At 44.1% G+C, this 45,709-nt stretch carries 49 protein-coding genes; 23 read left to right on the forward strand and 26 right to left on the reverse strand.

Annotated features, from left to right (window positions below; genetic code table 11):
- The first annotated feature begins 461 nt into the window (after window positions 1-461).
- A complete protein-coding gene (locus AAC147_RS13535; protein ID WP_047681932.1) occupies window positions 462-719 on the forward strand; it encodes a helix-turn-helix domain-containing protein in 258 nt (85 codons plus the stop codon).
- Between the two features lie 302 nt (window positions 720-1,021).
- On the opposite strand, the gene fis is transcribed toward AAC147_RS13535, so the two are convergent.
- The 9 genes from fis to AAC147_RS13580 all read right to left on the reverse strand — a co-directional run bounded on the left by fis (window position 1,022) and on the right by AAC147_RS13580 (window position 8,896).
- A complete protein-coding gene (gene fis / locus AAC147_RS13540) occupies window positions 1,022-1,318 on the reverse strand; it encodes a DNA-binding transcriptional regulator Fis (RefSeq protein ID WP_010847912.1) in 297 nt (98 codons plus the stop codon).
- Window positions 1,319-1,325: 7 nt separating this feature from the next.
- Window positions 1,326-2,309, reverse strand: a complete 984-nt coding sequence (gene dusB, locus AAC147_RS13545) for a tRNA dihydrouridine synthase DusB (protein WP_047681938.1) — start codon at window positions 2,307-2,309, stop codon at window positions 1,326-1,328.
- A gap of 284 nt (window positions 2,310-2,593) precedes the next feature.
- Entirely contained in the window at window positions 2,594-3,475 is an 882-nt protein-coding gene (gene prmA, locus AAC147_RS13550) for a 50S ribosomal protein L11 methyltransferase (protein ID WP_047681941.1), read from the reverse strand.
- A gap of 47 nt (window positions 3,476-3,522) precedes the next feature.
- Window positions 3,523-4,968, reverse strand: coding sequence for a sodium/pantothenate symporter (gene panF, locus AAC147_RS13555; RefSeq protein ID WP_047681943.1), 1,446 nt, complete (start codon window positions 4,966-4,968; stop codon window positions 3,523-3,525).
- Window positions 4,958-5,212, reverse strand: coding sequence for a YhdT family protein (locus tag AAC147_RS13560; RefSeq protein ID WP_047681946.1), 255 nt, complete (start codon window positions 5,210-5,212; stop codon window positions 4,958-4,960). The genes panF and AAC147_RS13560 overlap by 11 nt, the downstream gene beginning before the upstream one ends.
- A 196-nt stretch (window positions 5,213-5,408) precedes the next feature.
- A complete protein-coding gene (accC, locus tag AAC147_RS13565; protein WP_047681949.1) occupies window positions 5,409-6,758 on the reverse strand; it encodes an acetyl-CoA carboxylase biotin carboxylase subunit in 1,350 nt (449 codons plus the stop codon).
- Between the two features lie 11 nt (window positions 6,759-6,769).
- Complete coding sequence (gene accB / locus AAC147_RS13570; protein ID WP_047681952.1) at window positions 6,770-7,231, reverse strand: acetyl-CoA carboxylase biotin carboxyl carrier protein; 462 nt, start codon at window positions 7,229-7,231, stop codon at window positions 6,770-6,772.
- Between the two features lie 29 nt (window positions 7,232-7,260).
- Window positions 7,261-7,713 (reverse strand): type II 3-dehydroquinate dehydratase, encoded by a 453-nt coding sequence (gene aroQ / locus AAC147_RS13575; protein ID WP_047681955.1) that lies wholly within the window; start codon window positions 7,711-7,713, stop codon window positions 7,261-7,263.
- A 208-nt stretch (window positions 7,714-7,921) separates the two neighbouring features.
- The gene (locus AAC147_RS13580; RefSeq protein WP_047681958.1) at window positions 7,922-8,896 is read right to left on the reverse strand and encodes an oxidoreductase; all 975 of its coding nucleotides are present in this window, start codon (window positions 8,894-8,896) and stop codon (window positions 7,922-7,924) included.
- A gap of 768 nt (window positions 8,897-9,664) precedes the next feature.
- Here AAC147_RS13580 and mreB point away from each other — a divergent pair.
- From mreB to AAC147_RS13630, 10 genes are all read left to right on the forward strand, one after another.
- On the forward strand, window positions 9,665-10,708 hold the full coding sequence (gene mreB, locus AAC147_RS13585) for a rod shape-determining protein MreB (RefSeq protein ID WP_010847922.1): 1,044 nt from the start codon (window positions 9,665-9,667) through the stop codon (window positions 10,706-10,708).
- Between the two features lie 120 nt (window positions 10,709-10,828).
- Window positions 10,829-11,938, forward strand: a complete 1,110-nt coding sequence (gene mreC / locus AAC147_RS13590; RefSeq protein WP_047682060.1) for a rod shape-determining protein MreC — start codon at window positions 10,829-10,831, stop codon at window positions 11,936-11,938.
- Window positions 11,935-12,423 carry a rod shape-determining protein MreD gene (gene mreD / locus AAC147_RS13595; RefSeq protein WP_047681961.1) on the forward strand — a complete coding sequence of 163 codons (489 nt, stop codon included), beginning with the start codon at window positions 11,935-11,937 and terminating at the stop codon, window positions 12,421-12,423. The genes mreC and mreD overlap by 4 nt, the downstream gene beginning before the upstream one ends.
- 75 nt (window positions 12,424-12,498) lie before the next feature.
- A complete protein-coding gene (locus AAC147_RS13600) occupies window positions 12,499-13,086 on the forward strand; it encodes a Maf family protein (protein WP_047681964.1) in 588 nt (195 codons plus the stop codon).
- The gene (gene rng / locus AAC147_RS13605) at window positions 13,083-14,552 is read left to right on the forward strand and encodes a ribonuclease G (RefSeq protein ID WP_047681967.1); all 1,470 of its coding nucleotides are present in this window, start codon (window positions 13,083-13,085) and stop codon (window positions 14,550-14,552) included. The genes AAC147_RS13600 and rng overlap by 4 nt, the downstream gene beginning before the upstream one ends.
- 125 nt (window positions 14,553-14,677) lie before the next feature.
- Window positions 14,678-18,511 carry an AsmA2 domain-containing protein YhdP gene (gene yhdP, locus AAC147_RS13610; protein ID WP_047681970.1) on the forward strand — a complete coding sequence of 1,278 codons (3,834 nt, stop codon included), beginning with the start codon at window positions 14,678-14,680 and terminating at the stop codon, window positions 18,509-18,511.
- Complete coding sequence (nit1, locus tag AAC147_RS13615) at window positions 18,508-19,356, forward strand: deaminated glutathione amidase (RefSeq protein WP_047681973.1); 849 nt, start codon at window positions 18,508-18,510, stop codon at window positions 19,354-19,356. Before yhdP ends, nit1 begins: the two co-directional genes overlap by 4 nt.
- A gap of 17 nt (window positions 19,357-19,373) precedes the next feature.
- On the forward strand, window positions 19,374-20,819 hold the full coding sequence (tldD, locus tag AAC147_RS13620) for a metalloprotease TldD (protein ID WP_047681976.1): 1,446 nt from the start codon (window positions 19,374-19,376) through the stop codon (window positions 20,817-20,819).
- Between the two features lie 183 nt (window positions 20,820-21,002).
- Window positions 21,003-21,476: a ribonuclease domain-containing protein gene (locus AAC147_RS13625; RefSeq protein WP_047681978.1), complete on the forward strand. Its 474-nt coding sequence runs from the start codon at window positions 21,003-21,005 to the stop codon at window positions 21,474-21,476.
- Window position 21,477: 1 nt separating this feature from the next.
- Window positions 21,478-21,747: a barstar family protein gene (locus AAC147_RS13630; RefSeq protein ID WP_047681980.1), complete on the forward strand. Its 270-nt coding sequence runs from the start codon at window positions 21,478-21,480 to the stop codon at window positions 21,745-21,747.
- Between the two features lie 125 nt (window positions 21,748-21,872).
- On the opposite strand, the gene AAC147_RS13635 is transcribed toward AAC147_RS13630, so the two are convergent.
- Complete coding sequence (locus AAC147_RS13635) at window positions 21,873-22,826, reverse strand: D-2-hydroxyacid dehydrogenase family protein (protein ID WP_047681982.1); 954 nt, start codon at window positions 22,824-22,826, stop codon at window positions 21,873-21,875.
- Between the two features lie 151 nt (window positions 22,827-22,977).
- Between AAC147_RS13635 and AAC147_RS13640 the strand changes: the two genes are divergently transcribed.
- On the forward strand, window positions 22,978-23,250 hold the full coding sequence (locus tag AAC147_RS13640; protein ID WP_047681985.1) for a BBE domain-containing protein: 273 nt from the start codon (window positions 22,978-22,980) through the stop codon (window positions 23,248-23,250).
- A gap of 75 nt (window positions 23,251-23,325) precedes the next feature.
- On the opposite strand, the gene yjgA is transcribed toward AAC147_RS13640, so the two are convergent.
- A complete protein-coding gene (gene yjgA, locus AAC147_RS13645; RefSeq protein ID WP_047681988.1) occupies window positions 23,326-23,862 on the reverse strand; it encodes a ribosome biogenesis factor YjgA in 537 nt (178 codons plus the stop codon).
- Between the two features lie 191 nt (window positions 23,863-24,053).
- Here yjgA and pmbA point away from each other — a divergent pair, with 191 nt between their 5' ends.
- Window positions 24,054-25,397 carry a metalloprotease PmbA gene (gene pmbA, locus AAC147_RS13650; RefSeq protein ID WP_047681991.1) on the forward strand — a complete coding sequence of 448 codons (1,344 nt, stop codon included), beginning with the start codon at window positions 24,054-24,056 and terminating at the stop codon, window positions 25,395-25,397.
- 50 nt (window positions 25,398-25,447) lie between these two features.
- Here pmbA and rnk read toward each other — a convergent pair whose 3' ends face one another.
- The 12 genes from rnk to AAC147_RS13710 form a co-directional block, all read right to left on the reverse strand.
- Window positions 25,448-25,858 carry a nucleoside diphosphate kinase regulator gene (gene rnk, locus AAC147_RS13655; RefSeq protein ID WP_047681993.1) on the reverse strand — a complete coding sequence of 137 codons (411 nt, stop codon included), beginning with the start codon at window positions 25,856-25,858 and terminating at the stop codon, window positions 25,448-25,450.
- A 491-nt stretch (window positions 25,859-26,349) separates the two neighbouring features.
- Window positions 26,350-26,622 carry a PTS phosphocarrier protein NPr gene (gene npr / locus AAC147_RS13660; protein ID WP_047681996.1) on the reverse strand — a complete coding sequence of 91 codons (273 nt, stop codon included), beginning with the start codon at window positions 26,620-26,622 and terminating at the stop codon, window positions 26,350-26,352.
- Window positions 26,623-26,658: 36 nt separating this feature from the next.
- The gene (gene rapZ / locus AAC147_RS13665; RefSeq protein ID WP_038259562.1) at window positions 26,659-27,510 is read right to left on the reverse strand and encodes an RNase adapter RapZ; all 852 of its coding nucleotides are present in this window, start codon (window positions 27,508-27,510) and stop codon (window positions 26,659-26,661) included.
- A 97-nt stretch (window positions 27,511-27,607) separates the two neighbouring features.
- On the reverse strand, window positions 27,608-28,075 hold the full coding sequence (gene ptsN, locus AAC147_RS13670; protein ID WP_047681999.1) for a PTS IIA-like nitrogen regulatory protein PtsN: 468 nt from the start codon (window positions 28,073-28,075) through the stop codon (window positions 27,608-27,610).
- Between the two features lie 207 nt (window positions 28,076-28,282).
- On the reverse strand, window positions 28,283-28,570 hold the full coding sequence (gene hpf / locus AAC147_RS13675; protein WP_047682002.1) for a ribosome hibernation promoting factor: 288 nt from the start codon (window positions 28,568-28,570) through the stop codon (window positions 28,283-28,285).
- Between the two features lie 23 nt (window positions 28,571-28,593).
- Complete coding sequence (gene rpoN, locus AAC147_RS13680; protein ID WP_047682004.1) at window positions 28,594-30,069, reverse strand: RNA polymerase factor sigma-54; 1,476 nt, start codon at window positions 30,067-30,069, stop codon at window positions 28,594-28,596.
- Between the two features lie 78 nt (window positions 30,070-30,147).
- The gene (gene lptB, locus AAC147_RS13685; RefSeq protein ID WP_047682007.1) at window positions 30,148-30,873 is read right to left on the reverse strand and encodes an LPS export ABC transporter ATP-binding protein; all 726 of its coding nucleotides are present in this window, start codon (window positions 30,871-30,873) and stop codon (window positions 30,148-30,150) included.
- A gap of 6 nt (window positions 30,874-30,879) precedes the next feature.
- The gene (gene lptA / locus AAC147_RS13690; RefSeq protein WP_047682010.1) at window positions 30,880-31,428 is read right to left on the reverse strand and encodes a lipopolysaccharide ABC transporter substrate-binding protein LptA; all 549 of its coding nucleotides are present in this window, start codon (window positions 31,426-31,428) and stop codon (window positions 30,880-30,882) included.
- The gene (gene lptC, locus AAC147_RS13695; RefSeq protein ID WP_047682013.1) at window positions 31,409-32,002 is read right to left on the reverse strand and encodes an LPS export ABC transporter periplasmic protein LptC; all 594 of its coding nucleotides are present in this window, start codon (window positions 32,000-32,002) and stop codon (window positions 31,409-31,411) included. Before lptC ends, lptA begins: the two co-directional genes overlap by 20 nt.
- Before the next feature lie 19 nt (window positions 32,003-32,021).
- A complete protein-coding gene (gene kdsC, locus AAC147_RS13700; RefSeq protein WP_047682017.1) occupies window positions 32,022-32,585 on the reverse strand; it encodes a 3-deoxy-manno-octulosonate-8-phosphatase KdsC in 564 nt (187 codons plus the stop codon).
- Window positions 32,586-32,705: 120 nt separating this feature from the next.
- A complete protein-coding gene (gene kdsD / locus AAC147_RS13705; RefSeq protein ID WP_047682020.1) occupies window positions 32,706-33,674 on the reverse strand; it encodes an arabinose-5-phosphate isomerase KdsD in 969 nt (322 codons plus the stop codon).
- A 59-nt stretch (window positions 33,675-33,733) separates the two neighbouring features.
- The gene (locus AAC147_RS13710; protein ID WP_047682023.1) at window positions 33,734-34,702 is read right to left on the reverse strand and encodes a calcium/sodium antiporter; all 969 of its coding nucleotides are present in this window, start codon (window positions 34,700-34,702) and stop codon (window positions 33,734-33,736) included.
- 227 nt (window positions 34,703-34,929) lie between these two features.
- On the opposite strand from AAC147_RS13710, the gene mlaF reads away from it, so the two are divergent.
- The 7 genes from mlaF (at window position 34,930) to murA (ending at window position 39,784) form a co-directional block, all read left to right on the forward strand.
- A complete protein-coding gene (gene mlaF, locus AAC147_RS13715; protein ID WP_047682026.1) occupies window positions 34,930-35,745 on the forward strand; it encodes a phospholipid ABC transporter ATP-binding protein MlaF in 816 nt (271 codons plus the stop codon).
- Between the two features lie 33 nt (window positions 35,746-35,778).
- The gene (gene mlaE, locus AAC147_RS13720; RefSeq protein ID WP_047682029.1) at window positions 35,779-36,561 is read left to right on the forward strand and encodes a lipid asymmetry maintenance ABC transporter permease subunit MlaE; all 783 of its coding nucleotides are present in this window, start codon (window positions 35,779-35,781) and stop codon (window positions 36,559-36,561) included.
- A gap of 4 nt (window positions 36,562-36,565) precedes the next feature.
- On the forward strand, window positions 36,566-37,075 hold the full coding sequence (mlaD, locus tag AAC147_RS13725) for an outer membrane lipid asymmetry maintenance protein MlaD (RefSeq protein ID WP_047682032.1): 510 nt from the start codon (window positions 36,566-36,568) through the stop codon (window positions 37,073-37,075).
- A 33-nt stretch (window positions 37,076-37,108) separates the two neighbouring features.
- Window positions 37,109-37,738 (forward strand): phospholipid-binding protein MlaC, encoded by a 630-nt coding sequence (gene mlaC / locus AAC147_RS13730; protein WP_047682063.1) that lies wholly within the window; start codon window positions 37,109-37,111, stop codon window positions 37,736-37,738.
- Window position 37,739: 1 nt separating this feature from the next.
- Window positions 37,740-38,069 (forward strand): lipid asymmetry maintenance protein MlaB, encoded by a 330-nt coding sequence (gene mlaB / locus AAC147_RS13735; protein ID WP_081989033.1) that lies wholly within the window; start codon window positions 37,740-37,742, stop codon window positions 38,067-38,069.
- A 149-nt stretch (window positions 38,070-38,218) separates the two neighbouring features.
- Window positions 38,219-38,473: a BolA family iron metabolism protein IbaG gene (ibaG, locus tag AAC147_RS13740; protein ID WP_047682035.1), complete on the forward strand. Its 255-nt coding sequence runs from the start codon at window positions 38,219-38,221 to the stop codon at window positions 38,471-38,473.
- A gap of 57 nt (window positions 38,474-38,530) precedes the next feature.
- The gene (gene murA / locus AAC147_RS13745) at window positions 38,531-39,784 is read left to right on the forward strand and encodes a UDP-N-acetylglucosamine 1-carboxyvinyltransferase (protein ID WP_047682038.1); all 1,254 of its coding nucleotides are present in this window, start codon (window positions 38,531-38,533) and stop codon (window positions 39,782-39,784) included.
- A gap of 105 nt (window positions 39,785-39,889) precedes the next feature.
- On the opposite strand, the gene degS is transcribed toward murA, so the two are convergent.
- The 3 genes from degS to zapG all read right to left on the reverse strand — a co-directional run bounded on the left by degS (window position 39,890) and on the right by zapG (window position 43,182).
- Window positions 39,890-40,948 carry an outer membrane-stress sensor serine endopeptidase DegS gene (gene degS, locus AAC147_RS13750; protein ID WP_047682041.1) on the reverse strand — a complete coding sequence of 353 codons (1,059 nt, stop codon included), beginning with the start codon at window positions 40,946-40,948 and terminating at the stop codon, window positions 39,890-39,892.
- 163 nt (window positions 40,949-41,111) lie between these two features.
- Window positions 41,112-42,491: a Do family serine endopeptidase gene (locus AAC147_RS13755; RefSeq protein WP_047682044.1), complete on the reverse strand. Its 1,380-nt coding sequence runs from the start codon at window positions 42,489-42,491 to the stop codon at window positions 41,112-41,114.
- A 286-nt stretch (window positions 42,492-42,777) separates the two neighbouring features.
- Window positions 42,778-43,182: a Z-ring associated protein ZapG gene (gene zapG, locus AAC147_RS13760; protein ID WP_047682047.1), complete on the reverse strand. Its 405-nt coding sequence runs from the start codon at window positions 43,180-43,182 to the stop codon at window positions 42,778-42,780.
- Window positions 43,183-43,374: 192 nt separating this feature from the next.
- Here zapG and zapE point away from each other — a divergent pair, with 192 nt between their 5' ends.
- The 3 genes from zapE (at window position 43,375) to rpsI (ending at window position 45,625) form a co-directional block, all read left to right on the forward strand.
- Window positions 43,375-44,517 carry a cell division protein ZapE gene (gene zapE, locus AAC147_RS13765; protein ID WP_047682050.1) on the forward strand — a complete coding sequence of 381 codons (1,143 nt, stop codon included), beginning with the start codon at window positions 43,375-43,377 and terminating at the stop codon, window positions 44,515-44,517.
- A 271-nt stretch (window positions 44,518-44,788) separates the two neighbouring features.
- Window positions 44,789-45,217 carry a 50S ribosomal protein L13 gene (rplM, locus tag AAC147_RS13770; protein ID WP_038259580.1) on the forward strand — a complete coding sequence of 143 codons (429 nt, stop codon included), beginning with the start codon at window positions 44,789-44,791 and terminating at the stop codon, window positions 45,215-45,217.
- Between the two features lie 15 nt (window positions 45,218-45,232).
- Complete coding sequence (rpsI, locus tag AAC147_RS13775; protein ID WP_021323578.1) at window positions 45,233-45,625, forward strand: 30S ribosomal protein S9; 393 nt, start codon at window positions 45,233-45,235, stop codon at window positions 45,623-45,625.
- Window positions 45,626-45,709: the final 84 nt, after the last annotated feature.

The following is a 45,709-nucleotide window of genomic DNA, read 5'->3' on the forward strand; positions in this document are numbered from 1 at the left end:
ACTCAACCGATACCCCGCAATACCTCAACTTGCGTTCACTCTGGCGCACAGATATCGGTCAAGGGCAAGGCAGGTATTTTCTGTTTTGCCAGTATGGTCGCGCGCCAGAGATTGCATGTTGTTAGATATAAATAGAGCTGATTGATTAAAGAATTGACCGTATTCGAAACGCTGGGTGTTATGTTGAATGAGTTTATAGTCATTAAACTTAGTCGTTCGGTTACTGAGTCCGATAATACAATCAGTTAAAGTATTCCCGCCATTGGCACAATCCAATGGTCAAGGTTTAGCAGCCTTGTCACTCATAGACACTGGCAGAAATTTTGCCAGTGTGCCTGTTATCGCCTTTTCAATGGTGGTTCAGGCGGGGGAGACGTAAGTCTCGCTGGTATGAGTGCCAGTCTGCTAACCCTGTCTGAATCGCCACCATCAATGATCAATTAATGGAAGGGGTAGCAGGAATGAATAACGCTAAAAACGATTGGCATCAAGCTGATATCATCGCCGCATTACGTAAACGTGGTACAACCTTAGCGGCTGTTTCTCGTGAATCTGGCCTCAGTTCATCTACACTGGCAAATACTCTCAGCAGACCGTGGCCGAAAGGCGAATGGATCATCGCTAACTATCTCGAAATACATCCCTCTGAAATATGGCCTAGCCGTTATTTTGATTCGTATGGTGAATTGATTGAACGCAAGGTTCGGGATAAATCATAAAAATAATTAGTTCCATTTGAAAATCATCGGGAAGATAACCGTAACGGGATATCTTCTCACTGGTAGAAACATCTGTAACTTTCATCTCAATGCTTCCAGACGAAATACATCGTAACTTTTCACAAGGTTGGAACGTTTGGTGTACTGACCTCTATAACACATCCAATTCTTATTTTTCTTTGGTACTCATGTTGTTCTGTGAGTTTTTGTGCTGAGGATTTTTCGGTGGGGTAATTCTAAGTAAAAAGGCACTTTCTACATAGTAAAAAGTGCCGATTTAACAACATGTTACTAGACTAGGATTAGTTCATGCCGTATTTTTTCAGTTTCTTACGCAGAGTACCGCGGTTGATTCCCATCATCAGCGCTGCGCGGGTTTGGTTACCACGGGTGTATTGCATCACCATGTCCAACAGTGGTTGCTCTACTTCAGCCAGTACCAGCTCATACAGGTCATTAACGTCTTGACCGTTTAGTTGAGCAAAATAGTTCTTCAGTGCTTGTTTAACTGAATCACGCAGAGGTTTTTGAGTTACCTGATCTTGTGAATTAACAGTAGCAACGGTTAGTACATCAGAATTTACGCGTTGTTCGAACATAGTTCTGTCAGCTCTTTTCTTTATTTACGCAAAAATTTTCGAAGTATGCTTCCAACACCTCCAGCTGTTCGCTGGCATCCTCAATGGTGTTGAATGAGCGCCGAAACTGGTCATCAGGAGCATGTTCCTTGAGATACCAAGATACATGTTTACGTGCAATACGAACTCCCTTGCCTTGACCGTAAAAGTCGTGCAACTCTCGTACATGCTCGCTCATCAAACGCTGCACCTCGCCAAGAGGCATCGGTGGCAGCAATTCTCCTGTTTCCAGATAATGCTGGATTTCCCGAAAGATCCAGGGTCTTCCCTGAGCAGCACGGCCTATCATCAGGGCATCAGCCCCGGTGTATTCAAGCACTGCTCTGGCTTTTAGCGGGTCAGTAATGTCGCCATTAGCAATAATTGGAATGGCAACAGTCTGCTTAACTGTCCGAATGTTGTCGTACTCAGCTTCGCCATTAAACAGACAGGCTCGAGTCCTGCCATGAATTGTAAGAGCTTGAATACCACAACGTTCAGCCAATTGGGCAATTTCTACACAGTTCCGTTCTTCCGGTGACCAACCTGTACGGATCTTCAATGTAACAGGTACATCAACCGCATTGACTACCTCAGAAAGGATTTTTTGGACCAGTTCTGGATAACGCAGTAATGCAGAGCCTGCCAATTTACGATTTACCTTTTTGGCTGGGCACCCCATGTTGATATCGATGATCTGAGCACCATTGGCGACGTTGATTTTCGCCGCTGTTGCCATGTCATCGGGATCACTACCGGCAATTTGTACAGAACGCACTCCGGGTTCGTCGCTATGAACCATACGTAGCCGGGATTTATCTGTCTTCCAAACCTGAGGGTTGGAAGAAAGCATTTCTGAAACTGTCATACCTGCACCCATGGTATAGCATAATGATCGAAACGGGCGATCCGTTATGCCAGCCATAGGGGCAGCAATAAGACAGTTTTTCAACTGGTATTGTCCGATACGCATAGGCGAAGAAAGAGTGGCCAACTGTGACTAAGGGCGCGTATATTACGCATTTTTCACGAGATATGAAAGGCCAAACTTTGAGCGAAACGACATTTATAGCAGAATTTTTCCAGTTGATTTTTTCAAACTTGGTTTATTATCCTTAAATAACATGAAGTTATGTGTTTTTGATGAAATTTATTGTTCCCTGCATTTATCATGATAAATAGAACGTATTAACACCAATTGACCCACCAAGGATTTATTTTAGTGGATAATCTCGTTTTTCAATAGGTATTTATTGATTATTTTTTAACCCCGGTAATGCGACACCATTCTTCTTGTTCTGCAATCGGATCGATAATAAATTCATTACCATAGGCTTCAGCAACACCTTCTGCCTGACTTGCCAATACCCCGGACAAGCCTAATAAGCCACCTGATTTTGGTAGTGAGCCAATGATCGGTGCCAGTTCACGCAGCGGGCCAGCCAGTATATTGGCAATGACAATGTCACATTCTAAGTTGTCAGGTTGCTCTTTAGATAAATAGAGCGTTAGTTGTTCGGAAACACCGTTGCGTTCTGCGTTATCCCGGCTTGCCTGAATTGCTTGAGGGTCAATATCAATGCCGATAGCATGTTTAGCGCCAAGTTTTAGGGCTGCGATGGCCAAAATGCCTGAACCGCACCCAAAATCGATCACTGTTTTACCTTCCAGAGCAAGACCATCCAACCATTGCAGGCAAAGAGATGTGGTTGGGTGTGTGCCTGTTCCGAATGCCAGGCCCGGATCTAGCATGACATTAACGGCATCAGGATCCGGAACTTCCCGCCAGCTTGGGCAGATCCACAGGCGATGACCAAAACGCATTGGGTGAAAGTTGTCCATCCATTCACGTTCCCAGTCTTTATCTTCCAGTTGTTCAATTTTATGGATAAATCCTTTACCAAGTTGAGGAATCTGTTCTAGCTGGCTGATAACCGCTTTCATATCGGTTTCAGCGTCATACAGACCGATCACATCGGTATCTCCCCATAAACGGGTTTCCCCCGGCAGAGGCTCAAAAATCGGTGTATCGTGGCTGTCTTGAAAAGTAACAGACACTGCGCCACTTTCTATTAGTTCATCACCAAGTGCTTCAGCTTGCTGTCCTGTAGTGTTTAATCTTAGTTGTATCCAAGGCATAAAAATTCTCTTTAAAACGGGATAAGTGTGAAAAAATGATATCGTCGTTACTGAGATACGGCGGTTTGTTGTGGTTGTTTATTCCCAAAAATGTTTCCGATCCCGAATGCCAGTAAACTCAGCAGTAATGATGGCACTATCGGATGGAATCCGAAGAGGTGAATGTTGAAAGTCGCCAAGAGTGTATAGCTTACTGCCCCGGCCAGCATGGAGGTTATTGCTCCATGTGCATTAGCTTTTTCCCAATACAGGCCTAATACCAGTGGCCAGAGAAAAACGGCCTGTAATCCACCGAATGCCAGCAGGTTCAGCCAGATAATCATCTCAGGTGGTTGCCATGCTGCCAGTAGCAGCAATATTCCCAGAAACAAGGTAGAAAAACTGGAAATACGTGCCAGTTTTTTTTCCTGTTTGATCTGTTGTGGGAACAAATTTAGATAGAGGTCTTTGACGATTGTTGCCGAAGATTGGAGTAGTTGGGCATTAATCGTTGACATAATGGCTGCCATTGGCGCGGCCAGAAAAATTCCGGCAGCAATAGGGGGCAGGACATTGATCATCAAAGTAGGGATCACTTGATCAGGGATCGTCAGATCAGGAATGATCGTGCGCCCCAATGCGCCTGCAAGGTGCATACCAAACATCAGGATAGCCATAACGACCGTGCCGATGATAATACCGCGGTGGACGGCTTTACTGTCACGATAAGAGATACAGCGCACGGCGGTATGTGGTAGCCCGATGACGCCAAAGCAAACCAGTACCCAGAAGGAAGCCATAAATGGCGCTGTAAGGATATTATCAGCACCATGAGGTGAAACCAGATTGGGGTCAATAGTGCGCAGTGTTGAAACAGCTTCTGACAGTCCTCCGGCTTTATAGATAGTACCAGCCAGCAATAGCACTGTTCCTAACAACATAACCAGCCCCTGTAATGCATCATTGAGGACGCTGGCTCTGAATCCGCCAAATGCGGTATAGAGTGCGATAGAGACCCCAAAAATAAGTAACCCAGTACCGTAGGGAATACCGGCAGCGGTTTCCAGCAAACGGGCACCTCCGATGAACTGTACCGTCATTGCACCGACAAAAGCAACTAACAGGCTCACACTGGCAAACCAGACCAGAAAGCGGCTGTGATAGCGGGCGTACAGCATGTCGTTTAGAGTAACGGCGTTATAACGACGGGCAAGAATGGCAAATTTTTTCCCCAATACGCCGAGGGAAAGCCATATTGCCGGTAATTGGATCAGGGACAAAAGAACCCATCCGATACCGTATTTGTAAGCAGCGCCAGGGCCACCAATGAATGAACTGGCACTAATATAAGTCGCGGTAATGGTCATAGCCAGGACGAAACCACCCATTGATCGATTGCCGAGAAAATACTCATTCAGGAATGCACCTGTTTGGCGGCGGCGGTAAGCATAGAGAGATAGCAGAAAAACCAGCGCCAGATATCCCATCAGAGGCAGAATTACTTCATTTTGCATTATCATCCACCAAATTGTCCTCTAATGGGACCTCCTTGAAGACAAATTTCACCATCATCCAGCAGAGGATGATAAATAACATCGGCAGCATTAAACAGGCCAGTTCGAACCAGAGTGGCAATCCGGTGAATCCAGTTGTATTACCGGGTAAATAGGCACTCAGCAACCAACCCACAAGATAAGCTAACGTCAGAAATACTGCCCAGCGAGCTTCTTTATGGGATTGAACAAATCGTCTGTCCATCTGTTCTCCGGGGAATTTACATAAAACAGTTGATATAAAACTAGGGAAGGAATTGTACGGTAACATACAGATTTATTCAGAAGAAAATGTGCCGTCACAATATCAAAAGTGTATGAAGCTACCTGAGAATAAAAAAATCCCATCTGTTAATAGATGGGATTTTATGCAGGACCATAATGAATGTCAGAAAGACACTTTACTTATCGTGTAAGCCGAGTTTTTTCTCCAGATAGTGGATGTTGGTTCCGCCTTTCTGGAAGTTTTCGTCATTCATGATGGACAGTTGCAGATCGATATTGGTTTTGATGCCATCAATAATTAACTCTGCCAATGCGTTCTTCATACGTGCAATCGCCACTTCACGGGTTTCTCCGTAAGTGATTAGTTTGCCGATCATAGAATCATAATAAGGCGGTACGGTGTATCCCGCATAGATATGGGATTCCCAACGTACTCCGAAACCACCCGGAGAGTGGAAATGGGTGATCTTGCCAGGACTTGGCAGGAAAGTTTTTGGATCTTCAGCATTGATACGGCATTCGATCGCATGACCTTCGATCACAATATCTTCCTGTTTGATGGAAAGAGGCAGACCAGAGGCTACGCGTAGCTGTTCTTTAATCAGGTCAACACCGGTAATCATCTCTGTAACCGGGTGCTCAACTTGAATACGGGTATTCATCTCAATAAAGTAGAATTCACCGTTTTCATACAGGAATTCAAATGTACCTGCCCCGCGATAGCCGATTTCGAGACAGGCGTTAGCACAGCGCTCACCAATGCTGCGACGCAGTTCTGCCGAAATACCCGGTGCTGGTGCTTCTTCCACGACTTTCTGGTGTCGGCGCTGCATGGAGCAGTCACGCTCAGCGAGGTAGAGAGCATTACCTTGACCATCGGCCAGTACCTGAATTTCAACATGACGTGGGTTCTCAAGGAATTTTTCCATGTAAACCATGTCGTTGTTGAAAGCGGCTTTGGCTTCTGCACGAGTCATGGCAATAGATTGTTCCAGATCTTTATCACTACGAACAACACGCATACCACGACCGCCACCGCCACCGGATGCTTTAATGATGACCGGATAGCCGATACGCTGTGCAATCGATTTGTTCTTCTCTGTATCATTTCCTAATGGGCCGTCAGAGCCAGGAACGCATGGAACACCTGCTTTTTTCATGGCACTGATAGCAGAAACTTTATCCCCCATCAGGCGGATCGTTTCTGCTTTCGGGCCGATAAAAGTAAAGCCGGAACGCTCGACTTGCTCAGCAAAGTCTGCATTTTCAGACAGGAACCCATAACCCGGATGGATGGCTTGTGCACAGGTGATTTCAGCCGCAGAAATGATAGCCGGAATATTCAGGTAACTTTTTGCCGATGCAGCCGGGCCGATACAGACAGTTTCATCTGCCAGCAGGACGTGCTTCAGGTCACGGTCTGCCGCAGAGTGTACAGCAACAGTTTTGATACCAAGTTCTTTACAGGCTCTCAGAATACGCAGTGCTATTTCACCGCGGTTAGCTATGACAATTTTCTCAAGCATGGAGCGCCTCGTTATTCGATGACGACCAGTGGCTCGTCAAATTCAACAGGTTGACCGTCTTGTACCAGAATCGCCTTAACTACGCCAGTTTTGTCGGCTTCGATCTGGTTCATCATTTTCATGGCTTCAACGATGCACAGGGTATCCCCTTGATTAACATGTTGACCGACTTCAATGAAAGGTTTCGCATCTGGGCTTGGTGAACGGTAGAACGTACCAACCATTGGTGAACGAACTATATGGCCGCTGATCTCTGCTGGTTTTTCTGCTGCGACAGGAACAGCCGGCGCTGTTGTGGTAGCTTGTACAGGCGGTTGAACAGGGGCAGAAAGGTATTGTTGAGTGACTGGTATGGCCTGAGTTGCCGTAGTGCGACTGATGCGAACTGACTCTTCACCTTCAGAAATTTCCAGTTCAGAAATGCCAGATTCTTCAACCAGCTCGATCAATTTTTTTATCTTACGAATATCCATGAGTGTGATTCCGTACTCTATTTATGTAATTAGTTGAATGTAGACAATCGGTTGACCGCTGCCTGTAATGCGAAACGATAACCATCGGCACCCAAACCGCAGATCACGCCAACTGCAATATCTGAAAGATATGAGTGGTGGCGGAACGGCTCGCGGGCGTGCACATTGGAGAGATGAATCTCAATAAATGGGATATCTACCGCCAGAAGTGCGTCGCGTAGCGCCACGCTGGTATGTGTAAATGCCGCAGGGTTAATCAGAATAAAATCAGTATTGCCCCGCGCTGTATGGATCCTCTCAATCAATTCGAATTCTGCATTGGATTGCAGATGGGATAATTCAACTCCCGATTGCTGAGCTTCTTTTGACAGTTTGCTGACGATGTCATCAAGCGTTAACTTACCGTAGGTCTCAGGCTCTCGTGTTCCCAACATGTTCAGGTTGGGGCCATTCAAGAGTAAAATGCGAAACTTGTCTGCCATTGTGCGGGTATCTCCGGCAATCTGTCAACAATCGTTCAAGATAACTCGATGTCAACGGTTTGTCATCTCTTTCTGCTATCAATATTTGTGGATTTGACGATAAAGCCCGACATTATAAACATATCGTGACATTTAGCAGCTAAATACTGGTCTTATCAGCACAGTTTTATCTGCTTTAGTTTTATAATCTTGGAGTTATAGGTTCGTTTCACCGTATCCTCACCAGTGTTCTGCCTGTTATCTGATTATTGACCAGCTTATTGGAATATTCGATTGCCTGGTCTAATGAAATTTCATTGGCTGTTTGTTGGTAAAAGGAATCAGGCAACAGTTCTTGTAATCGTTTCCAAATCTCAGGTCGTTTGGCGGCGGGTACTGTGGCTGATTCAACGCCTTGTAAACGAACATTACGCAGAATAAATGGCATAACAGTGGTAGGAATATTAATGTCACTTGCCATACCACAGGCTGCTACCGTGCCGTTGTGAGAAACCTGTGCCAGTAATTTGGCCAGAATTGTACCGCCAACAGTATCAATGACACCTGACCAGCGTTGTTTTTCCAGTGGACGGGAGGGTTGATTGAAATCGGAGACAGGCAGGATTGCTTTTGCTCCCAGTGAAAATAGATACTCCTGATTTTCCAGTTTGCTGCTGATGGCGACAGTGGAATATCCCAACAGAGACAATAAGGCAATCGCAGTATTACCGACACCACCGCTGGCACCCGTAACGGCAATTTCCCCGCTTTCAGGTGTTATTTCTCCTTGTTCCAGCGCCATAACACATAGCATGGCAGTAAAACCGGCTGTACCGATAATCATGGCTTGTCTGGTAGTTAACCCTTGTGGCAATGGTGTCAGCCATTCCCCTGAAACTCTGGCCTGTTGTGCCAAGCCGCCCCAATGATTTTCCCCTACCCCCCAGCCAGTCAATAAAACCTGCTGGCCTACATGAAAACGGGGATCTTCTGAATGACGGACAATCCCGGAAAAGTCGATCCCCGGTATCATCGGAAATTGGCGGACAATCTTCCCCTTGCCAGTGATAGCAAGGGCATCTTTATAATTGAGAGTTGACCAGTGAATATCGACGGTAACGTCACCGGGTGGAAGTTGAGCGGTATCAATGTCCTGAATAGAAGCTGATAGTGTACCGTGCTGTTCAAGCAATAAAGCTTTCATAATTCCTCTCCATTGATGGGTTTTATGTCCGACACCATCACGATTCTTATGATTTCATCTCTTATGACATCATCAATATAGATAAAATTGAAAATGCGGAAATGGATAGGCTGCAATATTGTGATGGAAAGTCGCAAAATGGTGATTAATTATTTTGTTTAAGATGACATTGTAAAAGATAAAAATGTTCTGGGTAACCATCAGAATGTTAATAATACCTTTCGTTTTTATACCGCAATGGCTCAATAATCAGCAAATTTATCCCTTACTCATGTATTTCAGGAACAATTGCAGTGAATAATTTTTTCACAGATTTTCATGGGCTTTTGAGAGCCATTCTGACATTCAATAAATTGCCTTTATTGAAATTACTGGATAGCAATATAAGAGCAGATAAAAATTTTTGATAAAAAGTGAATTCTGGTTGAACTTGCTGAAATCATTATAGGTCAACATAGAAAAGGAAAAAGTGAGATAGCAACATCGCAGGATACACCATATATACACTATACTGTTGGTTTTTAGCGCATTGGGATATTTTGGGATTTAGTGATGGGGTTATTGGTGGAATTAACCCATTTTTATGCAGTTTTTTTCTGCTCTGTCAGAAAAAAGTAACGTAGAATATCGTGTTTCTGATGTGAATAACGTAGCCACTTTCATTGAAGTAGTAAAAAGTAGTTAGTGATGCGCCTTGTCGCTGCTTCATGTGGTTGGTAGAGTAGACGGACAACATCCGTCCCCAGCTTGCAGGATTATCCTTTCGTTATGTTAAAGAAATTTCGTGGCATGTTTTCCAATGATTTGTCCATTGACTTGGGTACTGCCAATACCCTTATTTATGTCAAAGGTCAGGGAATTGTCTTGGATCAACCCTCTGTTGTTGCTATCCGACAAGACAGAGCAGGTTCACCAAAAAGCGTTGCAGCCGTGGGGCTAGAAGCAAAGCAGATGTTGGGACGTACTCCGGGAAATATCGCAGCCATTCGTCCAATGAAGGATGGTGTGATTGCTGATTTTTATGTCACGGAAAAAATGTTGCAGCATTTTATTAAACAGGTTCATAACAACAGTTTTATGCGTCCGAGTCCACGTGTACTGGTCTGTGTGCCTGTGGGTGCTACGCAAGTTGAGCGTCGCGCCATTCGTGAATCTGCCCAAAGTGCAGGTGCACGAGAAGTCTTTCTGATTGAAGAGCCTATGGCCGCAGCAATCGGTGCAGGTTTACCTGTTTCTGAAGCGACAGGCTCCATGGTTGTTGATATTGGTGGGGGGACAACTGAAGTTGCAGTGATTTCCCTCAATGGTGTGGTTTATTCTTCTTCTGTCCGTATTGGTGGAGATCGCTTTGATGAAGCGATTATCAACTATGTTCGTCGCAACTATGGCTCATTAATTGGTGAGGCGACAGCAGAACGCATTAAACATGAAATCGGTTCTGCTTATCCGACAGATGAAGTTCGTGAGATCGAAGTACGTGGTCGTAACCTTGCGGAAGGTGTGCCTCGTAGCTTCACACTAAATTCTAATGAAATTCTGGAAGCTTTGCAGGAGCCGCTGACAGGTATTGTCAGTGCAGTCATGGTGGCATTGGAGCAATGTCCACCAGAGTTGGCTTCTGATATTTCAGAACGTGGCATGGTGCTGACAGGCGGTGGCGCACTGCTGCGCAATCTTGATCGTTTGTTGATGGAAGAAACAGGGATTCCTGTCATTGTGGCTGAAGATCCTCTCACTTGTGTTGCCAGAGGTGGCGGTAAAGCGCTGGAAATGATCGACATGCACGGTGGCGATTTGTTCAGCGAAGACTGAAAATAACTCTGCGGGCTGGGAGGTGTTTTTATCAGTACCTCCTTGCTGTTTATCCGAGAGTTTATTATTTATGACTCTTTTATTGTTTATGACACAAAACAGCTCAACAATGCGCAACTTATGAAGCCGATTTTCAGCAGAGGGCCTTCCCTACAATTACGACTCTTTTTTGCTGTTATTATTGCCATTATTCTGGTTGTGGTAGACAGCCGTTTTGGTTTTTTCAATAAAATCCGTAGTTATATGGATACGGCAGTGAGTCCTTTTTATTTTCTTGCCAATGGTCCACGCCAATTCTTAGATGGCGTTTCCGATTCTTTGGCCACCCGTAAACAACTTGAACTGGAAAATAACACCCTGCGCAACGAGTTGAGATTACAGAACAGTAATCTTTTACTGTTAGGACAATTAAAACAAGAAAATGCCCGTTTGCGTGAATTATTGGGGTCACCTTTACGCAGTGATGAACATATGATGGTATCACAGGTGATTTCTGGTGGTATGGATCCTTATCGCGATCAAGTTGTTATTGATAAGGGAGCGAAAGATGGCGTCTATGAAGGGCAACCCGTTATCAGTGATCGTGGCGTCGTTGGTCAAATTATCTCAGTAAGTCAATTAAGCAGCCGGGTGTTGTTGATTTGCGATCCAACCCATGCATTGCCGGTTCAGGTACTGCGTAATGATATTCGAGTGATTGCCGGTGGAGCGGGATGTACGGACGATCTTCACCTTGAACCGCTACCAAGTGATACAGACATCCGGGTTGGTGATGTGCTGGTGACATCCGGCCTTGGCGGCCGTTTCCCGGAAGGTTATCCTGTAGCAGTGGTTTCCTCTGTCAGAATAGATAATCAGCGAGCCCATACGGTTATTCATGCACGTCCATTGGCAGAATTGCGACGCTTGCGTTATCTATTGTTGTTATGGGGGGCGGATAATAACCCATCTGAACCATTGCCGCCTTCCGAAGTGTACCGAGCAGCAAATGAACGTTTGATGCAGATGTTACCGCAGGTACTGCCCAATCCCTCTGATGCTAAGCCTCAGTTTCCGACAGAACAATTTTCGACAGAACAAGTTCCGACAAAACAATTAGGTGAAGGTAAAAATAAAACAGAGAAAGGCGGAAGAGAGAAAGAGGGAAATCGAGCATCATTCCCCGTCACAAGACCGTCATCTCCGGCAGCATCATCAAGTAAGTTGCCAGCCGCGGAGAATCGTGGATGAGTCAGTATAAAGGGCGTGGCCGTTGGGTTGTCTGGTTATCTTTCCTGATCGCAATGGTGCTACAGAGTATGCCGTGGCCGGAACAGTTTGATATGTTCCGGCCTACCTTACTCGTGTTGTGTCTGATCTATTGGCTCCTTGCGATCCCTCACCGTGTCAGTGTTGGAACTGGTTTTATTCTGGGTATCCTGATGGATTTATTACAGGGGAGTATTCTGGGAGCTCATGCGCTGGCTTTCAGTCTGATTAGTTTTTTGGTTGCGTTCAAATTTCAGCTCATTCGCAATATGGCACTCTGGCAACAGTCCCTGATTGTGATGGTACTTTCGACACTGATAAACTTCTGTGTTTTTCTGGCTCATGCCTTGATACCAAAGATTATTTTCCATCCTGAAGTATTCTGGAATGGTCTTGTCAATGGTATTCTCTGGCCTTGGCTATTCTTATTAATGCGGAAAATCCGTCGCCAATTTTCAGTTCGTTAAAGGCGAGCTCTACTTTTTAATGAACGGCTTTTCAATGAACTCTTGTCAATGAACTGATAGAAAGGATGACTCACTATGAAAACCCTTTATTTAGCTTCTGGCTCACCACGGCGGCGTGAGCTGGTGGAATTGTTGGACTTTAATTTTCAGATCCTGACACCACAGGTCGAAGAGAAGTGGCAAGAAGGGGAGTCTCCGCAGCACTATGTTAATCGGTTGGCCAGAGAAAAATCGCAAGCGGGGGTGAGGATTGCGCCGGAGAATTTTCCAGTTCTGGGTGCGGACACGATTGTTGTTCTGAATAATCGCATTCTGGAAAAACCCCGTAATGAGCAGCACGCTGCTGAAATGCTGCAAGAACTGTCAGGGCAGTGCCATCAAGTCATGACTGCTGTTGCTTTATCGAACAATCAGCATACCTTAAGTGAGTTAGTCATTACAGATGTGATGTTTCGCCATTTATCCCGGCGCAAAATACGGGAATATATTGCAACTGGGGAACCAATGGATAAGGCCGGTGCTTATGGCATTCAGGGTAAAGGCGGTTGCTTTGTCAGAAAGATTAATGGCAGTTACCATGCTGTTGTCGGCTTACCATTGGTGGAAACGTATGAATTAATCAAACGATTTTTAGCGTTAGCTGATGGGAAGGATCATTCATGACAGCAGAGTTATTGGTCAATGTAACACCATCTGAAACGCGGGTTGCTTATATAGATGGCGGTATTTTGCAAGAAGTTCATATTGAACGGGAAGCTAAACGGGGAATAGTTGGCAATATTTACAAAGGACGTATCAGCCGTGTTCTGCCCGGTATGCAGGCGGCTTTTGTCGATATCGGGTTAGAAAAAGCGGCTTTCTTACACGCATCCGACATTATGCCTCATACGGAATGTATAGCCGGTGAGGAACGGAAAAACTTCAATGTCAGGGATATTGCTGAGTTGGTTTGTCAGGGGCAGGATCTGCTTGTTCAGGTAGTGAAAGATCCTCTTGGCACGAAAGGCGCCCGTTTGACAACGGACATTACCCTGCCATCACGTTATCTGGTATTTATGCCGGGAGCCTCTCATGTTGGTGTTTCTCAGCGAATTGAAAGCGAAGAAGAACGTGAACGCCTGAAATCCATCGTGATGGATTATTGCGATGAGTATGGTGGATTTATTATCCGCACTGCCGCAGAAGGCGTGAGAAAAGAAGAAATTGAGCAGGATGCGGCTTTTTTAAAACGTCTGTGGCGTAAGGTTATTGAGCGTAAGAAACGCAATATTACTAAAACGAAAGTATATGGTGAGCTTGCTTTGGCACAGCGTATTTTGCGTGATTTTGCCGGAGCCTCTCTTGATCGTATTCGGGTTGACTCCCGTCAGACCTATCTGCAATTGCAAGAATTCATTGATGAATATATTCCTGAAATGAATGCCAAGCTGGACCATTATCAAGGCACTCAGCCGATATTCGATTTGTGCGGTGTAGAAAATGAAATTCAGCGCGCATTGGAACGCAAAGTAGAATTAAAATCGGGTGGCTATCTGATTATTGATCAAACCGAAGCCATGACAACTATCGATATTAATACCGGCGCTTTTGTTGGGCATCGCAACTTAGAAGAGACTATCTTTAATACTAATATTGAGGCGACTCAAGCGATTGCGCGCCAGTTAAGGCTGCGTAATTTAGGCGGGATCATTATCATTGATTTTATCGATATGAGTAATGGGGAACATCGCCGTAGAGTATTGGCTTCTTTAGAGCAGGCATTAAGCAAAGATCGGGTGAAAACGACCATTAATGGTTTTTCCCAGCTTGGGCTGGTGGAAATGACACGAAAACGCACACGAGAGAGTCTTGAACATATCTTGTGTGATAACTGTCCGATTTGTCAGGGACGTGGCACCGTGAAATCTGTTGAAACAGTATGCTATGAAATTTTACGGGAAATTGTCCGTGTTCACCGCGCCATTAATGCAGATCGTTTTCTTGTTTACGCATCCCATGCTGTGAGTGAAGCCCTTAAAGGGGAACACTCTCATGCTTTAGCCGAGGTAGAAATTTTTGTAAGCAAACCCGTGAAAGTGCAGGCAGAACAACTCTACAGCCAGGAACAATTTGACGTTGTTATGATGTAATTACTACACGGGATTGCAGTGATACTTCATATTTTTCAGGTTGCCTCTCTGTTTGGCTACAATCATTTTGAAATGTGGCGTGAAATCTATTGGGTAGAAATATGCTGACAACCAAGGAGAAATGAGTGAGGCGACTGCTCGGAATATTATTAGCGACAGCCGCAATAGTCATTATCATTGTGGCTTTGCTTGTCAGCGGGTTACGTTTTTTCCTGCCACATATTAATGATTATCGTCAGCAATTGGCGCATAAGATTTCTGAATTGACGGATATTTCTATCGAAATTGGCTATATCAACGGAAATTGGCAGTCATTCGGCCCCCAGTTGGAAGTTCGTGATCTTCGTGCTGTAACGGGGGAAACGGATGTTAAAGCCAAAAAAGTGACGCTTTCTCTGGATATCTGGCGTTCACTGCTACAACGGCACTGGCATTTTCGTGATCTCTCCTTTTACCAGCTTCAGGTTGATTATGATAAACCATTATTGGATGGGGAAGGTGAAAGCCTGTTTCCCAAGCCAGATAGTTTATCCTCCCTTTTCCTTGAACGGTTTAATCATTTTGATTTGCACGACAGCAGCCTGACCTTTCCGACTCCATCGGGAGAGAAGATCCGGCTGATATTGCCGCAACTGACATGGCTGAATAAAGATAATCGTCATCGTGCGCAAGGCAATATTAATCTGTCTTCGATTAACGGACAGGAAGGTGTTGTGCAGGTTAAATTTGACCTGAAAGATATTAATCGTGTTTTAGATAGCGGCACGATTTATTTGCAGGCTGATGATATCGATATGCGGTTGTGGCTCAGCCGCTGGTTAAAAGACAATACCGGTTTGGAAGATGCCCGCTTCAGTCTGGCCAGTTGGATTACCCTGAAAAATGGGAGGATTGATAACGGATATCTGCAACTTAAGCAGGGGCATGCCAATTGGCATGTGGGTGATGAAAAACATCGGCTTGCCGTCCATGATTTACTCCTGCAAATGCGTCGTCAGGGAGAAGGCTGGCTGTTTGATATCCCCAATCTGGCAAGCCTGAAAACGAATGGTCTGCAATGGCCCGCAGGCCGTATTGCGATACTGTATGCTATGCAGACGCGGCAATATCAGAACAAAGATCATTGGCGGGTTCGCGCTGAAAATATTCAGCTTGAACGCCTGAACGGGATGTTGCCGATGATTTCTTTTGCGACCCCCGATATTGTTAAAGACTGGCAATATCGGCAACTCAAAGGATTAGTCAGTAGTCTTGCCCTTGATATCACCCCTGAATTACCTGATAGCGCGGAGATTGCCATCAAATGGCAGGATGTCAGTTGGTCTCGTTGGAAAAAATTACCTTCAGTCAATCATTTCAGTGGTGCATTAGAAGGAAATAAACAGTGGGGAAACTTTAGGTTTGAGCTGAAAAACAGCCTCATTGATTACCGGTCTATGTTCCAGGCACCATTTGATATTGTCAGCAGTGAAGGAAAAATCACGTGGAAAAATGATCGGGATGGTTTGAAGATATGGAGCCAGGGGCTGGATTTACAGGCCAGGTCATTATGGATAAACGGGGATTTTCATTACACGGAATCCCAAAATCAGCAACCAATGCTAGGGATACTGGCTGGAATTCGTTTGGATGATGCGGGTGATGCATGGCGTTATTTTCCCAAGCCATTGATGGGCGAATCGTTGACAGAATATTTAACAGCGTCGTTGATCAAAGGAAAGGTAGATAATGCTACTTTGATCTTTCAGGGAAATCCTCATGATTTCCCATTCAAGCAGAATAATGGTCAGTTTCAGGTATGGGTTCCTCTGCGCCATGCGACATTCCAGTATCAGCCTGATTGGCCAGCCCTGTTTGACCTGGATCTTGATTTGAATTTCCAGAATAACAGCTTACAGATGCAAGCAAAGACAGCGAGATTGGGAAAAGTTAATGCCTCTCGGATCTCGGCTGTTATCCCCGATTACGGTAAAGAGAAGTTATTGATTGACGCTGAAATATCTGGAGATGGAAAGGATATCCACAATTATTTTCATCATAGTCCATTGACAGAAACGGTTGGTAGTACGCTAGATAATTTGCAACTTAACGGTCAGGTTGATGGAAAATTTCATCTGGATGTTCTTCTGGAAAATGGTACAACTCATGCAAGTGGAGAGGTTGTACTGAAAAATACCGATTTGTTTATCAAGCCATTAGATAGCAAGATGGAGCACCTTAGTGGTAAATTCCGCTTTGATAATGGCACGTTGCAAAGTGACACGCTTTCTGCTCATTGGCTTGGAAACCCCCTCTCTTTGCGATTTACCACTCAGGATTTACCGGGATATTATCGGGTCAATGTGGATTTGGATGCTCGCTGGCCTGCAGCAACATTACCGAAACTTCCGGTTAAAATTCGTCGTCAGCTATCAGGGCAATTGAACTGGCAGGGAAAAGTGAACATTATGATCCCTCCACAGGTCAAGCCTTCACAAAGCAAGCCGTTACAACATGGGGCAGAATATCAGGTTGTAATCAATGCTGATTTGTCACATATCAACAGTACACTGGTTGGACTGGAAACAGAATCTTTACGGGCATGGAATAATATTAATCTTCAGGCTACAGGGGACACAAACCAACTTCAGGTTATCGGTTCATTGGGGAAAAGATATGCGTTCAATAGCCAATGGTTATTGGGGAAAAATTATGTCCGTTTACAGCGAGGCACTTTAAATACGGATGATAATGGTCTACCTGATTTACCGGAAAAGCCAATGCTGGCATTAAAATTACCTGCGATTGAGGGTGAAAAATGGCTGGCACTGATTGAAGCGTTAAAAGCTGAATCAGTAGCAGATAATAGCCTGATATGGCCTGAGTTATTTGAAATATCAACGCCTTATTTGGATATCGGAGGACAACGTTGGCATAATCTTATACTCAGTGCGGCTAAACAACCAGATAGTCTGCATGTCAAGGCAATTGGAGAAGAAATCAATGGTGATTTGCTGATTAACGTCGGTGGAGTATGGCAGGCAACACTCAACTATCTCTATTATAACCCTATGTTTTCGGATAACTCTTCCAGCGATAATGGTCCGTTAATTTCAAACGTAGCGGAAACGCCAAAATATGCTCTGAATCATTGGCCTACACTTAACGTTAAATGTGATGGATGTTGGCTTGCCGGATTAAATGTTGGGAAAATCTCAGGGACGATAACACCAGAAGGTGACGCCTTGAGTCTGACTAATGGACGGGTAGAAAACAGTGCTGGTAAATTGACATTATCTGGGCGTTGGAGTGAAAGTAATATGGGTAATTATACTTGGGCTAAGGGCCAGGTATCCGGGAAAAGTTTTGATGATATGGCAGCCTATCTCGGATTTATTGTTCCAATTACTGGCGCTTCATTTAAGTTTGATTTTGACCTGAACTGGAAGGATACACCGTGGAACCCTGATGTTAAAACGCTCAATGGCGTTTTAACAGGAAAAATGGGGAAAGGAGCAATAGCAAAACTAGGTGGTGGCAGAGCAGGACAACTATTAAGGTTAGTTAGTTTTGATGCATTGTTACGTAAATTACAGTTGGATTTCAGTGATACATTCAGTAATGATTTTAACTTTGATTCTATAAGTGGCGATGCCGCGATAAAAAATGGTGTCATGTATACCGATAACTTCCGCATTGATGGGCTGGAAGCGGACATTCATGGAAAAGGCCAGATAAACTTTATCCGTCATCAGCTTAATATGGAGTTGGTGATCACCCCGGAAATATCAGCAACAGTTGGTGTGGCGACAGCATTTGCGGTTAATCCTATGGTAGGCGCTGCTGTTTTTGCGGCGACGAAAGCATTAGGCCCATTGTGGAGTAAGATATCGGTCATTCGCTATCGGCTAACGGGTAATCTGGAACAGCCTAAAATTGATGAAGTTTTACGTCAGCTTAAGGAGAATAAAGGGTCATGAAAAACGTCAATGTTGCACTCTTACAATTATGCAGTGGTACGAACATTAAACATAATTTAGCGCAAATTGAACAGCAGATTAAGCAGTTGCCCAAAACAGTAAAACTGGTTCTGACTCCGGAAAATGCATTACTGTTTGCTGATGCAGATACTTACCGCGAACACGCAGAAGAGCAGGGAAAAGGCCCATTACAGCAAGCTGTAAGTGAAATTGCGCAACGTTATGGTATCTGGTTATTGATTGGTTCAATGCCGATGGTCAGCCGGGAAGATCTGAGCCGCATAACCAGCAGTAGCTTATTGTTTGATGATCAGGGTGAGATTCGTGCTCGTTATGACAAAATCCACATGTTTGATGTCAATATCAAGGATGAACATGGTTCCTATAATGAATCCTCCATCTACCAACGAGGGGAACATATCACTGTTGTTGATACACCAGTTGGTCGTTTGGGTATGACTATTTGCTATGATCTGCGCTTCCCAGGGCTGTTTCAGGCATTACGGGAGCAGGGGGCTGAGCTGATTTCTGTACCCGCTGCCTTTACCAGACTGACGGGTAAGGCACACTGGGAACCACTTTTAAGAGCTCGCGCAATTGAGAACCAATGTATCATTTTGGCACCTGCACAAGTCGGGGTACACGGTACTCGCAGAACATGGGGACATTCAATGGCGGTAAGTGGTTGGGGAGAAGTCATCAAGAAGAATCCTCTGACTGTCAGTGCGCTACAGCTCAATATCCGACGGGACAGTTTGATCCACATGCGTGAGCAGATCAAAGTGGTGAAACATAACCGCTTCCGTCCACAACTGACTTCTTTGATAAAAAAGAATACAAATTAAGATAAAGAGTAATCACTATGAGTTTAACTTATGTCAGTGAACATTTACTGACTGCCAATGAACTGAGTCATAAAGATTTATTTTCTGTTTTGGGGCAATTAGCAGAACGTCGTCTGGATTATGCTGACCTCTATTTTCAATCCAGCTACCACGAAACATGGGTTCTGGAAGATCGCATCATCAAAGATGGCTCTTATAATATAGATCAAGGAGTGGGAGTTCGGGCGATTAGTGGTGAAAAAACGGGTTTTGCCTATGCTGATCAAATCACATTGAATGCTTTGCAGCAGAGTGCAAAAGCAGCACGCAGTATTGTAAGGGAAACGGGTAATGGCACCGCACATACATTGGGTGCTGTGACACATAATGCTTTGTATCCGGCTGTAGATCCGCTGCAAGGCATGAGCAGGGAAGAAAAAATTGCTCTGTTACATCATGTTGATCAAATCGCACGTGCAGAAGATCACAGAGTGCAGGAAGTGAATGCCAGCCTGAGCGGTGTTTATGAGCAGGTATTGGTTGCAGCGACGGATGGGACGTTGGCTGCTGATATTCGCCCACTGGTACGTCTTTCTGTCAGCGTATTAGTTGAAGAAGATGGCAAACGTGAACGTGGTTCCAGTGGTGGTGGTGCTCGTTATGGTTATGAATACTTCCTGCAAGCCGAAGATGGACAGACGTTGGCAGAACAATTTGCCCGTGAAGCGGTTCGCATGGCGTTGGTGAACCTTTCTGCTATTGCTGCTCCGGCGGGAACAATGCCGATTGTATTGGGAGCCGGTTGGCCGGGCGTTTTATTGCATGAAGCGGTGGGTCATGGTTTAGAAGGTGACTTCAACCGCCGTGGTACATCTGTCTTCTCTGGTCAGATTGGGAAAAAAGTAGCATCTGAACTGTGTACTGTGGTTGATGATGGTACGATTGAAGGCCGCCGTGGCTCATTGTCTATTGATGATGAAGGTGTTCCGGGGCAATACAATGTCCTGATTGAGAATGGTATCTTGAAGGGCTACATGCAGGACAAACTGAATGCACGTTTGATGGGAGTTGCACCGACAGGTAACGGGCGACGTGAATCTTATGCTCACCTACCGATGCCGCGCATGACTAATACGTATATGCTGGCAGGAAGCTCTACACCAGAAGAGATTATTGCCAGTGTTAATTATGGGTTGTATGCACCGAATTTTGGTGGTGGTCAAGTGGATATCACTTCTGGTAAGTTTGTTTTCTCAACATCAGAAGCGTACTTGATTGAAAATGGCAAAATCACCAAGCCAGTAAAAGGTGCAACGTTAATTGGCTCAGGCATTGAGGCCATGCAGCAGATTTCGATGGTTGGCAATGACTTAGCCCTTGATAAGGGGGTTGGTGTATGTGGTAAAGAAGGCCAAAGTGTCCCTGTGGGAGTTGGACAGCCTACATTAAAACTGGATAACCTGACTGTAGGCGGAACAGCTTAACATTTTTTGAATATACCTGTTTTTTTGAGTATCTCTGTCGTCTTTCAAGTTGCAGCTTTGTTGGATGTGCTCGCTCACCCCAGTCACATAATTCTATGCTTCTGGGGATTTGCGTCCTTGCTGCCGCGATGCACCTTGAAATCTATTGGGTTGTAGCCTGGTCAAATAAGCGTGGAGAATGTTATGAAAAGAAAGGTGCTGGCAGGTGTATTACTGATTTTTGTTATTATATCCATTATTTTTATCAAAGATATTGGATTACCTGGCTCTGATAAAACTCAGCAAGCTGTTGCGATAGCGGGAAACGTTCCGCCTCAACAGATTGATATTCTGACTGAGCATCATCGGGTTGCGGATTATGTACATCAGCATAGTAGGCTGCCTGACTATTACATCACAAAAAAACAGGCTCGTCGCCTCGGTTGGGACACTCGTAAGGGCAACTTATGCGAAGTATTACCGGGAAAAGCAATTGGTGGAGATCGGTTTTCCAATCGTGAAAATAAGTTGCCAAATCAAAAGGATCGCCAGTGGTTTGAAGCGGATGTAAATTATAAATGTGGGCACCGGGGTAGTAACAGGTTACTCTATTCTAATGATGGTCTTATCTACTTGACACTTGATCACTACAAGACTTTCACAAAGCTGGAAGAATGATATGAAAAAAGTGGAATTCGATTTTGACTATATCCCTGATTTAGAAGCCTTCTATAGTCAGTTCAAGGAGTGCTTCGATCTTGATGATCATTTTGGTGCGAACTTAGATGCTCTATGGGATGCAGTAACGGGTGAAATTGGGCTGCCAGTTGATATTAATTTTATCTGCCTGGATGTGCAGAAACGACCGCGTTTTGCTGCACTGGTACTCTTGTTTCAAGAGGCTGAAGAAGAGCTGGAAGGCGAATTACGTTTTAATGTGAAAAATTAAGTTCTTCTCTGTCTTATGACAACACCTCCGTGTTCGCCGAAACGCGGAGGTGTCTTTAAATTTCCGTATAAAATTTTAGCTTCAAACTGACTTAAAATTAGGTTGCCTAGGTTATTGATTATTGATTATTGATTAATGACATGGCTATCATCGCCGGAAAAATATTTCTCAACATTCTTCAATGCACTGTCGAAATAAATGTCATAACAGCTTTTAGTGACATAACCGATATGTGGGCTGCACAGGACGTTATCTCGTTTTAATAAAGAGTGATTGATATCCCAAATGGGTTCAATATCAAAAACATCCAGTGCTGCAAAACCCGGAGTACCCAGATCGAGGGCTTTCTCAAGTGCACCTGCCTCTATCAACCCGGATCTTGCTGTATTGACTAATACAGCACTATTTTTCATATGAGTAAGGTCAGCCAATGTGACATTGCCCGTGGTCTCTTTAACCAGTCGTTGATGCAGAGTGATGACATCTGATGTTTTAAAAAAATCTTCGCGGGAATGAGGGACACTCAAACCGTCCTGACGAGCTTTTTCTTGTGAATGTTCCGATCCCCATATCTGAACTTTCATATCAAATGCACGCGCATATTTTGCAACTAACTGACCTATTTTCCCATAGCCCAGGATCCCAAGCGTTTTGCCGACAACAGTATCTCCCAGCTCAGTTTGCCAATAGCCTTTTTTCATTGCTTCCACTGAAGCAATGAATCCACGGATAGAACTTTGGATTAACAGCCAGGTTAATTCTGCGGCTGCAATGGGTGAACCAGTCCCTTCTACGACAGCAATACCTCGTTGTTTACACAACTCCAGATCGATATTGGTAGCCACTTTTCCAGTCTGGCTGATAAGTTTTAAATGAGGTGTTTTGGATAAAAACTTTTCATCAATCAACGTTCTTTCACGGATCAGAATAAGGGCATCAGCTTTTGATAATAGTTCGTCAGCTTTTGAATCGCGATCAATTGCACCGAGACTGATAACCTCAAAATTACTATTCTGATATAAAGCCTGAATTTGTCTTGTAGCAGATTGATAATCATCGGGAATAACAACTAATGGCATTTAAAATATCCTTTTTACGAATTTGAAAGAGCTTGGTAAAGGTTTTATATTATAGATTATTTATGTATGTATAAATTTTACTTTATCAAAGGGAGTCTTTTCTTAAATTGCAGTTCCAGAATTATTGGAAGGAGCCTAAGCAGGCTATGAATTGTATCATTTGGATTCGGGTGTTTACTGTGGGTATTTTTATGACTCTGGTGGAAAGCCATATGAAAAATATAAGGGTAAGGATACGTCATTTCAGGGATGTTATATCAATTATCCAGATATTGATATGAAGTATCTGGATAATACGCATAAAGATATAGACCCAAATTGGTTAACTCTTTATTATGGTGAACATTTTTCAAAAGAGCGTATTGAAGTTAAGAAACCATTTGATAAAAATAATTTTTTTGACATGAGATATCCATTCCTTTAAAGAAATATTTCCATGTTTTACGCGATTTTTGTATTTAAGTAACCGCCATTTCTTAAAGAAATGGCGGTTAGAACATCATACTGTTCCAGATAACTCTTTCAGATATTGGAAGATCTGACGGTAGGATTTCGGTGGCTTGTTCGCTGCTTTCTCTTTTTTAGCATTGCGTATCAGCGTCCGCAGTTGCTGGCGATCTGTGTGCGGATATAGTGCTACGACTTCTTCAAGGGCGCTGTCGCTCTCAAGTAACTTATCCCGTAACTCTTCCAGCTTATGTAGTATCACAACCTGCTGGTTATGACGGTTTTTCAATTTATCCAGTGCAGTGGTAATTGGCTCAGGATCACGAGTCCGCAATAATTTGCCAATCAATTGTAATTGACGACGGCGACCCTCACGCTTGATTTTCTGTGCTAATTCAATCGCGGCCAGCAGATCTTCATCCAACGGGATGCGTTCCAGCTCGCTCTTGCTCAATTCAACCAGCTCTGCCCCTAGTTTTTTCAGTATCTCAGCATCCCGCTTGATTTCACTTTTACTGACCCAGATTATCTCTTCTTCTTCCTCTTCAGCAGGATAATTGTCGAGCCAATCTTCAGGCTGCTTTGCCATAATCGTTTTCCTTCTAAAAAGGCCGGATAAGGTACACTTTGGAACATGACCTATCGTCCGGTGGGTGTTAACATCCTAATATCGTGTATTGTAACTGGGAAAATTGTCTGATTACCACTCGGCATTAATATTGAAAGCCGAAACACGCATTTTTCCTGATAAATATTCTCTTTAATTCATGTGATTAATTAATGATAGTGACCAATCAACAAATTGCGGAGCAGCGCAAACAACTGGAAGATGCGGTTTCTTACGCTCTGGAATTAGCGAAAGCAGGCAGTGATGCTGCGGAAGTCGCAGTCAATAAAACGACGGGGATTAGTGTCAGCACCCGTTTCAGTGAAGTCGAAAATGTTGAGTTTAATAGTGATGGTGCATTAGGGATCACCGTTTATCATCAGCAGCGCAAAGGTAGTGCTTCTTCTACCGATTTAAGCCCGGAAGCCATTGCACGTACTGTACAGGCTGCCATTGATATCGCCCGTTATACTTCACCTGATCCCTGTGCTGGTCCCGCAGACAAAGAATTATTGGCGTTTGAGGCCCCGGAGCTGGAGTTGTTCCATCCTGCGGATTTAGATGCTGATAAGGCAATTGAGTTGGCTGCCCGTGCCGAACAGGCTGCATTACAGGCAGATCAGCGTATTACCAATACCGAAGGTGGTAGTTTTAATGGCCATTATGGCATTCGGGTCTTTGGTAATAGCCACGGTATGTTACAGAGCTATTGTTCAAGCCGCTATTCCATGTCGAGCTGCGTGATTGCAGAGCAGGATGGCAATATGGAACGTGATTATGCTTATACTGTGAGCCGTCGTTTTGATGAGTTGCAATCGCCAGAATGGGTTGGGCAAGAAAGTGCACATCGTACATTGTCTCGTTTAGGTGCGCGTAAACTGCCGACGATGAAAGCACCTGTGATTTTCTCTGCCGAAGTCGCTACTGGCCTGTTTGGTCATTTAGTCGGCGCGATCAGCGGCAGCAGCATCTATCGTAAGTCATCTTTCTTGCTGGATAGTTTGGGTAAGCAGATCCTGCCTTCATGGTTGACCATTGAAGAACAACCCCATTTGCTGAGAGGGTTGGCTTCTACGCCTTTTGATAGTGAAGGTGTGCGTACACTTCCGCGTGAAATTATTAAAGATGGTGTTTTGCAGTCATGGCTGTTGACATCATATTCTGCCCGTAAACTGGGTCTGGCGAGTACAGGCCATGCAGGTGGAATTCATAACTGGCGTATCGCGGGGAAAGGGCTGGATTTTGCAGGTCTGCTCCGGGAAATGGGAAACGGTCTGGTGGTGACGGAACTGATGGGACAGGGTGTTAGTGCTGTGACTGGGGATTATTCTCGCGGTGCGGCCGGTTTTTGGGTCGAAAATGGCGAAATACAATATCCGGTCAGTGAAATCACTATCGCAGGCAATCTGAAAGATATGTGGGCAAATATGGTAACAATAGGTAATGATATTGAAACACGAAGTAACATTCAGTGTGGATCAATACTATTGCCGGAAATGAGTATCGCCGGTCAATAGGGATACTCAATCAACAACAGCCAGTTTGGTTCTACTGAGCTGGCTGTGAATTAACGGTGATATTCACCTGCCGCCTCAGGCTGATAAAGTATTTCTAATACTTTTATTCGGGTTTTTTCTCCATTTGGCAATTCCCAGGTTATTTCATCATTTACCCGTAATCCTAGAAGTGCTGCACCTAAAGGCGCCATCACGGACAGTTGTTTTGTACTGTCTTGCAGAGAAGACGGGTAAACGAGAGTGCGGATCCGTTCTTCATTATTACTGAAATCAACAAATTTAATTTCACTGTTCATTGTGACAACATCTGCGGGTATTTCTACTGGTGGCACAATTTCAGCTCTATCCAGCTCTTCATTTAGTGCATCTGCGATACTACTATTGGCAAACGCAGGTTGTTCCAACAGAGAATCTAAACGTTCTGCATCTAATTCATTGATAATAATTTTAGGTTTTGTCATACCACGCTCCAAATTAGGCTCAATACAAAATAACACCCCGCAACGCAAGGAGGGGGGTGTTATTTTCAAATGTGATTAAAGTGATATTAGGCTGTTCTGACGTGAAAATAAAGAGATCATGATCACGAACTGTTTTGTGTTGTTAATGAAATAAGATTTAGCCAGATACTATATTGGATTACATTTTTTATTGGTTTTAGATACTGTGTTTGTTACTGCTCTTGAAAGAGAGATGAAGAGATTTGGGAAAAATGCATGAATAAGTAGGGAAATCTGTAATGGTTTATACGAAATTTTATTTATGAGTAATTGCTCTCTATTTCCATGACATGAGATGGTTAGCCGATTTTTCCCTGATACTTTCCGATGTGGCTCTTCGAATACAAATGAATCAGGATATACACGAATGAGTTTCATTTTGCTACTCAGTAAAAAAAGAGATAACTAGTTTAGCAGAATATGTGAGCGTGGCTTTCTCTCTTATGTCTATCCTATTCTTCGTCAAAACCAGAATTAAATAGTTCGACAATAGCCGCCAGAGCCTGTTGTTCATCCGGTCCGGTTGCTTCAACTTCAATGTAACTACCCTGTTCGGAATCCAGCATCAGCATAGCGATAACACTATGAGCCTCCGCCTGAATATTATTATTGTTGCGCAGAATGACCTGAGATTGAAACTGCTGCACAAGGTCATGCAATTTCATAGCAGGCCGGGCATGCATACCGAGTCGGTTTTTGATCTCAAGTCTCTGTTTGACTGTCATGGCCTGCTTTATTTTGTTTGGTTGCGTTACATTCGGTTACTTACGTTTTTCCAGTGTGCGGTGACGTGATTGCACATTTTTACCACGGGAACGGAAGTAATCAGCTAACTGTTCTGCCACATAAACTGAACGGTGTTTACCGCCGGTACAACCTATGGCAACTGTCAGATAGCTGCGGTTATTGGTTTCCAGCATCGGCAGCCAGAGTTCAAGATAACTGCGGGTTTGGTAAATGAAGTTATGCACTTCTGTATGACGATCCAAAAATGCGGCAACAGGGCGATCCAACCCTGTCATTGGGCGCAGTTTTGGATCCCAGTGTGGGTTTGGCAGGAAGCGCACATCGAAAACGTAATCTGCATCAATCGGAATACCGTGTTTGAAGCCGAAAGATTCAAACACCATTGTCAGTTCACGTTCACGTTTACCCAATAAACGCGTTCTGAGCATTTCAGCCAGTTCATGAACTGACATCTCAGACGTATCAATGATCAGATCCGCCCGCGAACGCAGTGGTTCCAGTAGGTCGCTCTCTTTGTCGATAGCGCTTTCCAGTGACAGATTTTTGCTTGAGAGTGGATGCAGGCGCCGGGTGTCACTGTAACGACGGATCAATGTGTTACGATCTGCATCAAGAAACAGAAGCTGAGGTGAAAAGCTGTCGGGTAATTTTGTCAGTGCTTCTTCGAAAATTTCGGGTGACTCCGGCATATTTCGCACGTCGATACTGACTGCTGCTGAAATATCACGCTCAGCTAATGTATTAGCCAGCTCCGGAAGTAACACGACCGGCAGGTTATCCACACAATAGAACCCCATATCTTCCAGTGCACGCAGGGCTACGGATTTACCAGAACCAGAACGACCGCTGACTATCATCAGCACCATGAGATGACTCCCCTTAATATCTCAGCGGTTCGTTAGAACCGCTGCTGTTTTTTATTGCTTTTCAACAATCAATTGTAACCGCAATTGTCATCGTTATTTATTCAGTAATGATTTTGTATAGTTCTTCATCACTTTGTGCTGAACGCAAACGACGACAGAGATTTTTATCTGACAGTCGCTTTGCAATCAATGAGAGTGAATGCAAATGGATCTGACACTGGTTAGATGGAACCAATAAAGCAAATAGCAAGTCAACAGGTTGATTATCAATAGCATCAAAGGTAATCGGTTGTTCCAGATGCAAAAATACACCAACGGCATTATTTGAGCATTCTGTTTCCAGCTTGCCGTGAGGAATGGCAATCCCGCTGCCAATACCTGTTGTACCCACTTTTTCGCGGGAAAGAATGGCTTCAAATACGGCATTTTCTGGCAAATTAAGCTGTTTTGATGCCAATTCGCTGATAATCTCTAAGGCGCGCTTTTTACTCGAACAAGGTACGTTGTTACGCGTACATTCGGATGAAAGCACTGAACTTAGTGGTAAATCTGTTTCGTTGTTCATTTCTTTATTCACTTAGGGTCTGTAATACCAGATGCCTGAGTTTAGACATCTGGTATCAGAACACTATTTATGCTTATGCCATTGAGCCTTCTGGTTGTTTCTTTCGTTAGCTGCATTCATTTATTGCCTACTTTGATGCAACCGGAAGTCTATTGGATATAGATAGAACAGTGCTAATCTTATGACAGTCCCGTTGTCTGAAAACTGTTAATGTTGTCTCAATTTACTTTTATGTTTGGTCAATTGACGAGCCAGTTTGTCTGCCAGCGCATCAATTGCTGCATACATATCTTCATGCTCTGAACTCGCATGCAACTCTCCTCCATTGACATGTACCGTGGCTTCAGCAATTTTCTGCACCTTTTCCACTCGGAGGATGACCTGAATAAGGTTAATCTTATCGAAATATTGATCCAATTTGCCGCATTTTGTGTTTACAACATTGCGTAGTGCATCAGTGATTTCAAGATTGTGGCCTGTAACATTGAGTTGCATAGTGTTTTCCTTCTCTGTGTTGTTCAAACCAATTTTTTACGTTGGTTTGAAGGCGGGATGGATAACGACTCTCTATATTTTGCGACAGTTCGACGTGCTACTTGAATGCCTTGTTCGGCAAGTAAGTTTGTCAATTTACTGTCACTCAGTGGCTTGGCCGGGTTTTCTGCCGCGACCAATTTTTTCACCAGTGCCCGTATCGCCGTAGAAGAGGCTTCGCCTCCGCTATCAGTATTAACGTGACTGGAGAAAAAATATTTCAATTCAAAAATCCCGCGTGGACTATGCAGATACTTCTGGGTTGTCACACGGGAAATGGTGGATTCATGCATGTCAATCTGATAGGCGATATCAGCCAGTACCAGTGGTTTCATGTATTCCGCACCATATTCAAAGAAATCTTGCTGTCGCTCCACAATGCAGTGACTGACTTTCAATAACGTTTCATTGCGACTTTCGAGACTTTTTATCAGCCATTTAGCTTCTTGCAGGTTATTACGGATAAACAGGCTGTCACTCTCATTATGAGATTGTTGCCCTAGTGCAGCATAATGCTGATTAATGCGCAGACGAGGGATGTTATCGGTATTCAGCCTGACCTGCCAGCGTTCATTCTCTTTCTGGACTAATACATCGGGAATAACGTATTCGGATTCTCCGGTATTCACCATTAATCCGGGCCTCGGCTCCAGTGACTGAATAATATCAATTGCTGCTTTTAATGCACTTTCTTTTAATTTGCTCTGTCGCAACAAATTTCGAAAGTCCCGGTTGCCCAATAGTTCAAGGTACTTGCTGGTAACCAGTTTTGCTTCGTTCAGGTAAGGTGTTTCTGCTGGTAGCATTGCAAGTTGGATCAGCAGACATTCACGTAAATTACGTGCCGCAACACCAATGGGATCAAAGTGTTGTACTCGCTTGAGTACGGCTTCGATTTCTTCTAATGTCAGTTCATCATCACCAATGCTGACAAGGATCTCCTCGACAGGGACTGTCAGGTAGCCTGTTTCGTCAATGGCATCAATGATCGATGTGGCGATGGCTGAATCTGTTTCAGTAAACGGAGTCAATGCAGCTTGCCACATTAAATAATCTTGTAATGACTGGGTTGTTTCACCTTGATAAACGGGAAAGTCATCTGCGTTGTAGTCACTTTTTGCTCCCAGGGATGGACCCGCAGTGTAAATTTCATCCCAACTGGTATCAAGAGGAAGCTCTTCAGGCATATCCCGTTGCTCAAGGGCTTCAAGTGTATCCATGACTTTCGTTTCTCTATCAGGATATGTTTCTGCATCAGGGGCTGTTTGTGCATCGGAATAGCCTTGGATATCAATTTCTTGATGTAGTTCTTCTTGCTCAAGCATAGGATTGGCTTCCAAAGCCAGTTGGAGCTCCTGTTGAAGTTCAAGCGTAGAAAGTTGCAACAAACGGATAGCTTGCTGAAGTTGCGGCGTCATCGTCAATTGCTGACTGAGTTTGAGTTGCAAACTTTGCTTCATAACGATCTCACTTCCTCCTGAACTGAATCCTTAATGCTCCTAAACTGAATGCCCCTGAATTTTGCCTGACAATGAGCCTTAAAGTCGGAAGCCTTCACCCAGATAAACGCGCTTAACTTGCTCATTGCTGAGGATATCTTCTGGTGTACCGTGGGCAATCAAATGCCCCTGACTGACAATGTAAGCGCGTTCACACACATCCAGTGTTTCACGGACGTTATGGTCAGTAATCAGAACACCCAGACCACAGTCCCGTAGGTGTTGAATGATCTTTTTAATATCAAGAACAGAAATAGGGTCAACTCCTGCAAAAGGTTCATCCAACAGAATAAATTTAGGATTTGCTGCCAGTGCTCGGGCGATTTCCACACGACGGCGTTCACCACCGGACAACGATTGACCAAGGCTGTTACGCAAATGAGAAATATGAAACTCTTCCATCAATTCTTCGGCGCGCGCTTTGCGCTGTTCCTGATTGATATCCTTACGGATCTCAAGAACCGCCATTAAATTATCGTACACACTCAGCCGACGGAAGATAGAGGCTTCCTGTGGTAAGTAACCGATACCCCGGCGGGCACGTTCATGCAGAGGTAGCAGGCTGATATCTTCATGGTCTATAGTGATAGTACCTGCATCACGTGGCACAATACCGACAACCATATAGAAAGTTGTGGTTTTACCTGCACCGTTTGGCCCAAGCAGGCCCACAATTTCACCTGATTTCACTTTCAGGCTGACATCCTCAACGACCTTACGTCCCTTATAAGCTTTTGCCAGATTGTCCGCGTTTAATATTGCCATACGTCGTTATTTACTCTTTTTATTAACATCAGTGTTGTTAACACCAGGGCCTTTTTCCTGCAACTGGGAAGGTAACAGGACGGTGGTGACATGCTTACCTTTATCGCTAAAGGCTTCCATTTGCTGTGTTGGCACTAAATAGGTGATTTTATCGCCTTTGATGTTACTGTCGAGCTGTTCAAGATAAGCATTGCCTGTCAGTGTGACTAGCTCGCTACCCATTTCATAGCGCATCTTTGCAGCATGGCCTTTGATGGGTTTACCATCATCCTGTAATTGGTAAAATGTTGCAGGATTGCCATAGGCTTCGATAACGGTTTTTTTCGAATCACCATCAGGGCGGGTAACAACAACCTTATCAGCCCGAATATCGATAGAACCTTGCTTTACGATAACATTATCCGTAAATGTGGCAACGTTCCCCGTTACGTCCAAAGATTGTCTGGCTGAATCAATGGTAATGGGTTTTTGCGTGTCATCTTTCAATGCCAGCGCAGGCAGGCTAACTGCAACCAGTGTACTGGTAATCAGGGTATTACGGATTAGGTTCTTCATGTGGAATCTCATAGCGAGTGCTTACCTTTTCAATCAATTCAGCAGTTTTGTCTCGTAGATTGCCGCGCATTCTCATGCCAACAGATTGCAGTCCGACTCCCTCTAAAGTGACTTTATCGTCAGAAGCAACATCCTGAGTCACGAGATTGACTGTTGCATTATCTGTTGTGATCTTTTGCAATTGTGATGCGTCATTCAAGCTGTCCACCTGGACATCTCCATATAAGTAGAGCATATCATCATGGGTAAGTTTTGCTTTATTGGCGTGTACTGTCCATGTTGGTTTCGGGGATTTGGATGCGCTGTTAGCATCAAAAGTCGTCAATATTGGCTTGGTAAACCAAGTCAGTTTTGTTTCCGTATAATTTTTAACATCATCTGCCACTAGTTTATAAACCAATTTACCCCCTGGATCATAAACAAATGTGATGGCTTCCTCTGTTTGGTAAGTAGGATAACTGCCATCTAAAATTGGTGATGAAGTGTCTTGATTTGAATTGGATAAATTCCAGCCAATCAATGCAAGCACAATCAAAGTCAGTATTGCGATCAGCCAGGATTGAGTTCTGCTCATTCTTTTTTCAGTTCATATTTTATATTGATAACCCTTTGGCATCTTCAAGCTTATTCTGAGCGAAAAGCACCAAATCACAAAGTTCTCTGACTGCCCCACGACCACCAGCAATCTGAGTCACATAATCGGCCTTCGGCAGTAAGAGTGGGTGAGCATCGGCCACCGCGGCCGATAATCCGACCTGAGCCATGACAGGCCAATCAATCAGGTCATCGCCGATATAGGCAACCTGTTCAGGTTGTAGCGCTAGTTTATCCAACAGTTCCTGATACGCCAAAATCTTATCGTTCTGACCTTGGTAAAGATAGGTAATACCAAGAGTTTTTGCGCGATTTTCCAGCAACTTGGCTTGGCGACCAGTTATAATTGCAACTTCGATACCGGAGGTAATTAAACAACGGATACCGTAACCATCACGAACATTAAAGGCTTTCAGCTCTTCGCCCTCATTGCCCATGTATATCAGGCCATCCGACATGACTCCATCAACATCGCAGATCAATAGACGGATCTTTTTGGCTTTCGCGATAATTTCTTTATTTACTGGGCCATAACAGGTATCCAGATATTCGTTTTGCTTCATTCAGAAATTCTCTACTACATTATTGTCACTAGCATTGTGTTATAACCAGTATTAAATTGTGACAGGCCCTTGGTTGCAGACCTGTTTATTACTATCTTACCAGATTTATATGACGGGTTTTTATACAACTCCTGCTTGTAATAGGTCATGCATATGTAATACACCAAGCAAGGTGTTGCCTTCTGTAACCAGCAGGGAGGTAATATGGCGTGATTGCATCAGATTCAGGGCATCAACAGCTAACGCATTCGGTTTGATGCGGATACCCCCTGTGGTCATAACGTCAGAAATTTTGGCGTTGTTTAAATCGATACCCATATCGAAAACGCGGCGTAGATCCCCGTCAGTAAAGATACCATCGATCTGCATATCATCACCACAGATGACAGTCATGCCTAGTTTTTTTCGTGTGATTTCTATTAATGCTTCACGCAGGGTGGCAGTGTGAGGTACTCGGGGAATGTCATCATCAGTGGTCATTAGGTCACTGGCCAGTAGCAAAAGTTTGCGTCCAAGTGCACCACCGGGATGGGAAAGGGCGAAATCTTCTGCGGTAAAACCACGGGCTTCCAGTAGTGCAAGGGCCAGGGCATCGCCCATGACCAGCGTTGCGGTTGTACTGGTTGTGGGTGCCAATCCTAATGGGCAGGCTTCTTGTGGTGTTTTGATGCACAGATGGACATCAGAGGCTTTGCCCATACTACTGTTACAGTTATTTGTCATACAGATGAGCGGGACTTTTTGCCGTTTAAGTATCGGAATTAAGGCGAGGATCTCATTGGACTCACCGGAATTGGAAATTGCTATGACAATGTCTTTTGGGGTCACCATGCCGAGATCACCGTGACTGGCTTCTCCGGGGTGGACAAAGAACGACGGAGTTCCGGTGCTGGCAAATGTTGCCGCCATTTTCCTTCCTATATGGCCGGATTTACCCATCCCCATGACAATGACTTTGCCCTCGCAGTCAAACATTAATTCACAGGCTTTGTTGAAATCATCATTGATGTACTGTTCCAATCTCGTCAATCCGTCGAGTTCGATATGTAATACTCTCTTACCCGCTTGCTGAAAATCGATCTTAGGCATTTCTACTCCCACTCCTTCCCATTCAATCGGTAATTATTCAGTACATTAATTACCGGATATTAATCACCAGACATCACAAAAAGTATGACAAAATAAGCGATAAAACAGCCAAGTAATAGCGCGCCGTTCAATCGGTTCAACCGATGTTTTCTCCTCACACAGAATAGCGTGAATAGTACACTTGCTGCCATCATGATCCAAAAATCCCGGGAAAAGGCATAGGGTGAAATAACACTGGGTGAAAATATGCTGGAAATACCTAATACAAAGGTCATGTTGAAAACATTAGAACCAATGATATTTCCTATTGCCATATCATTTTCACCTTTAATGGCCGCAGCAATAGAAGTAGCAAGTTCAGGCAGGCTTGTTCCCACAGCCAAAATTGTCAGTCCAATAACCAGATCACTGATACCATAAATATGTGCAATTACGGTGGCGTTATCAATTACCATGCGGGTAGATATCGGTAAGATAATTAATCCTAAAACAACCCAAAGCAGCGCGATTCCTTTGTTGCCTTCAATGGGCAGTTCTGAGTCCCGTTCCCGTGTGTAGTTGTCGCTATCATTACATTGGGAGTTTGCTGTCATTTTTATCATTATTGATATGAAAAATAGAGCGGTAAACAACAGAACAATGCCATCCAAACGACTCAGGTAGTTATTGGACAATAAGTAGCCTGCGAACCCTATAATCAACAACATCAAAGGTAATTCTCGCCGCAAAATTTCTGATTGTACTGTTATTGGACGAATAAGTGCGACAGCGCCGGTAATTAACAGTAAATTTGTAATATTAGAACCGATTGCATTACCCACAGCCATGTTTGGTAACCCATTCAGGCTTGCGGTGACAGATACCATCAATTCTGGCAAAGAGGTGCCGATTCCCATGACCACCAGGCCGATAATAAAAGGGGGTATTTTTAATGCGCGGGCAAATACCGCAGCACCATATACTAATCTATCAGAACCGTACACCAGTAAAATCAACCCAGTAATGAGCAGTACAATAGTCAGAAACATGATGTGTTCCTTAGATAAGATTTAATTGAGCACAATGCCAGTGTTGGTTGATTTATAAACAAAAATATTTATTTAGTCAGAGTTATATATTCTGAAGGTCGAACGATAAAAAGTAAAATTTGCTATCACTTTACTAACGCAAATTTGGCAATTTTTTTGTAGTATGCATCACTGATTATTTGGAAACAGTAAGCAATTAGTTTATTAACAATTAAGGGCTATCAATAATGAGTCAACAAACAGAAAATCTTATTGAGATCAGCGGCATGTATTTCACCCGTGGTCAACGCCCAATTTTTGCTGATATTAATTTGACCGTCCCCAAAGGGAAAATAACCGCCATCATGGGCCCTTCTGGTATTGGAAAAACGACTCTGCTGCGTTTGATTGGTGGGCAAATCCGTCCTGAGCGTGGTGAGATTTGGTTTGATGGCGATAATATCCCTGCATTGTCCCGTCCTCGCCTTTATGCCGTCCGTAAGAAAATGAGCATGTTATTTCAGTCAGGTGCGTTATTTACGGATCTGAATGTTTTTGACAATGTTGCTTTTCCATTACGTGAGCATACCGATCTGCCCGAAGAGTTAATTTATACTACGGTAATGATGAAACTGGAAGCAGTAGGATTGCGTGGTGCTGCTCAATTGATGCCTTCGGAGTTGTCTGGGGGTATGGCAAGGCGGGCAGCTTTGGCGAGAGCGATTGCACTAGATCCTGATTTAATCATGTTTGATGAGCCATTTGTTGGTCAGGATCCGATTACAATGGGTGTTCTGGTAAAGTTGATCGATGAACTTAATCACGCTCTTGGTGTCACCTGTGTTGTGGTTTCTCATGATGTTCCTGAAGTATTAAGTATTGCTGATTATGCTTACATTGTGGCTGAAAAAAAGGTCATTGCAGAAGGTACACCGAAGCAATTGAAAATGAATCAGGATCAACAGGTACGACAGTTCCTTGATGGCATTGCTGATGGTCCAGTGCCTTTCCGTTTCCCTGCGGGGGATTATAAAACCGAGTTATTAGCTAATAAAATTAGTTAGTAACAAAATAGTTATTAGGATAATGGAATGTTGATGTTAACACGGGCATTGGCAACATTAGGCAGGCGAGCGATTGAAGTTGCCGCTTCATTCGGCCGTGCGGGGTTCATGCTGTTCAGCGCAATTATTGGTAAACCGGAACCTGCCAGACAATGGTTATCATTGCGTCAGCAGCTTTATAGCGTAGGGGTACAGTCACTGCTGATTATTGTTGTTTCAGGTTTATTTATTGGCATGGTTTTGGCATTGCAGGGTTATTTGGTGCTGAGAACTTTCAGTGCTGAAGGTAGTCTTGGCATGATGGTAGCTTTATCGCTGTTGCGAGAATTAGGCCCGGTAGTGACGGCACTCTTGTTTGCGGGTCGCGCAGGTTCTGCATTGACCGCAGAAATTGGCTTGATGAAAGCGACAGAACAAATTTCCAGTTTGGAAATGATGGCAGTTGACCCATTACGTCGGGTCGTCGCCCCACGCTTCTGGGCTGGTTTTATCAGTATGCCTTTGTTATCGATGATCTTTGTTGCAGTTGGCATTCTGGGCGGTGTGATGGTCGGTGTAGATTGGAAAGGCATTGATAGTGGTTTTTTCTGGTCTTCCATGCAGTCAGCGGTGGAATGGCAGAAAGATATACTTAATTGTTTTCTTAAGAGCGTAGTTTTTGCCATCACGGTTACATGGATCGCGCTGTTCAATGGTTATGACGCTATCCCAACATCGGAAGGGATCAGCAGGGCAACAACGCGCACAGTGGTTCATGCGTCGTTAGCAGTATTGGGCTTGGATTTTGTGTTGACAGCACTGATGTTTGGGAACTAATTCGATGCAAAGTAAGAAAAATGAAATTTGGGTTGGAAGTTTTGTCGTAATTGCACTGGCAGCAATCATTTTTTTATGTCTGAAAGTCGCTGATATTCGGTCTTTCGGTAGCCAGACCACTTATCGTGTCACTGCTGCATTTGACAATATTGGTGGATTGAAAGAACGTTCTCCTGTCAAAATCGGGGGCGTTGTTATTGGCCGGGTAGGGAAAATCTGGCTGGATAAGAAAACCTATACTCCACAGGTCGAGCTGGATATTTTCACGCAGTACGACAACATTCCCAGTTCCAGTTCTCTTTCTATTCGGACCTCTGGTCTGTTGGGTGAACAATATGTCGCGTTGAATGTCGGGTTTGATGATCCTGATTTGGGCGTCACCATGCTAAAAGATGGAGATAGAATTGAGGACACCAAACCTGCGATGGTTCTTGAAGACTTAATTGGTCAGTTCCTGTACAAGAGTGGTGGCGGAGATCACCAGTCTTCTGCTGCGCCCGCACAGGCACACTAACCCATAATCCACTGCTTAGGAGAAATGCTAATGATGTTTAAGCGATTACTTATGGTTGCCTTACTGGTGGTTGCACCATTCGCTAGTGCTGTTGATCAAACCAACCCTTATGCATTAATGAAAGATGCAGCAGAAAAAACGTTCTCTCGCTTGAAGAATGAACAGCCGCAGATTCAGGCAAATCCTGAAATACTGCGTCAGATTGTGCATCAGGAATTAATGCCTTATGTGCAAGCAAAATATGCAGGGGCATTGGTATTAGGGCCTTACTACAAGCAAGCAACACCAGAGCAGCGTGATGCTTATTTCAAGGCGTTTGAGTCTTATCTGGAGCAAGCTTATGGTCAGGCTCTGGCAATGTATCATGGACAAAATTACCAGATTGCTCCTGAACAACCACTGGGTGATAAGACCATCGTAGCGATCCGTGTCACCATCACAGATCCTAATGGTCAACCACCTGTTCGTCTCGACTTTCAGTGGCGAAAAAACAGTAAAACCGGAAACTGGCAGGCTTACGATATGATAGCAGAAGGCGTGAGCATGATTACGACAAAACAGAATGAGTGGTCGGAAATTCTGCGCCAGAAAGGTATTGATGGTTTAACTGAGCAACTGAAAATCAGTGCACAAGTTCCAATCACTTTGGAAAAGAAAAAGTGATATGAAAAGCCGAAAAAAGGATAAAGTGCCTGATAGAATAATGCAGTTAAGTTGGGAACAAGAAGGAAACACGCTGTTTCTGAAAGGTACGTTGGATCGCGATAGCCTGCTATCCTTTTGGCAGGAAAGAGGCAGCGTATTGGCGCAAATAGACAATATTGATGTTTCCCAACTTGGACATGTGGATTCCACGGGGCTGGCCTTATTTGTTCGCATAAAAGGCGACAGGCAGCAACAAGGCAAAGGGTTGACATTTTCTGGTATAGGGGAGCGCCTGAAAACGCTTATTGCGCTTTATGGTCTGCAAAGTATGTTTGCAGGCCATTTATAATCTGAGAATAACTCACCAGAAAGATGGTGGGTATAATATCGCCCTTATGAGTCCTTGTCTTATAAGGGCGTTTTTCATGGTTTAAGAGTCGCCTGGATTCCATTACGATAGGCGTCTACTATTATTTTAACAGCGAGTGTGAGCAAACTATGGATGCTAATGAAATTAAAAAAGTACTGATGGAAAAGTTGGTGCTTGATGAAGTTATCGTTAGTGGTGATGGTAGCCATTTTCAGGTAATTGCAGTGGGTGAAATTTTTGGTGAACTAAGCCGTGTCAAACAACAGCAAACTGTTTATGCACCCCTGATGGAATACATCGCTGATAACCGCATTCACGCTTTGTCAATTAAAACCTACACACCAGCACAATGGCAACGTGACCGCAAGCTCCAGGGCTTTTGAGGTTGTTTGCATCGCCGCGAACAGCACACTTTGAATTAAATAAGAGAATCATGACAGATGGATAAATTTCGAGTGAAAGGGCCTACCTGCTTGTCAGGAGAGGTGACTATTTCCGGGGCAAAAAATGCCGCATTACCAATTCTGTTCGCAGCGTTGCTGGCGGAAGAGCCAGTTGAATTACAGAATGTTCCTGAATTAAAAGACATTGATACCACAATCAAACTGCTGAACCGTTTGGGAACGAAAGTAGAACGTAATGGTTCGGTATTTGTTGATGCCAGAGGAGTCAATAAATATTGTGCACCTTATGAGCTGGTTAAGACCATGCGTGCTTCTATTTGGGCATTGGGGCCACTAGTAGCCCGTTTTGGGCAGGGACAGGTTTCTTTACCCGGTGGTTGCGCTATCGGGGCCCGTCCTGTCGATCTTCATATTTCCGGACTAGAACAACTTGGTGCAAAGATTGTACTGGAAGAAGGGTATGTTAAAGCGTCTGTAGATGGCCGTTTAAAAGGTGCCAGCATCGTTATGGATAAAGTAAGCGTTGGTGCAACGGTAACTATCATGACAGCAGCAACACTGGCGGAAGGTAAAACCATCATTGAAAATGCAGCACGTGAACCTGAAATTGAAGATACGGCCAATTTCCTGAATACATTGGGTGCAAAAATTACGGGTGCAGGCACTGATCGCATTGTGATTGAAGGTGTCGAGCGTTTAGGTGGTGGTGTCTATCGTGTATTACCTGATCGCATTGAAACAGGAACTTTTCTTGTTGCAGCGGCGGCTTCCCGCGGAAAGGTTATCTGTCGCAAGGCTAAGCCAGATACATTGGATGCTGTTCTGGCTAAATTACGTGAAGCCGGAGCTGATATTCAGGTAGGTGATGACTGGATTAGTTTGGATATGCATGGTAAGCGACCAAAAGCAGTCACATTTCGCACTGCACCACATCCGGGCTTCCCGACTGATATGCAGGCACAATTTAGTTTACTGAATATCGTTGCTGAAGGTGCGGGCATGATCACCGAAACTATTTTCGAAAATCGTTTTATGCATATCCCTGAATTGATTCGTATGGGCGCACATGCAGAAATTGAAAGTAACACTGTACTTTGCCACGGCGTAGAAAAATTATCTGGTGCTCAGGTGATGGCAACGGATTTGCGTGCTTCTGCCAGTTTGGTATTAGCTGGCTGTATTGCAGAAGGAACAACCATCGTTGATCGTATTTACCATATTGATCGGGGCTACGAGCATATTGAAGATAAGCTGCGTGGTTTGGGTGCCAATATCGAACGTATTAAGTAGGATAAATATATTCTCCCCCTAATATGTGGGGGAGAGAATATGCGAGAGAAAATTAGGGAAAGAATTGCACTGAAAACCTGAGCGTTTCCCATCTAATGATGGATCTCAGTGTTCATCAAATTCCTCAATCGTAACGTTGAAAGTGAGGGTTTGACCATCGCGCAAAACGGTAACAGGAACGATGCTACCGGGGCGGATTTCAGCAACTTGATCCATGACTTCGGGAGGTGAAATTGCAGGCTGATGGTTGAAGCTGATGATGATATCCCCCACTTGAATGCCTGCTTTTTTGGCGGGGCTGCCCGGTAAAAGCTGGAAAACCCGAACTCCCTGAATTTGATGGATATTGGTCCCTGAAGAACGAATATTGGGCAGTTCTTTTGTTGAAATACCAATATATCCTCTGATAACTCGTCCATCACGGATTAATTTCTGCATGATTTTTGTTGCAAGCCCTGTGGGAATAGCAAATCCTAATCCTTCTGGTGTAGAACCAAATTCAGACTTATCAAATGACAGCGTATTAATGCCTACCAGTTCTCCTAAGGTATTAACCAGCGCGCCGCCTGAACTACCCTGATTAATTGACGCGTCTGTTTGCAGAAAATTTTGTCGCCGTGTCGGGCTGAGTCCGACACGTCCGGTTGCACTGATAATACCCTGAGTAATTGTCTGCCCTAAGTTGTAAGGGTTGCCGATTGCCAGCACGATATCGCCCACATGGGGAGTATGTTTGAGATTGATCGGGATCACCGGGAGATTTTCAGCGTTTATCTTGAGAACAGCCAGATCGGTCGGGCCATCAGAGCCGACCAACAGTGCTTCATAAAAATGCCCATCTTGCAACGCCACAATAATAGATCCCACTTTATTGATGACGTGTTTGTTAGTGAGTATATAACCCTGCTCACTCATGATGACACCAGAACCCAGAGGGATAAGCTCCCGTGGTTCGTGAGAAAAGCTACCTATACTGGTGCTGTAGATGTTAACGACAGCAGGTGCTGCCCGGCGAACGCCCTGACTGTAACTGGAAGGTTCTTCTGTGTCGTTGCTGTATAGGAAATTATTTAACTTATTGGGACGCAGTGATGGTATGGCAACCAGTAAAATCGCTGCAATAAGTAATCCTACCAATATGGAGCGCAGTAATTTGATCAGCATGGCATTATTCAATAATCAATAAGTTAAAAAAGCATAGCACAGAAGCGAGCAGACACAGCTTATGCTGTGTCTGCCTTTTCTATACCTTTTATCTTTCGGGTTGTTTGTTGTCACACTGTTTTGTTGTCACACTACAATCTGAAATTCATAGAGGTATAATCGATTAATTATGCAGCAATAGGTAAATGTTATCGCTACCACGCAGAATATTCAGGGCAATAACGGATGGTTTTTCTTCCAGTATTTTTTGCAGTTCATTGATGTTTTTAACTCGAACATTATTAGCACCGATAATCAAATCATTCTTCTGCAAACCTACCATTGCCGCTGATGAATTTTTGGCAACTGCATCGACTTTTACACCAGGAGTGTTATTCACGATGCCAGTGCTGAGAGTTGCACCTTGCAGAGCAATACTCAGTTTTTCCGCTTTAGTTGTCTGATTTTCACTGTTTTCCAGTATGACAGTGACTTCCATTGGCTTCCCTTTACGCAGTAAACCAACTGTGACCTCTTTACCTGGAAGAGTAGTGCCAATCTTCGCTCTTAACTCAGCAAAGCTATTAATTTTTTTGCCATCAATGGAAACCAATACATCTCCTGGCTTGATACCTGCTTTAGCCGCGGCAGACTTAGGCGTGACTTCACTGACAAATGCACCTTGTTGCGCATCAATATTCAGTGCCTTGGCGATATCTGCTGACATTTCGGTGCCTCTGATACCGAGCAGGCCACGTTTTACTTCACCATGAGCAATCAGCTGATCGGCTAAGTTCTTGGCCATATTACTTGGGATTGCAAAGCCAATACCAACATTGCCACCGCTTGGTGCGACAATAGCAGTATTAATACCAATCAGCTCCCCTTTCAGGTTAATCAGAGCACCACCAGAGTTACCCCGGTTAATGGAGGCATCGGTCTGAATAAAGTTTTCCAGACCTTCCAGATTCAGGCCACTACGGCCAAGGGCGGAAATGATCCCTGAGGTAACGGTTTGCCCTAGCCCAAATGGGTTGCCGATGGCAACAGCATAGTCACCGACACGTAGCTGATCTGAGTTAGCAAATTTGATGGCAGTCAGATTTTTGGCATCTTTTAACTGTAAAAGAGCAATGTCAGTTTGTGGGTCACGTCCGAGGAGTTTGGCAGAATATTCACGCCCGTCATTTAGCTGAACTTTAATTTTATCCGCATTGTTGATGACGTGATTGTTAGTAAGTACGTACCCTTTATCGACATTAATAATGACACCAGAACCTAATCCCTGGAATGGCCGGCTTCTTTTTTCCATTGGCGGAAAACCTGGCCCAAAGAAGAACTGGAAGTCTTCTGGTAGCTGGAGCTGTTGGGTTTGCACCTCAGTACCAGCAACATGTATGGTAACGACAGAAGGAAGAACTTTTTCCAGCATTGGAGCCAGGCTCGGCAATTCTTGAGAGGCCATGGCAGCAGGTAAAGCTGCGTTACTTACCATTGGAACCGAAGCCAAAGATAATCCAATACTGATCGCGAGTGCGCTGAGCAATGTGTTTTTACTTTTCATTGAATACGTTCTCTTACATACCTAAGCCAGAAAAGGAAAATCGTATTTAAAATTCCTATCTCATAAGAAAATTCTGCTTTCTAAGAAATTACTCTAACTGAGACAGGTCTCAATCATAATTGTTTCGTTGCAGTTATGACTACCAAGTATTTAACAAAGTTCACTAATAATGTAGTTTTGTTGAATGTCTTTACAGGGATTTACCTGAATAAAAAATAAAAAACAAACGTATATAACAGGATAAAGTAGCTTGCCGTGGTACTGGTTGTTACCACGGCAAGGCGATTTATTGTTTTTGATCTTGAATTGGACGAAACAGGCCTGATGCACCTTCAGAATAGTCTCGCGGAGGCATATCGGTGACGATTTGATTAGAATCGGTCTTGGATTCGTTAAGACGGTAATTAAAGGGATTATCTTGTACAGGCATGTTTGGCATCAGCTCATTGGAGCTCTTAGCCATATGCTGATACAACTGGCGATAATCACGAGCCATATTATCCAGCAATTCGGCGCTGCGGGCAAAATGGCTAACCAGCTCTTTACGATATTCTTCAAGTTCTGCCCGATTTTTCTCCAGTTCTGCTTGTACCGCATTTTGCTGACGCAATTTTGTGCTGCCAAAACGGACAGCCAGTGCTCCGATGATAAAACCAATAATTAATCCGATCAGTGCGTATTCCCAAGTCATGGCAACTCCTTTATTAACATCACAGCTATCACTATAACCGTTAATTCAGTCAGAGTGGAATATTGATTATTATTTAATTAATTTATATATCACCTGAGATGTTAATTTTATACGAATTTGTCATGATAGGTTGTGAGTTATACCCAAGGTATGTAGACCGGGAATAAAAAATTTTTAAGGATTACCACGTTAATGTCACCGATTACACCTTCGTCTCTTTACCAAATTGCGTTGTCTGATGGTCAATATCAACCTGATGAAGTGCAACACAATACAGTTGTCCGTCTGGATATGATTTATCATGATCTCGTGCAGTTTTCTGCCAGTAGTACCTTATATTCAGATGGCGGGAAAGCAAACGGATTGAAAGGCCTATTGAGTAAATTGTTGAAGCGTTCATCAACAGAACAGATTCGTCCGGTTCAGGGGCTTTATATGTGGGGAGGCGTGGGACGAGGAAAAACATGGTTGATGGATATGTTTTTCCAGAGCTTGCCTACTGAACGGAAATTACGTCTTCATTTCCACCGTTTTATGCTGCGGGTACATGAAGAATTAACTGAATTACAGGGGCACGAAAACCCTCTGGAAATTGTGGCGGATGGTTTCAAAGCACAAACGGATGTACTCTGTTTTGATGAATTTTTTGTTTCTGACATTACGGATGCCATGATCCTCGGCACATTGTTAGAAGCTTTGTTCAGACGAGGAATTACACTGGTGGCAACATCAAATATCCCACCAGATGAACTGTATCGGAATGGGTTACAACGCGCGCGTTTCCTGCCAGCGATTGAACAAATCAAGAAATATTGTGACGTGATGAATGTTGATGCCGGAATTGATTATCGATTGCGGACACTCACTCAGGCACATCTTTATTTGACGCCACTGTCGGAAAGTACCCACCAAGAAATGCATCAGGTTTTCCTGCGTCTGGCCGGGCGGGAAGGTGAGCCAACGCCGGTACTAGAGATTAACCATCGTAAGATGCCTGCGATTAACAGTGTTGATGGTGTGTTGGCAATCAATTTCAAGACGTTGTGTGAGGAACCCCGCAGCCAATTGGACTATATTGCTTTGTCTAAGCTCTATCACTCTGTTTTGCTGCATGACGTACCGGTGATGACGGTATTGAATGAGAGTGCTGCACGGCGTTTTATTGCATTAGTCGATGAATTCTATGAACGTCACGTGAAATTGATCATCAATGCAGAAGCACCAATGGAAGAGATTTATCAGGGAGAATTACTCCGTTTTGAGTACCAGCGTTGCTTGTCGCGCTTACAGGAAATGCAGAGTGAGGAATATTTGCAGCGCCCGCATCTGCCTTGATATTCGGTGAAATTATAGAGAGATTTCGCCAGGCTTACCGTTATCTAGTGAGATAATTATTGAATTTGGGGTCGATTTTTTATAGCGACTTCTCTATAATCTTGCGACCCCACGTTACAGCAGGATTTTTTATTTCCCGAAAAACTTGCATTAGTGCCGGCATAGGCTATTCGAAGGGGTAGGTTTGCTGGACATGAGTCGTGTGAACCTCAAAAAAGTTTCTGAACCTCGAGCGTTCACCAACGTGTAACTTATAATTGGGTAAGCTTTAATGAAAACTTTTACAGCTAAACCAGAAACCGTAAAACGCGACTGGTATGTTGTTGACGCAGATGGCAAAACTCTGGGCCGTCTTGCAACTGAAATAGCTCGTCGCCTGCGCGGCAAGCACAAAGCGGAATACACTCCGCACGTTGATACTGGTGATTACATCATTATTGTTAACGCAGAGAAAGTTGCTGTAACTGGCAACAAACGTGCTGACAAAATCTATTATCACCACACTGGCCACATCGGTGGTATCAAGCAAGCGACCTTTGAAGAGATGATTGCCCGCCGTCCTGAGCGTGTCATTGAAATCGCGGTTAAAGGCATGCTGCCAAAAGGGCCACTGGGTCGTGCAATGTACCGTAAACTGAAAGTTTACGCGGGCAGTGAGCACAACCACGCGGCACAGCAACCACAAGTTCTGGACATTTAATCGGGATTATAGGCAATGGCTGAAAATCAATACTACGGCACTGGTCGCCGCAAAAGCTCTTCCGCTCGTGTCTTCATTAAGCCAGGTAGCGGTAACATCGTCATCAACCAACGCAGCCTCGAAGTTTACTTCGGTCGTGAAACTGCGCGCATGGTTGTTCGTCAGCCACTTGAGCTGGTTGACATGCTGGACAAACTGGATCTGTACATCACTGTTAAAGGTGGTGGTATCTCTGGTCAGGCAGGCGCAATCCGTCACGGTATCACCCGTGCACTGATGGCTTATGACGAGACTCTGCGTTCTGATCTTCGCAAAGCTGGCTTCGTTACCCGCGATGCTCGTGAAGTTGAACGTAAAAAAGTGGGTCTGCGCAAAGCACGTCGTCGTCCACAGTTCTCCAAGCGTTAATTTTTTGCCACAATGGTGGCATTGGATTAATGTTGAAACCCGCCATTTTTATGGCGGGTTTTTTATCTTTGGGTTTTCCTACCT

Source organism: Xenorhabdus sp. NBAII XenSa04, assembly GCF_963866145.1.
GTDB classification, from domain to species: domain Bacteria; phylum Pseudomonadota; class Gammaproteobacteria; order Enterobacterales; family Enterobacteriaceae; genus Xenorhabdus; species Xenorhabdus indica.

Coding starts and splice junctions, on each gene's coding strand:
- AAC147_RS13535 (WP_047681932.1), top strand. CDS start 462: ATGAATAACGCTAAAAACGATTGGCATCAAGCTGATATCATCGCCGCA.
- fis (WP_010847912.1), bottom strand. CDS start 1,318: ATGTTCGAACAACGCGTAAATTCTGATGTACTAACCGTTGCTACTGTT.
- dusB (WP_047681938.1), bottom strand. CDS start 2,309: ATGCGTATCGGACAATACCAGTTGAAAAACTGTCTTATTGCTGCCCCT.
- prmA (WP_047681941.1), bottom strand. CDS start 3,475: ATGCCTTGGATACAACTAAGATTAAACACTACAGGACAGCAAGCTGAA.
- panF (WP_047681943.1), bottom strand. CDS start 4,968: ATGCAAAATGAAGTAATTCTGCCTCTGATGGGATATCTGGCGCTGGTT.
- AAC147_RS13560 (WP_047681946.1), bottom strand. CDS start 5,212: ATGGACAGACGATTTGTTCAATCCCATAAAGAAGCTCGCTGGGCAGTA.
- accC (WP_047681949.1), bottom strand. CDS start 6,758: ATGCTTGAGAAAATTGTCATAGCTAACCGCGGTGAAATAGCACTGCGT.
- accB (WP_047681952.1), bottom strand. CDS start 7,231: ATGGATATTCGTAAGATAAAAAAATTGATCGAGCTGGTTGAAGAATCT.
- aroQ (WP_047681955.1), bottom strand. CDS start 7,713: ATGGCAGACAAGTTTCGCATTTTACTCTTGAATGGCCCCAACCTGAAC.
- AAC147_RS13580 (WP_047681958.1), bottom strand. CDS start 8,896: ATGAAAGCTTTATTGCTTGAACAGCACGGTACACTATCAGCTTCTATT.
- mreB (WP_010847922.1), top strand. CDS start 9,665: ATGTTAAAGAAATTTCGTGGCATGTTTTCCAATGATTTGTCCATTGAC.
- mreC (WP_047682060.1), top strand. CDS start 10,829: ATGAAGCCGATTTTCAGCAGAGGGCCTTCCCTACAATTACGACTCTTT.
- mreD (WP_047681961.1), top strand. CDS start 11,935: ATGAGTCAGTATAAAGGGCGTGGCCGTTGGGTTGTCTGGTTATCTTTC.
- AAC147_RS13600 (WP_047681964.1), top strand. CDS start 12,499: ATGAAAACCCTTTATTTAGCTTCTGGCTCACCACGGCGGCGTGAGCTG.
- rng (WP_047681967.1), top strand. CDS start 13,083: ATGACAGCAGAGTTATTGGTCAATGTAACACCATCTGAAACGCGGGTT.
- nit1 (WP_047681973.1), top strand. CDS start 18,508: ATGAAAAACGTCAATGTTGCACTCTTACAATTATGCAGTGGTACGAAC.
- tldD (WP_047681976.1), top strand. CDS start 19,374: ATGAGTTTAACTTATGTCAGTGAACATTTACTGACTGCCAATGAACTG.
- AAC147_RS13625 (WP_047681978.1), top strand. CDS start 21,003: ATGAAAAGAAAGGTGCTGGCAGGTGTATTACTGATTTTTGTTATTATA.
- AAC147_RS13630 (WP_047681980.1), top strand. CDS start 21,478: ATGAAAAAAGTGGAATTCGATTTTGACTATATCCCTGATTTAGAAGCC.
- AAC147_RS13635 (WP_047681982.1), bottom strand. CDS start 22,826: ATGCCATTAGTTGTTATTCCCGATGATTATCAATCTGCTACAAGACAA.
- yjgA (WP_047681988.1), bottom strand. CDS start 23,862: ATGGCAAAGCAGCCTGAAGATTGGCTCGACAATTATCCTGCTGAAGAG.
- pmbA (WP_047681991.1), top strand. CDS start 24,054: ATGATAGTGACCAATCAACAAATTGCGGAGCAGCGCAAACAACTGGAA.
- rnk (WP_047681993.1), bottom strand. CDS start 25,858: ATGACAAAACCTAAAATTATTATCAATGAATTAGATGCAGAACGTTTA.
- npr (WP_047681996.1), bottom strand. CDS start 26,622: ATGACAGTCAAACAGAGACTTGAGATCAAAAACCGACTCGGTATGCAT.
- rapZ (WP_038259562.1), bottom strand. CDS start 27,510: ATGGTGCTGATGATAGTCAGCGGTCGTTCTGGTTCTGGTAAATCCGTA.
- ptsN (WP_047681999.1), bottom strand. CDS start 28,075: ATGAACAACGAAACAGATTTACCACTAAGTTCAGTGCTTTCATCCGAA.
- hpf (WP_047682002.1), bottom strand. CDS start 28,570: ATGCAACTCAATGTTACAGGCCACAATCTTGAAATCACTGATGCACTA.
- rpoN (WP_047682004.1), bottom strand. CDS start 30,069: ATGAAGCAAAGTTTGCAACTCAAACTCAGTCAGCAATTGACGATGACG.
- lptB (WP_047682007.1), bottom strand. CDS start 30,873: ATGGCAATATTAAACGCGGACAATCTGGCAAAAGCTTATAAGGGACGT.
- lptA (WP_047682010.1), bottom strand. CDS start 31,428: ATGAAGAACCTAATCCGTAATACCCTGATTACCAGTACACTGGTTGCA.
- lptC (WP_047682013.1), bottom strand. CDS start 32,002: ATGAGCAGAACTCAATCCTGGCTGATCGCAATACTGACTTTGATTGTG.
- kdsC (WP_047682017.1), bottom strand. CDS start 32,585: ATGAAGCAAAACGAATATCTGGATACCTGTTATGGCCCAGTAAATAAA.
- kdsD (WP_047682020.1), bottom strand. CDS start 33,674: ATGCCTAAGATCGATTTTCAGCAAGCGGGTAAGAGAGTATTACATATC.
- AAC147_RS13710 (WP_047682023.1), bottom strand. CDS start 34,702: ATGTTTCTGACTATTGTACTGCTCATTACTGGGTTGATTTTACTGGTG.
- mlaF (WP_047682026.1), top strand. CDS start 34,930: ATGAGTCAACAAACAGAAAATCTTATTGAGATCAGCGGCATGTATTTC.
- mlaE (WP_047682029.1), top strand. CDS start 35,779: ATGTTAACACGGGCATTGGCAACATTAGGCAGGCGAGCGATTGAAGTT.
- mlaD (WP_047682032.1), top strand. CDS start 36,566: ATGCAAAGTAAGAAAAATGAAATTTGGGTTGGAAGTTTTGTCGTAATT.
- mlaC (WP_047682063.1), top strand. CDS start 37,109: ATGTTTAAGCGATTACTTATGGTTGCCTTACTGGTGGTTGCACCATTC.
- mlaB (WP_081989033.1), top strand. CDS start 37,740: ATGAAAAGCCGAAAAAAGGATAAAGTGCCTGATAGAATAATGCAGTTA.
- ibaG (WP_047682035.1), top strand. CDS start 38,219: ATGGATGCTAATGAAATTAAAAAAGTACTGATGGAAAAGTTGGTGCTT.
- murA (WP_047682038.1), top strand. CDS start 38,531: ATGGATAAATTTCGAGTGAAAGGGCCTACCTGCTTGTCAGGAGAGGTG.
- degS (WP_047682041.1), bottom strand. CDS start 40,948: ATGCTGATCAAATTACTGCGCTCCATATTGGTAGGATTACTTATTGCA.
- AAC147_RS13755 (WP_047682044.1), bottom strand. CDS start 42,491: ATGAAAAGTAAAAACACATTGCTCAGCGCACTCGCGATCAGTATTGGA.
- zapG (WP_047682047.1), bottom strand. CDS start 43,182: ATGACTTGGGAATACGCACTGATCGGATTAATTATTGGTTTTATCATC.
- zapE (WP_047682050.1), top strand. CDS start 43,375: ATGTCACCGATTACACCTTCGTCTCTTTACCAAATTGCGTTGTCTGAT.
- rplM (WP_038259580.1), top strand. CDS start 44,789: ATGAAAACTTTTACAGCTAAACCAGAAACCGTAAAACGCGACTGGTAT.
- rpsI (WP_021323578.1), top strand. CDS start 45,233: ATGGCTGAAAATCAATACTACGGCACTGGTCGCCGCAAAAGCTCTTCC.